Raw genomic sequence first — 55213 nt, forward strand, 5'->3', positions numbered from 1 at the left:
CGCCGGCAGGACACGGCCGGTGCCCGGGCGCCTCGGCGTCGTCGTTGATGCTGACCAAGGGCGTGTCCTGGGTCTAGGCGCCGTCCGGCGCACAGCACCCCGGCGGCGGCCCGCCATCTCGTCACTCCCCGAGGGGCGGCAATGCGTGGACTTCCTCTCGCTGCCTGGGCGTACGTCTGCGGTGTGGTGGCCCTCGCGGCCGGCCTCATCGCGACGTCGTCCTTCGCGGAGCTGGACTGGGGCAAGCTGGCCGTGCTGGCGCTGCTGTTCCTCGTCTGCGACTCGGCGCCCGCGCGGCTGAACGTCGCGCGGGCCAAGGTGTCGCTCAGCTTCGCCGCGAGCCTGGCCTCGGTCGTGCTGCTCGGCCCGGTCGGCGCCGCGCTGCTCGGCCTGGTCGCCGTCGTCACCGGGCAGCGGTTCTTCGCCCCGGTCAAGCGGATCTTCAACGGCGCGCAGTTCGCGCTCAGCGGCTTCATCGCCGGGACGGTCTTCGACCTCCTCGGCGGCGCCCGCTTCCACCCCGAGCAGGCCCGCTGGGTGGAGAACGTCATCGGACCGTTCCTCGGCGCGCTGGTCACCTTCGTGCTGGTCAACCTGACGCTGATGGGCGGGGTGCTGCTGCTCAGCCGGCAGACGACGCCGCGCGAGTGGCTGCACGAGAGCGGCCAGCTCGCCGTCGGCTGCCTCGGCTACGGCATGGTCGGGCTGCTGATCGCCGGGCTGTGGCCGCGGGTCGGGCCGTTCGCCGCCGTCCTCGTCCTGCTCCCGCTGTTCATCGCCCGCTGGGCGATGGACCAGGCGTACGCGCAGCAGCAGGCGCACGCCGCGACGCTCGCCGCGCTGTGCCAGGCGGTCGAGACCAAGGACTTCTACACCCGCGGCCACTCCGAGCGCGTCTCCCGCGGGTCGGTGATGATCGCGCAGGAGATCGGGATGCGCGCCGACCGGGTCGAGGCGATCCGCTACGCCGGGATGCTGCACGACGTCGGCAAGCTCGGCGTCCCCACCAAGGTGCTGCAGAAGAACGGGCCGATGACCGAGGAGGAGTTCGCCGCGATCCAGCTGCACCCGATGCGCGGGCTGGAGATCGTCCGCGAGATCGGGTTCCTGGACGAGGCGCTCGCCGGGATCATGCACCACCACGAGAAGATGAACGGCCGCGGCTACCCGATGGGCCTCGCCGGCGACGAGATCCCCGAGTTCGCCCGGGTCATCTCGGTGGCGGACGCGTTCGACTCGATGACCTCGACGCGCTCCTACCGGGCCGCCCGCAGCATCGAGGCGGCGGTCGACGAGCTGCGCCGCGGCATGGGCGACCACTTCGACCCGGAGATGGTCGAGGCGTTCCTGCGGGCGCTCGACCGCGACGGCTGGGAGCCGCCCGAACCCGTCGTCCTGCCGGACGACGCCGTCGCCGAGACCACCCAGCAGGATCACGACGACCCGAGCGCGCCGCTGCGCGTCACCGGCGGCGACGAGGTGCGGCGCCAGTGACCACCGGCCAGATCCCGGCCCGGGAGCGGGCCGCGTGGCAGACCATCGACTCCGGCCAGCTGCTGCTGATCGCGACCGCCGGGCTGTTCGTCGTCGTCGCGATCACGCAGGTCGCGGCGGTCGGGCTCCGGCAGCCCAACATCGCGATCATCTTCGGCGTGCTGATCGCGCTCGGCGAGCTGTTCCGCATGGTGATGCCGGGCAACCGGGAGGTCGCGCCGATCGCGAGCGCGGGCGCGATGGGGTACGCGCTGCTGGTCGGCGTCGGCCCCGAGGGCGCCGCGCCGGACGCGTGGCTCGGCGTCGTCCCGGCGGAGCACTCCGCGCTGCAGGTCGTCGCGGTCACCGCGGTCGGCATGCTGGTCGGCTCGCTGCCGCACATCGCGGTGGGCCGGACGCCGCGGCCGGACGCGATGGCCCGCCGGCTGTTCAACGTCGCGGTCATCGCGCTGTGCTTCCGGCCGATGCTGTCCCTCGACCTCGCCTGGTACCTGCTGCTGGCCGTGATGGGCGTCGTGGTGATCGCGTCCTGCTTCATCGACGTGCTGATCGCGGCGATGATCCGGGCGGAGGCCGTCCGCGCCCGGTTCGGCATCGCGCTGCGCGACGAGATCGAGGCGAAGATCGCGCTGTGCGCGGCGACCAGCGCCACCGCCATGCTGATCGCGGTCGCCACGACGGCGATGGGCGAGGCGGCGCTGCTGATCTTCACGGTGCCGATCCTGGTGACGCAGTTCGCGTTCCGCCGGTACGCCGGCATCCGCGCCACGTACCTGGAGACCGTCCGCGCGCTGTCGCGGGTCACCGAGGTGGGCGGCTACGTGGAGGCCGGGCACTCGCGGCGGGTGGCCCGGCTCGCCGTGGCGATGGGCCGCGAGCTCGGCATGTCCGAGGAGGAACTGCTCGAACTGGAGTACGCGGCGCTGATGCACGACATCGGGCAGCTGTCGCTCGGCGACCCGATCCCGGGCGGCGCGACCGTGCTGGCGTCCCCGGCCGAGCAGCGCCGCATCGCCGAGCTGGGCGCCGAGGTCATCAAGCAGACCGGGGTGCTGGACCGGGTGGCGCACATCGTGCAGCTGTCCTCGCACCCCTACCGGACGGGCCGCGAGCCCGTCGGCGACTCGGGGGAGCGGCCGATCCCGCCGCCGCTGGCCGGCCGCATCATCAAGGTCGCCAACGCCTACGACGACCTGGTGGGCGACTCCGCCGACCGCGACCGGGGCGCCGCCGTGCTGGAGCGGCTCCGGCTCGACTCGGCCGCCGAGTACGACCCGACGGTCGTGGAGGCGCTCAGCCGGGTCGTCGACCGGCGGCCGCGGCCGTAGAGCCCGTGCGCCGCCGTGACGGCGGCCGCCGACGTCCAGAGCAGCAGCGCGCCGAGGTGCTGGTCGTCCAGCGGTGACGCGCCCCAGCGGCGGCCGAGGTCCTCGTACCAGCCGCCGAGGACGGTCCCGTCCCGCATGAGCGCGACCCCGGCGATCACGTGCAGGGGCAGCACGGCCAGCGGGGCGAGCGTCCCGGCGGTCCCGCGGAAGTAGGCGAGCCCGACGGCGAGGAAGCCGAGCATCGCGAGCGAGTGGAGGGCGTGGTTGCTGAGCGACGGCGCGAACAGCGGCGACACGTACCACGCGTAGAGGCTGAGCAGGAGCAGCGCGGACGAGACGGCCGGGTGGGCCAGTGCCCGGAGGCCCCGGCTGCCCGCCGCGGCGTCGAGCAGGGCGCGGGCCTCACCGCGCATCCCCCTGAGGGCCAGCCGCACCGGCGCGCCGTAGAGCAGCAGGAGCGGCGCGACCACCCCGACGAGGACGTGCTGGACGGCGTGGGCGCTGAACAGGACCATGCTGTAGCGGGCGATCCCGCTCGAACTGGCGAGCAGCAGGACGAGCAGCCCGCCGGCCCAGGCCGCGCTCCGCCGCAACGGCCAGTCCCGGACGCGCGCGACGCCCACCCCGTACAGGACGGCCCCGGCGGCGATCAGCACGGACAGCAGCGGGTCGATCCACCAGTCGAGCAGGTACGGGCCGATCCCGGCGGGGCCGGGCAGCGGGAAGCCGAGCCGCAGCGCGACGACGTCCAGGGTGCCGGGTGCGTTCTCCGGCGGGGGCGTGCGGGACAGCCCGACGGCGAGCGCCATCGTCGCGATCATCACGAGGACCTCGGCCGTGCCCAGCCGCAGGAAGGGGCGCCTGCCCGTCCCGTCCCGCAGGGCGGGGATCGTGGCGCGGCGGTGCCACCATCCGAGCGCGCCGAGGGCGGCGAGCGCCGCGCCCTTCGCGACGACCAGCGTCCCGTACCGCGACCCGAGGTGGACGCCGCCGAGCCGCACCCAGGCGTTCACGGCGCCGCTCGCCCCGACGACGACGAACGCCGCGAGCGCGAGCCCGCTGTACCGTTCCACGACCCGCGCGAGGTCCTCCCGGACGTCCGGCGCGACGGTGACGAGGGCGACGAGCCCGCCGGTCCACAGCGCGACGCCCAGCACGTGGGCGGCGAGGCTGTAGACGGCGAGCGCGTGGTTCGAGGCGTTCGCGGCGTGGCCGGTGAACAGCGGTGGCAGCAGCCCGGCGAGCGCGCCGGTGAGCAGGTACCCGGCGCCGCCCGCCGCGCGCGGCAGGCTCGCCGCGACCGCGAGGACGACGGCGGCGGCGAGGACGAGGAGCAGCGCTCGCCCCTGCGGCAGTTCGACGACGAGCGTCCGCACCATGGCGCCGGTGACGCCGCCGGGCCCCACCCCGAACAGGTCGAGGATGGTGAACACGATCAGCGCCAGCGTGCAGAGCGCCCACGCGAGCGCGGTCAGCGCGGCGGCGCGCAGGCAGCGGCGGCCGGTTCCGGACGTCCCCGGGACGAACACGGCCGCGACCAGCAGCCAGCCGACCGTGAGGACGGCCGCGACGTCGCCGCCCAGCTTCGCCGTCGACAGGCCGACCTTGGTCAGCGCGCCCGCCTGCGACAGCCCCGGGGTCGCGGTCTCGCTGAACGCGCCGCCGAGCCGCACGACGAGCGCGAGCACGACCAGCGCGAGCGCCGAGGCGCCGATGACGAGCAGCACGCGGTCGATGCGGTCCGGGTGCGCCTCATGTGTCGCCTCATGTGTCGCCACGGCCAGAAATACGCGTACACCGGGGCAGAAAGTTCATTACTGTGTCGGCCAAGCCGCATCTCGCGCCGGGGCCGCCCGCCGGGTCGGCCCCCCGTTCCGCCGGCTCAGCCGGCCCTTGTGATCCCGCCGAGGAGCGAGATGAGCGCGCAGCAGCCGGGGAGCAACACGTATCTGGAGAAGGTCGTCGCGCAGCAGGCGGTGCTGGAGGACGACCTGAAGGGCCGGCGCGCCCCCGCCATGCCCGCCGCGCCGGGCGCCGTCCCGCCGCCGGGCCCGCTGGTGAAGCGCGAGCGCGCCCTCGGCCGCGCCGCGGGCGGCGAGCGCACCGCGCCCGGCCCCGTGGACGTGCGGATCACCGGGTTCTGGCGGTGGAGGAACGTGCTCGTCCCGCCGAACGCGTTCGTCGTGCACACCCGGCGCGGGCGGGCCGAGCCGCTGCACGTCGGGCTCGGGGTGTCGTTCCGGTTCAACCCGTCCACGGACTCGTTCATCGTGGTTCCGGGCGCGACGCAGACGATCCTGATCAACGCGTACTGCATCTGCCGCGAGCTGCAGGGCGTGCTCGTCCAGGGCTACGTGCAGTGGATCATCCAGGACTTCGCCACCGCGTACCGCAAGCTCGACTTCGGCGACGCCGACGACCCGATGCGGCTGGTGAACCTCCAGCTCCGCGAGCAGGCCGAGGCGGCGATCAAGGACAAGGTCTCCACGATGGGGGTGCGGGACGTCCTCAGTGACAAGCAGCCCATCATCGAGGAGCTGACGGCCCGGCTGCGCGCGGTGGCCGAGGGCGAGGACACCGGCGACCAGGGGCTCGGGCTGCGCATCGTCACCGTGCAGATCAAGGAGGCCGTGGTCAGCTCGTCCCAGCTCTGGGAGAACCTCCAGAAGCCGTACCGGGCCGAGCAGGGGCAGGTCGCGCGGCTGGCCGAGCTGGAGGCCGAGGAGATCGTCGGGCAGCGGGAGATGACGGCCGCGCGCACCAAGGAGTCGCAGCGGCTCGCCCACGAGCGGGAGCTGGCCGAGCTGCGCGCCGCCAACGAGTCGCGGCGGTTCGACGCCGAGACCGCCGAGAAGCTGCGCCGCACCCGGCGCGAGCACGACGACTCCCGCGAGGTCGCCGAGCTGGAGACGGAGACGACGCGGCACGCGCTGCGGATGGAGCGCGAGCGCCACGCCGAGGAGGCCGAGACGGGGCGGCTGCGCATCGAGCGCGACCACGAGCTGGCCCGGCTGCGCACCGAGGGCGAGCTGGCGCTGGCCGACTCGCGGGCGCGGTCCCGGCACGAGCAGGCCCTGCTGGACCTGGAGCGGGAGGGGGCCCGCGCCGCGCTGGAGAACGACCGCACGCCCGCGGCCGTGCAGGCGCGGCTCATCGCCTCGCTGCCGGAGATCATGGCCAAGCTGCCCAAGCCGGACGAGCTGCGCACCGTCACCGTCAACGGCGCCGACCAGACCAGCGTGGCGGGCCTGATCACCCAGCTGACGGCCGTCATCGGCGCGCTCCGCGCCGCCACGGACGGTCCGGCCGGGGACGGCCCGGTCAGGGGCGGTTAGCTCAGGGGCGGTCAGGTCAGGGACGGCTCCCGGCCGGCGGGAACGTGACGGGGAGGGCGACCAGGGCGCGGTGGAAGGGGCCCGGCCGCCACTCCAGCGCGTCCCTCGGGACGGCCAGGTCCAGGTCCGGCAGCCGGTCGAGGAGCACCTCGATGGCGGCGGACGCGATCAGCCGCGAGTGGCCCTTGGCGGGGCAGGTGTGCGGCCCGCCGGTGTAGGACAGGTGCGCGCGGTTGCCCTTCCGGTCGGCGGTCGCCCGGGACGGGTCGGTGTTCGCGGCGCCGTAGCTGATCAGGACGGGCTGGTGGGCGGGCAGCGTGTGCCCGTGGAAGTCGATGTCCTGGCGGGGGAACGTCGTCCCGTAGTTGGCCATCGGCGGGTCGGTCCAGAGGATCTCGTCCAGCGCGTCCTCGACGGGCATGCTGCCGCCGGACAGGTCGCCGGCGAACCGGTCGTCCGACAGCAGCAGCAGGATGCCGTTGGCGATGAGGTTCTGCTCCGGCTCGAGGCCGGCGCCCATGAGCAGCGTCAGCTGCTGCGCCATCTCGAGGTCGTCGAGTGCGGCGGGGTGGCGCATCATCCACGACGTCACGTCCGCGCCCGGCGCCCGCCGCTTGTGCGCGACGAGTTCGGCGGTGGCCTCGGCGAGCAGCGCGTTGCCCTCCTCCGCGCCCTCGGTGTCGAAGATGGCGCTCATCCCGCGCAGGAGCTTGTCGCCGATGTGGTGCGGGCAGCCGAACATCTCGTTGAAGACCAGCAGCGGCAGCGTGCGCGCGTACTGCCCGATGAGGTCGGCCTCGCCGTCGGCCGCGAACCGGTCGATGAGCGTGTCCGCGCCGGCCTGGACCTGGTCGCGCAGCGACACCGGGTCGACGCGGTCCAGGCTGTCGACGATCACGGACCTGAGGCGCGCGTGCACGGAGCCGTTGGTGAACAGCGCGCTCGGCCGGGACATCATCATCGGCAGCACCGGGCAGCTCGGCCCGACCTGCTCCTCCCACACCTCGCTGCAGCGCGGGAACGTGTCCGGGTCGCGGAGGATCTCCAGCGCCGCCTCGTACCCGACGACCAGCGTCGCCGGGACGCCGGGGGCGAGCTCGACGGGGGCGAGGTCGCCGTGGGCGCGCATCCGGGCGTAGGCGGCGGCCGGGTCGTGCGCGTACTCCCGCCCGTACAGGGCGATGCGCGGCGCTTCGGTCATGCGGATTCCCGATCCAGGGTGAGGAGGTGGTCGACGAGTGAGATCAGTGCCTCGGTGGACGACCTGCGGTCGCGGGCGTCGCAGGTGACCAGCGGGGTGCCGGGAGCGAGGTCGAGGGCCTCGCGCACCTCGGCGTCCGGGAAGACGGGGGAGCCGTCGAAGTGGTTCACGGCGACCGCGTACGGCAGGCCCTGCTTCTCCACGATGTCCATGACGGCGAACGACTCCTTGAGCCGGGCCGTGTCCACCAGGATGAGCGCGCCGAGCGCGCCGCGCGCCAGGTCGTCCCAGAGCCGGGTGAAGCGCTGCTGGCCGGGGGCGCCGAACAGGTACAGGACGAGGTCGTCGCTGAGGGTGAGGCGGCCGAAGTCGAGCGCGACGGTGGTGGTCGTCTTGTCGCGGATGCCGGCGAGGTCGTCCACCATCGCGCCCGCCTGCGTCATCCGCTCCTCGGTGCGCAGCGGGCGGATCTCCGAGAGCGTCCCGACGTAGGTGGTCTTGCCGACGGCGAAGTGCCCGACGATGAGGATCTTCACGGCCGTCCGGACGCTCGCGCGGACGTAGGACGTGCCGGGGCGAGCCATCTCAGAGGCTGGCGCGGAGTCCATCGAGCACCTCCTGCAGGAGCCGGGCCTTCGTCTGCCGGGTGGCGGGCGCGGCGGCCCGGGTGGTGAGGTGCCCGCTGTCGACGAGGTCGGAGAGCAGCACCTTGACGACGGCGACGGGCAGCGTGAGATGCCCGGCGATCTCCACGACGGACAGGGCGCCGCCGCGGCACAGCTCGACGATGCGGAGCTTCTCGGGGGACAGCCCGGCGCTCCGGAGCGGTCGCCGGGGGCCCTGGGGGGCCGTGTCCCCGGAGCCGAGCGGCAGGTCGCCGGTGGCGGAGACGAGGGTGACGAGGTCGAACACGTTGCGGGTCGGGTGCGCCCGGCCGCCGGTGACGACGTGCGGGCGCACCAGCGCGCGCTTGCTCCGCCGCGGGGTCATGCGGGACTGCCCGCGCCCGGACGCGGCGGGGTGGTCAGCTCCTTGCCCAGCCGCTGCACCAGTTCCTGGAGCCGGAACGACACGGTCTCCATGTCGACGTGCTGCGTCGCCGACACGGCGAGGTAGGCGCCGGGCCCGGCGGCGACGAGGAACACGTAGCCGTCGTCGAACTCGTTGACCGTCTGCCGCCACGTGGTGGCCGCGTCCCCGCAGAACTCGGCGGTGCTGCGGGCGAGCGACTGCAGGCCCGCCATGCCGGCCGCCTGCCGCTCCGCCTCGTCCCGGCTGATCCGCTCGGAGTGCGCCATGAGGAGCCCGTCGGCCGACAGGAGGATCGCGTAGCGGGTCTCCGGCATCCGCAGCGCGTCGTCCAGCATCCAGCCGAGCCGGTTCGTACCGTCGTCCATCGCGCCGTTCCACCCCTTGTTCATGGCCGCAGGTCCTTGCTCTCGATGCCGGGGCCGGCCGGATCGGCCTCGCCGCCGGCCGGTGTGGCCGCGCGGCCGGACCGCGTCCCGCGCTGCCAGGCGCCGAGGCCGGCCGCGGTCTCCCGGGGCGGGCGGGCCGGCGGGCGCTCCGCGGCGTCCGGCGCGGCGGGCTCGCCGGTCTCGCCCGCGGCGGGCACGGCGGGACGTTCGGCGACGGCCATGCGGCTGCGCTTGGGCAGCCCGCCGGGCGTCGACGCGCCGTCCGCGGCGTCCTCCTCCGCCGGGGCGGGCACGGCGGCCGGTTCGGGCCGCCGCTCGTCCGGGACGGCGGTGAGCAGCGCGGTCGGCACGAACACGACCGCGCGCACGCCGCCGTAGGGGGACTGGCTGTCGACCGACACCCGGAACCCGTACCGGGCGGCGAGCACGCCCGCGACGGCGAACCCGACGCGGGGCGGGTCGCCGAGCCGGTGGATGTCCACGGACGCGTCGCCGGACAGCAGTTCGGCCGCGCGCTTCAGCTCGTCGGCGTCCATCGCGACGCCCGCGTCGTCGATCGTGATGGCGACGCCGTTGTGCGCGGTGCGGAAGCCGACCTCGACGGTGGTGTCCGGACGGGAGTGCCGCGCGGCGTTGTCGAGCAGCTCGGCGAGGGTCAGCACGACCGGCTCGACGGCACGGCTCGTCACCGCGGTGTTCGGCGTCCCTTCGAGGTTGACGCGCAGGTAGTCGCGGATGCGGGAGGTCGCGCCGCGCACCACGTCGGTCAGCGAGGACGCGGAGCGCTGCTGCCCCGGCCACGACCCGCACAGCACGGCGGTGGCCTGGGCGCGCCTGCCGAGCTGGGCGTTCATGTGGTCGATGCGGAGCAGGCCCTCCAGGACGGCGGGGTCGTCGTGGCGCTCCTGCATGTCGGAGATGGCGAGCTGCTGCTCGTTCGCGAGGCTCTGCACGGCGCGCATCATCGCCCGCAGCGTCGACTTCGCCGACCGGTCGGCGCGCTCGCGGACGCGGGCGGCGGAGCCGGCGAACAGGTTCACGACGGTCTCCATGGCCTGGCCGTAGGCGGGGGCCTCGCGGTCCAGGTCGTGCAGCGGGCCGGCGACGCGCAGGCCGGGGTTGGCCAGCGACTCCATCAGCTCGGGCAGCCGGACGTCGGCGAGGTGCCGCAGCTCCTTCTCGCGCAGGTCCAGGCCGCGGGCCAGCACGGCGTTCTGCTCGCGGAGCTCGGCCGTCGCCTGCCGCTGGCGCAGCAGCAGGACGCCGGTGGCGAGGCCGGCGCCCGCCACGATGACGAACGCCGCCGCCAAGAGGAATGGCTCCATCAGGTCCTCGGTGCAGAGGGGATTCGGGCAGGTGGACCGGCCGCGGGGCCGGTGGTGGGGCAGTGGCGCGAACACGTCACAGGTTCGGCACCGTAGGACGGTTCGCGGGGGCGTGCTTGTGCCCGCGCGCAAGGAATGTGCCGCCGGACGCATTACAAGATCACCCACAGTCTGAATCGCGTTACTTTCCGCTGGATTCGGGTGATTCGGCGGCGGTGAGCGTACTACGCTCGGGGCCGCAAGTGATCAACCGGCGGAAGGGCCTGCGGTGGAGGACCTCCTGGGCGGGCCGGCCCGGCCGGACGGTGCCGCCTACCGGCTCGTCCTGTGCGGGGCGGACCGTCCCGGTCCCGCCGCCACCGCGGGCGGCTACCGGTTCCTGCTGCCGCTGCACGGCGAGCTGCTCCTGCTCCAGGACGGCCGCGAGGCCCGGCTCTCCCCGGGGACGGGCGGCCTCGCCGCGCCGGCCGCGCCGCTCCGGGTCGTCCAGCGGTGCCCCGCCCGCGCGCTCGTCCTGACGATCCCGCCGCACGAGGTGGACGGGCGGCTGAACGTCCCCGCCCTCCCGATGACCGGCCTCGACCTGACCGCCGGCCTCGGCCGCGTCGTCGCGGACATGGTGCGGGCCGTCGGCGAGGAGCGCGACACCCTCTCCGAGCCGCAGTTCGACGCCGCCTGCGACCGGATCACCGAACTGCTGTGCCTCATCGTCGCGGGCCGCGGGCGGCCGCCCGCGCCCGGCCACCTCGCCGAGGTGGAGTCCGTCGTGCGCCGGCACGTCCGCGAGCACGCCACCGACCCCGGCCTCACCGGCAGCGCGATGGCGCAGGACCTCGGCTGGTCGCTGCGGCAGATCCAGCTCGCGCTGCAGCGGGCCGGGACCACGCCGCGCGAGCTGATCCGCGAGGAGCGGCTCCGGCTCGTCCGGGACCGGCTGCGCGACCCGCTCTACCGGCACGTCAGCATCACCGACCTCGCCCACGCGACCGGGTTCTCCTCGGCGAGCGCGCTCAGCCACGCCTTCCGCCGCCGCTTCGGCGTCAGCCCCCGCGACCTGCGGCGCACCGGCGCCCGCCGCTGACCGGCGTCATGCCGGATGGCACGGACAAGCCGCCGGCACCCGCCCCGGGGGGTGGTCCCGGGGGCGGGCGGCGGAAGTACGGTGCCGGTGTGGAGAAGCGTGAGGTCGTGGGTTCTGGCAATTGGGCGGGGAACGTCGTCTACGGGGCCGTGCGGACGCATCGGCCGGAGTCCGTGGACGAGTTGCGCCGGGTCGTCGCGGGGAGCCGGCGGATACGGGCGCTGGGGAGCGGGCATTCGTTCAGCCTCGTCGCCGACACCGCCGGGGAGCTCGTCCGGCTCGACGGGCTGCCGCCCGTGGTCGAGATCGACGCGGCGCGGTCGAGCGCGCGCGTCGCGGCCGGGATGCGGTACGCGGACGTCGCCGCCGAGCTGCACGGGAACGGGTTCGCGCTGCCGAACATGGCGTCCCTGCCGCACATCTCGGTCGCCGGATCGTGCGCCACGGGGACGCACGGGTCGGGTGACGGCCTGCGGTGCCTGTCCGCGTCCGTCGGCGCGCTCGAACTCGTCGGGCCGGACGGCGACCTGCTCGAACTGCGGCGGGGCGACGAGGGCTTCCCGGGGGCGGTCGTCGCGCTCGGCGCGCTCGGCGTCGTCACGCGGCTGACGCTGGACGTCGAGCCCGCCTACGAGGTGGCGCAGAACGTCCGGGTCGGGGTGCCGCTCGACGACGTGGCCGCGCGGTTCGACGAGATCTTCGGCGCCGCCTACAGCGTCAGCGCGTTCACCGACTGGCGGAGCGGGGAGGCCGCCGTGTGGCTCAAGTGCCGCACCGACGGGCCGGCGCCGGCCTGGGGCGGCGGGCGTGCGGCGCCCGGTCCGGTGCATCCCGTGCCGGGCATGGACCCGGACGCCTGCACCGTCCAGCTGGGGAGCGCCGGGCCGTGGCACGAGCGCCTTCCGCACTTCCGCCCGGAGTTGACGCCGAGCGCCGGGAAGGAGCTCCAGTCCGAGTGGTTCCTGCCGCGGGAGGCGGCGGCCGAGGCGATGGCGGAGGTCAGGGCGCTGGCGGGTCGCGTCGCGCCCGTCCTGCACGTCTCGGAGATCCGGACCGTGCGGGGCGACGATCTCTGGCTGAGCCCCGCCTACGGCCGCGACTCGGTGACACTTCACTTCACCTGGCACGACGACCTCGTCCGCGTACTGCCGGTGGTCGCCGGGCTGCAGGAGCGGCTCGCCCCGCTGGGCGCCCGGCCGCACTGGGGGAAGGTGGGCACGGCGCCCGCGCCGGAGGTCATCGCCGCCTACGAGCGCGCGCCCGACTTCGCCCGGCTGGCCCGCGAGCTGGATCCCGCCGGGAAGTTCCGCAATCCCTTCGTGGACGCGCTCTTCCCGCGCGGCTAGGCGGCGGGGAGGGCGACGGTGACGGTCAGGCCGCCCTCGTCGCGGGGGACGGCGGCCAGGGCGCCGTCGTGCGCGCGGACGATCGACTGGACGATCGACAGCCCCAGCCCCGCGCCCTTGGCGGTGACGATGCGGTCCCCGTCGAGCCGCCGGAAGGGTTCGAACAGGGCCGGGATCTCGTAGGGCGGGACCTGCGGGCCCGAGTTGGCGACCTCCAGCACGGCCAGGCCGTCCTCGGTGCGGCACGCGACCCTGACCCAGCCGCCCTCGGCGTTGTGCCGCAGCCCGTTCTCCACGAGGTTCTGCACCACGCGTTCCAGGAGGAGGGCGTCGCCCGCCGTCATGGCCTCGGCGGCGTCGGTCTCGACGGCGATGCCGGCCTCCTCGGCCTCGCGGGCGGTCTGGGACGTGACGTGGGCGACGACGTCCGCCAGGTCGACCGGGGCGCGGACGGTGATCTCGTTGTCGGACCGGGCGAGCAGCAGCAGGCCGGTGATGAGGCGCTCGTGCCGCGCGTTGATCTGCAGGAGCGTCTCGCCGAGCTGCCGGACGTCCGGGGACGCCGACTCGCGGTGCATCGCGACCTCGACCAGGGCGCGGCCGAGGGTGAGCGGGGTGCGCAGCTCGTGGGAGGCGTTGGCGACGAAGCGGCGCTGCCCGTCGAAGGACCGGTCGAGCCGCTCCACCATCGTGTCGAAGGTGTCGGCGAGCTCCTTCACCTCGTCGTCCGGGCCGCGCAGCGCGATGCGCTCGTGCAGGCTCCGGTCGGCGGCGGGGGCGCCGGCGATGCGGCGGGCCGTCTCGGTGACGCGGTGCAGCGGGGACAGCACCCGGCCGGCGATGAGCCAGCCGAACCCGGCCGCGGCGCCGCCGACGACGAGCAGCGCGATCGACCCCTGCGTGACCAGCGAGGTGACGGCGGCGTCGTGGAGTTCGGAGCGCTGCTGCTCCTGCCAGACCCGCGTCCTCTCCATGAGGTCGTCGGTGTCCGTCCGCGGGTCGCTCGTGGACGCCGGGCCCGGTCCGGGGTTCACCCGGGTGGCGAGGACCTTGGTGTTCGACCCCGAGAGCTGCTGGTCGAACAGCGCGTAGGTGGCGCCGAGGAGGACGACCCCGGCGACGAGGAACAGGCCGCCGTAGGTGAGGGTCAGGCGGGCCCGCAGCGACAGCCTCATGGGATCCGGTACCCCGCTCCCTTGACGGTCTCGACGACGGGCGGGTCGGCGAGCTTGCGGCGCAGCTTGAGGACGGTGAGGCGGACGGCGCCGGTGAACGGGTCGGCGTGCTCGTCCCACGCCTTCTCCAGGAGCTGCTCGGCGGAGACCACGGCGCCGTCGGCGCGCAGCAGCTCGGCGAGGACCGCGAACTCCTTCCGCGCGAGGGGGACGTAGCGTCCGTCCCGGAACACCTCGCGCCGCGCCGGGTCCAGGGTGATGCCGGCGCGGTGGAGCGTCGGCGGCGCGGCGGGGCGGCAGCGCCGGCCGAGGGCGTGGACGCGGGCGGCCAGCTCGGGGAACGCGAACGGTTTCGTCAGGTAGTCGTCCGCGCCGAGCCCGAGGCCGTCGACCCGGTCGGTGATCTCGGCGGCCGCGGTCAGCATCAGCACCCGCGCGGCCGTTGCGTCCCGGACGATCTCGCGGCACACGTCGTCGCCGTGGACGAGCGGCAGGTCCCGGTCCAGGACGACCACGTCGTAGTCGTTGACCCCGACGCGGTCCAGGGCCGCCTCCCCGTCGTAGGCGAGGTCGACGGCGTGCGCGTCGGCGCGCAGCCATTCGGCGATCGCGTCGGCGAGCAGTCGCTCGTCCTCCACCACCAGCACTCTCATGGCGTCCTCCTCCACCCGGCGATGGTGCCCGACGCCGTGTTTCCTCCCCGTTAGGAAACGGACCGGCGGACGCGGAAACGGTGGGGAAACATCCCGCCGGGTTGCATCGCTCCCCGTCCGGCCGGAACGGCTCCGGCCGCGACGCGAGGAGGAGACATGCGACTGCGGATTCTGGCGGTGCTGCCGCTCGCGCTGGCGCTGACCCTGGCCGGCTGCGGCTCGGACGGCGAGGACGACACCGGGGTGGCGTCGGCGGGCGGCGCGAAGCAGACCGCCGCGGCCGGCGGCGGCGCGACGCCGAACCCGGACGAGATGGGCGTGAAGTTCGCCCAGTGCATGCGCGAGCACGGCGTCGACATGGACGACCCCGAGCCCGGCAAGGGCGTCCAGATCAAGGTCAAGGGCAAGAAGGAGACCATCGACAAGGCCATGGAGGCGTGCCGGCAGTACAACCCGCAGGCCAACGCGACCGGCGCGCCGGACCCGAAGATGCAGGAGCGGGCCCGCGAGCACGCCGAGTGCATGCGGCAGAACGGCGTGGAGGCGTTCCCCGACCCGGAGCCGGGGCAGCGCGGCATCCGGATCGACGCCAAGGTCGGCGACGACCCCGACTTCGAGGCCGCCCAGCAGAAGTGCCAGAAGATCCTCCAGGGCGGGAAGTGATGAGGTCGCGGCCCCTGCTGGCGCTCGCGGTCGGCGTTCTCGTCGCGGCCGGCGGGACCGCGACCGTGGCGGCGCTCGGCGGCGGCGACTCCGGCGGCGCGCCGCCCTCGGCGCTGCCGCCCGGCACGGTGAAGGTGGCGCGGCAGACGCTCGACGACGCCCAGACCGAGGACGGGCGCCTCGGGTACGGGCCGGTGTCCGCCGCGACGAGCCAGCTGCGCGGGACGCTGACCCGGCTCCCGGACAGCGGGGACGAGATCACGCGCGGCCACGAGCTGTACGAGGTGGACGGCGACCCCGTCGTCCTGATGTACGGGTCGAAGCCGTCCTACCGGCCGCTGACGGTCGGCACCGAGGGGTCGGACGTGGAGCGGTTCGAGAAGAACCTCAGCGCGCTCGGCTACGACGGCTTCACCGTGGACGGCGAGTACACCTCCGGCACGGCCGGCGCCGTCCGGGAATGGCAGGACGACATCGGCGTGGCGGAGACCGGCGTCGTCGACCTCGGACGCGTCGCGTACGCGGCCGGGCCCGTCCGGGTCGACAGCGTCCAGGCGAACCCCGGCGAGCCCGCCGCGCCCGGCAAGAAGGTGCTCGCCTACACCGGCACCGGCCAGGCCGTCACCGTCGAGCTGGACACCGCCGACCAGCGCATGGCGAGGAAGGGCGCGAAGGTCACCGTGACGCTGCCCGAGAACGAGACCGTCACGGCCGAGATCGACGAGGTCACGACCGTGATCGACCAGGGCGAGCAGGGCCAGGACCCGGAGACGAAGGCCGAGGTGACGATCTGGCTCGACTCCGCCAAGGCGAGGAAGGCCGCCGCCCGGTACGCGCTCGCCTCGGTCGACGTCACGTTCACGGCGGGCGAGCGGAAGGACGTGCTGACCGTCCCGGTCACGGCGCTGGTCGCGCTGAGCGAGGGCGGTTTCGGGGTGGAGGTCGTCAGGGGCGCGGCGTCCGCGTACGTCCCGGTCGAGACCGGGCTGTTCGCGGACGGCAAGGTCGAGGTCTCCGGCGCGGGGATCACTGAGGGCACGGTCGTGGGGGTGCCGAAATGATCACGTTGCGGGACGTGACGAAGAGCTATCCGGGCGGCGTCCACGCCCTCGCCGGGGTGTCGCTGCACATCGGCGCGGGCGAGCTGGTCGCGATCGCCGGGCCGTCCGGGTCGGGCAAGTCGACGATGCTGAACGTCCTCGGCACGCTGGACCGCCCGACATCGGGCAGCGTCCATATCGACGGCCACGACGTGGGGCGGCTCCCGGACGGCAGGCTGTCGGCGCTGCGCGCGACCCGCATCGGGTTCGTCTTCCAGCACTTCCACCTGGCGGCGGGCACGCGGGCGCTCGACAACGTCGCGGACGGCCTCCTCTACACCGGGCTGCGCGCGCCCGCCCGGCGCCGGCGGGCCGCCGCCGCGCTGGAGCGGGTCGGGCTCGGCCACCGGCTGGACCACGAGCCGCACGAGCTGTCCGGCGGGGAGCGGCAGCGGGTCGCGATCGCGCGGGCGGTCGCCGGGGAGCCCGCGCTGCTGCTCGCGGACGAGCCGACCGGCGCGCTGGACTCGGCGTCCGGGGACGGGGTGATGGCGCTGCTGCGCGAGCTGCACGCCGCCGGCACCACCGTCGTCGTCATCACCCACGACCGGGAGATCGCCGCCGGGCTGCCGCGCCGCGTCCGGATGCGCGACGGCCGCGTCGTCGCCGACTCCGCGGACGCCGGCGCGCCGATCGGGGCGGCGACGTGACGGCCGGGACGCTGCGGCCCGCGCGGCTGTGGCCGGGGGACGTGGTCAAGGTCGGCGCGGTCGGGCTGCGGACGCGCCCGATGCGGGCGTTCCTGTCCGCGCTCGGCATCGCGATCGGGATCGCCGCGATGGTCGCCGTCGTCGGCGTGTCCTCGTCGTCGCGCGCCGAGCTGGACCGGGCCCTCGCGGCCCTCGGCACCAACCTGCTGACGGTCTCGCCCGGCAGCACGCTGACCGGCGAGCAGGCGCAGCTGCCGCTGGAGTCGGAGCGGATGGTCGCCCGGATCGCCCCGGTACGCCAGGTGTCGGCGATCGGGCTGCTGGACGGCGTGAAGGTCTACCGGAGCAGCAGGATCCCCGAGACGGAGACGAACGGGATCGCCGCCTACGCCGCCCGCACCGACCTGCGCGACGCGACGGGCGCGGAGCTGAGCCACGGCGTCTGGCTGAACACCGCGACCGGGGAGTTCCCGGCGGTGGTGCTCGGCGCGACGGCCGCCGAACGGCTCGGCATCGGGCACGCGGCCCCGGACGTCCAGGTGGTCGTCGGCGGCCGGGGCTTCACCGTGATCGGCATCCTCGCGCCGGTGCCGCTGGCGCCCGAGCTGGACACGGCCGCGCTGGTCGGCTGGCCGGCGGCGGGTTCCCGGCTCGGCTTCGACGGGCATCCGACGACGGTCTACACCCGGTCGGCGGAGGCGAGCGTCGAGGACGTCCGCGGGGTGCTCGGCGCGACCGCGAACCCGGAGGCGCCGAACGAGGTCGAGGTGTCGCGGCCGTCGGACGCCCTCGCCGCCAAGCAGGCGGCGGGTGAGGCGTTCACCGGCCTGCTCCTCGGCCTCGGCGCGGTGGCGCTGCTCGTCGGGGGCGTCGGGGTCGCCAACACCATGGTCATCTCGGTGCTGGAGCGACGCTCGGAGATCGGCCTGCGCCGCTCCCTCGGCGCGACGCGCGGCCAGATACGCACGCAGTTCCTCGCCGAGTCGCTGCTGCTGTCGGCGCTGGGCGGGGTCGGCGGCGCGCTCATCGGGACGCTCGTGACCGCCGGCTACGCCCTTTACCAGGGCTGGCCGGTGGTGGTGCCCGCCTGGGCGGTGCTCGGCGGCCTCGCGGCGACGCTGGTCATCGGCGCGGTGGCCGGCCTGTACCCGGCGATCCGGGCGTCCCGCCTCAGCCCCACCGAGGCGCTCGCCGCCGCTTGACCCCGGGCCGGCGCGCATGGGCGGGGCCGCCGCGCATGGACGAGGCGGGACGGGTGAGATGTCCGGCATGGGAGAACCGGAGACCGAGCCCGTCACGCTCGTCGTCACCTGGGACGTGACGCCCGGCAGGGAGCGCGACTTCGAGGAGTGGGCGGAGGGGCTCCACGAGGTCGCCACCGCGCAACCGGGCCACCGGGGGGCCACGTGGCTGCGCGCCGAGGGGTCGCGGCACCGGTACTACACGGTCGTGAACTTCGACGACCAGGGCACGCTCGACCGGTGGCTGCGCTCCGCCGACCGGGCCGAGTGGTTCGCCCGGCTCCGCGGCATCGCCGAGGAGCACCAGCGGGGCACGACCGGGCTGGAGACGTGGTTCAGCCTGCCCGGCGAGTCGGTCCCCGCGCCGTCGAAGGCGAAGATGGTCGCCGTCACCTTCTGCGCGGTCTATCCGCTGAGCCTGCTGCTGAACGCGTTCGCGACCCCGCTGACGCGGGCGTGGCCGGTGCCGCTGCAGGCGCTGGTGTTCCCGGTGATCGTGATCCCGCTGCTCACCGTGCTCATCATGCCCGCGCTCAGCCGGCTGCTGCGGCGCTGGCTGTACCCGGCCGGGCGGATCCACCGGCCCGCCCGGCCGGGCCGCTGATCAGGCCAGCAGCTCGCGCAGCTCCCGCACCGCCTCGCGGAGCCGGTCCGCGAACGCGTGCATGGCGTCCGCCACGGGCCGCGGGGTGCTCAGGTAGGCGTTGAAGCGGTCGGGGAGGAGGACGTAGGCGACCCCGATGCACTGCTCGCTCGTCGACCCGAACCCGAAGTACCGGATGTTGACCGACGGCGCCGAGCTGGTGCTGAGGTAGTCGTCCCGCATCGTGAGCCAGCCCGGCGAGTCGAACAGCGGGAGCGGCCCGGTGACGCCGAGCTCGGCGCCGCGCCGCTTCTGGATCAGCTGGAGCTCCCAGAGGTGCTGCTCGGGCGCCTGCCCGGCCTGGCACTCCTTCGCGCGGCGGACGTGCGCCTCGGCCGCCGCGCGGAACGCCTCCCGGCGGGCCTCCCGGCCGGCCGCGGGGTCGTCTATGGTCTCGACGAAGCGGAGCACCTCGGGGGTGACCACGCGCATCGCCTCGGTGCGCCCGTGCCGGTACTGGCGGGTGGCGATCGACTCGTAGGTGGTGCCGGTGAGGCCCTTCGCGCGCCGGTGGGCGAGCTGGTAGGCCATCTGGACGAACGCGTCCGGGGACGTCTTCAGGCGCTTGGCCTCGTCGGCGCCGAAGTCGTCCAGCGAGACGGTGGTGGTGGCGGTCGCGGCGGCGTAGGCGGCGAAGGACGCCGCCGCGTCCTGGATGTCCTTGCGCAGGTCGTCGTCCAGGACGAACTCGATCGGCGCGGTGGCGGGCAGGCCCTGCGAGGCGGCGCCCGACCGCCGGGAAAGCTCCGCCGGGGACGCGCCGAGCACGGCGTCCACGAAGCTGAGGATCGTGGTGCCGTCCAGGCCGCAGTGCTCGACGTTGATGCCCGCGGTTCCGTCGCCGAACACGACGAACGACACGGCCTTGTCGAACCAGCGGTTGCCGCTGTCGCCGTGGAGCAGGTGGTCGCAGGCGTCGAGGGCGTCCGCGGGCGTGAAGTCCTCCAGGCAGACGCAGAACAGCGCCGTCTCGACGTCGTCGAGCGCCGTGCCGTTGCCGAGCGCCAGCAGCGCCTCGCGGCTCGCCGCCCACTCGGCGCGGGCCTTGGTGGTGAGGTGCCCGGTGGACGGCTCCGAAGCCGCCTCCGCCTTCATGATCGCGTCGAGGCCGGCGCGGAGCTCGTCGAGGGTGTGCGGACGGCCGTCCGGCCCGAGCACGTCCATCCGGATCATGTTGCCGCGGAAGAACACCAGGATGTGCCGGGCGGTGGACGGGCCGGGCCACGCGTCGGTGTACGGCGCGCGGACGGTGTCCTGCTCGGCGCCGGGGATCCGGGTCGTGGAGAACAGGAACCGGTTCTGCACCATCGACTGCGGCCGGCCGCGCTGCACGGCCGGCGGGACGCGCTCCTCGTCCAGCCGCAGCTTGTAGTCGAGCGCCCCGGCGATCAGCCCGGCCGCCCGCTCCGCCTGGCCCTCGGGCGACTCCTTGAACAGGAAGAAGAAGTTCGCGTTCAGCGCGATCCGGTCGCGGCGGCCGAGGTAGCGGTACGGCCAGAACGTGTCGAGCCAGCTGTGCACGCCCTCCGCCGCGTCGTAGCGTTCGAGCGCCGCGTGCAGCGTGCGGCCGGGGCCGTCCGGGCGGGCGAACGCGGCCAGCGCCGACTCCGTCCGGGCCCGCTCGTCGGCGGTCAGCAGCGGGCCGCACCACTCCAGGAACCGCTCGCAGGTGGCGTCGAGCGTGGGCAGCGGCACGCGCGGCAGGCGCGCCTCGTTTCCGAAGGTGCGGGACGAGAGTTCTTCGCTGGCGTTCACTTCGTTCCTCGGGTTCAGGTGTCGGTCGCGCGGATGTCGGTCGCGCGCGGGTCAGTCACGGGGACGGGAAAGGTAGAGCTGCGCGTAGTACCAGCCTTCGGTCTCCAGGCCGCCCGCGTCGACGCCGGCGTCCGAGAGGCGGTCCAGGACGGACGCCTGCTCCTCCGCCGTCGCGAACCGCCGCTGCCTGAACAGCCCGTCGCGGCGGACGGTCTCGTACCCGGCGGCGGCCAGGACGTCGGCGATCGGGTCGAACGGGAACATGCGCAGGATGAAATGGGCCATCCACGGCGGGCGGCGCCCGGCGGCCTCCACGATCCGGGAGATGGTGCGTTCGGTGACGTAGCCGAGGCAGCCGGTGGAGATGACCAGGTCCGTCGCCGCGAGCCGCGCGCGCTGCTCGTCGGTCGGCTCGGCGTTCTCCAGGTCGGCGTGGACGGCGCCGTCGAGGAATCCCGCTTCGAGCGCGTAGGAAAGGGCGCTGTCGGAGGCGTCCAGCCCGAGGAAACGGACGCGATTAGCAGATCCACCGGAATCGACCAGCTCCCGGTCGCGGTTCAGCAGTTCGGCCCGCGTGCACCGGTGCGCGCCGGGGCCGCTGTAGCGATCGTACAGCTCGGCCATCGTCGCGCCGTGTTTCACCAGGGCCGCGTTGATGCCGTACGAGCAGCCGATGTCCAGAACGGTCGGGACCGGAACCCCGCGCGCCTCCCGGTATTCGGCGATGAACCGCTGGAAGTGCGGTTTCGCCAGTTCCGGGATGTTGTAGTCGAGGTCGCGGAGCGTGCTGAAGTAGGCGCGGGGATCGGGACGCGTGTAGATGTGGTCGAGCGAGATCTTGCCTGTGGTGTCGACGCGCAAGAAACGGCCTCTCCTAGTCCAGCAACTGGTCCACCCGGACGGCGCGCCCCTCCGCCGCCAGATGCTCGGGCAGCACGCGGCCGAAGAGCTGCCTCGTGCGCGCGACGCTGCCGATGACCCCCGGGCGCTCGCTGTAGGCGAAGATCGCCGTGTGCCGCGCCGTGTCCCCCTGGACCGTGCTCACCCGGTGCAGCGAGTACCGCCCCTTGAACAGCTGCAGGTCGCCGGGCCGCAGCGTGAGCCGCCGGACGAGCCGGCCGCCGCGCCCGGTGAGCACGTCCCGGACGTCGCCGAAGTTCTCCCGCTCCGCCGTCCTGATGTTCGGGCAGTACTCGAAGACGCCGCCGTCGTCCGGCTCCTGCGTGAGCAGGCTGACGGTGAACTCGTTGGTGTCGAAGTGCCAGGGGTGCTCCATCCCCGGCTTGACGACGTTGAGGCACAGCCCCGACAGCGGGTCGCCCAGCTCGTGCACCCGCGGCAGCCCGAAGCAGCTCGCCACGAACCGCTGGAACAGCCCGCTCGAATACAGCCGGTGGACGATGGAGTCCGCCGGGATGCGGTCGCGCGCGACGAACGCGTTGCCGCGCTCGACGGTGATGCGCCCCGGATGGCCGTCCGGCAATGGCGTGTCCACGTCGATGTTGTAGGCGTTCACCGTTTCGACGTCATAATGGGCGGAGGGCGCGATCTCCGCGCATTCCGCGCGCAGCGCGTCCTGCAATGCCGGACGAATGAAGTCGGGCAGCACGCAGCACCCGGATTTCGCCAGCTCGTCCCGGGTACGGGAAACGACCGCGTTCCAGCCGGCGCCGCCCGGCTCGGCCAGCGGATAGCGTTCCGTGTCGGCCACCTGTGCGAGAGCCTCCGCCGCGCCCATGACGTACCTCCGCCTCGCCGAACCTGAGACGGGTTTTAGCACAGTCCTTCCTGGAATTCCCGGTCGCGCTTTCCGGGGCGGTTTGTCGGGAAACGATAAGCCCGGCCCGTGACCTGTGCCTTCGAACGGTCCCGGGCCCGCGGCCCTGCGCCCGCCGGTGTGTCCCATCTCACCAACCGCCCCGGCCGGGGACCGCGGGGCGGGGTAGGGAGGGGGCATGCAGACCTTTCTGCCGTACGCGGACTTCGCCGAGAGCGCCCGCGTGCTGGACCGGCGCAGGCTCGGCAAGCAGCGGGTCGAGACGATCCAGGTGCTGCGGGCGCTCACCGTGCCGGGCTACGGCTGGCGGCGCCACCCGGCGGCGCTGATGTGGACGGGGTACGAGGAGGCGCTCGTCCGCTATGGCCTGGACGTCTGCGACCGCTGGTGCGTCCTCGGCCACGCCGACACCTGCGCGGGGACGCTGGTCGCCGACCTGGCCGAGGCGACGGGGGTGCGCAAGCCGCGGCGGCAGGACCGGCTGGCCGCGGCGGGGGAGCTGCCGCCCTGGCTGGGCGACCCGGCGTTCCATCTCAGCCACCGGTCCGCGCTCGTCCGCAAGGATCCCGGCTTCTACGGGCCCGTCTTCCCCGGCGTCCCGGACGATCTTCCGTACGTCTGGCCCGCCTCCGACCGCAGGCCACATGAGGCGGAAGCGGGCGGGTAGGGATAGCCGCAGAGCCGAGACCGTAGGGCGGCGAGCCGATGCTGAGAGAGCTGGTGGCGGCCAGCCACCTGATGTCCATGGAGCAACTGCCGGGCGCGGTGGCCCGGCACGCCGCCGCCGTCGGCCTGCACGACGTGGTGATCTACGTCGTCGACCTTCAGCAGACGGTGCTGCGGCTGCTGACCGGCAAGGGGCCCGACGCCGGCGCGGACCCCGGCGCGGAGAGCCCGGAGCTCAAGATCGAGGGCACGATCGCGGGCCGGGTGTTCCAGACCATGACGCCGGTGGTCGGCCAGGTGTTCGACGACGGCACCTGCCAGTACTGGCTGCCGATCCTCGACGGGGCCGAGCGGATCGGCGTCATCAGGACCACCATCCGCCGGGACGACGCGGGGCTGATGGAGGACGCCGAGTACCTGGCCGGGATGATCGCGCTGATCATCGTCAGCAAGGGGCCGTACAGCGACTCCCTCTCCCGGCTGGTGCGGACCCGGAAGATGACGGTGTCGGCGGACATGCAGTGGCGGCTGCTGCCGCCGCTGACCTTCGCCAACGACCGGGTGGTCGTCAGCGCGGCGCTGGAACCGGCCTACCGGCTGGGCGGCGACACCTTCGACTACGCGATCGCCGGCGACACCGTGCACTTCGGGGTCTTCGACGCCATGGGGCACGACACCACCGCCGGGCTCACGGCCAGCCTCGCCATCGCCGCCTTCCGCAACGGCCGGATCCAGGGAGGGGACCTGATCGAGATCGGGCGGGCGATCGAGGAGGTGCTCACCGAGCAGGACGCCAGCGGGCGGTTCGTGACGGCCGTCCTGGCCGAGCTCGACATCCGGTCCGGCGTCCTGTCGTGGGCGACCTACGGCCATCCCCCGCCGGTCGTCATCCGCAAGGGCCGCTGGGTCACCACGCTCGAATGCCAGCCGGGCACCCCGCTCGGCACCGGCCTCGGCGTCGCCCCCACGCTGTGCTCGGAGCAGCTCGAACCGGGCGACCGCGTCCTGCTCTACACCGACGGCATCGTGGAGGCCCGCGACCCGGACAAGCAGGAGTTCGGGCTGCACCGCTTCATCGACTTCCTGATCAAGCGGAACGCCGACGGGCTGTCCGCGCCGGAGACGCTGCGGCGCCTCGTCCACAACATCCTGGAGCACCATGCGGGCCGGCTGGACGACGACGCCACCGTCCTGCTCGTCGAATGGCACGGCTCGTCCGGGAAGGAGGCCGTCCTGGAGGCGCTGGGGCAGTCCTGACCCGGCGCCCCCGGGACCCGGCCGGTTCCCGGTCGGGCCTAGCCGATCCCGAGCGCGTCCGTCAGCATCGGGTACGCCTCGTGCAGGTCCCGCTGCCAGTACGGCCAGTCGTGCTGCCCGTCGAAGAACCGCGCGGTCACCGGGACACCGAGGTCGCGCAGCCGGTCCACGAACGCGTGCGCGTTGTCGTCAGCGGCGGCCTCCACCGGGTCGGTGAACGGCATCCCGCCGAGCGACCCGGCCCTGCCGTTGCCGCTCGCCACCCACAGCCGGACGCCGCGCAGCCGCGCCGCGAGATCGGTCGGGTTGTGCGCGCGCCAGATCGCCGCCTGGTCGTCGGGGTCGCCCCACACCCGCCGCCAGTCGGTGCCGGGGCAGGCGAAGGACGGCCCCCATCCGGTCGAGTCGTCGCCCGGTTCGTGGCCGTGGAGGGTGTCGACGTAGCCGCTGAACGCCGCCGCGGCCCTGAACACGCCGGGGAACCGGGCCGCGTACAGCATGGCGCCGAGACCGCCCATGGAATTGCCCGCGACGACGCGGTCCCGCCCGGCGTGGTAATCGCTTTCGAGAATGGTCCGGAGTTCGGTCATGTGGAACGTCTCCCATTGCGGGGAGCCGCCGCGCCCGTAGTTCCACCAGTTGGAGTAATTGCCGCAGCGGCCGCCGTTCGGCATGACGACCATGACGCCGCTGCGGGCGGTGAGCCGCGCGACGTCGGTGTCGCGCGTCCAGGCGGTGTAGTCGTCGACGCCGCCGTGCAGCAGCCACAGGGTGGGCCAGGTGCGGCGCGCGTCCTTCGACCAGCTGGAGGGGAGCAGCAGACGGACCTTCTGGGTGCCGTCCATGGCCGGGGAGTCGATGGTCAGGTCAACGGTACGGGACGCGACGGACGTCTCGGCGACGACCCGCGCGCCATCCGCGGCGGCCGTGGTGGAACGATCCACGAGCGGGGCCGGGGTGAGCAGTGCGAAGGCCCCCAGCCATGCGGCGGGGGTGCTGCGACGAAGCAATGCGGGGCCTTCCGGAAACACCGGCGGGGGGTGGGCCGGCCTTGGCGAGGAAAGGGGAGCGCCGTGGTGCGGCCTATTGCTCTCCTTACTCGGAGTGGATTCCCGGAGGATGTGCTTCCGAAGCGCGAATTGAAAGGCATATAAAATGCATTCGAACGCCGGACGCCCCGGGCGGGGCGTCCGGCGCTCGGACGGTCGTGCTCAGGCGTCCGGCACCGGCCGCGGCGCGGGTCCCTGGATGTAGCGGACGGCCCACCGCACCAGCCGGCGGCCGATCCCGAAGAAGATCAGCGCGAGCCCGGCCACCGGCAGCACGAGCAGCACGATCTGCAGCCCGGAGGTGACCAGCTCCAGCGCGCCCGCCCCCGCCGACGCCTCCGCGGCCAGCCGGCGCATCATCCACCAGTCCTTGCTGAGGAGGCTGGGGATCTGGTACATGATCAGCCCGACCTGGAACAGCAGCATGGGGATGACGACCAGCACCCACAGCGTCACGAAGACCTGCGGCCAGCGCTTCAGGTCGTTCAGCCGCGCGTCGGCCGGGCGCCGCAGCAGCGTCCGCTTCAGGATGGGCCCGATGTACTTGAACAGGTCGGGGATGCCGACCAGGTCCGACATGATGTAGTACCCGTCGAACCGCAGCGTCGGCAGCAGCTGCTGGATCATCTCCAGGTTGACGTACAGGACGGCGATGAGCAGCGGCTCGAACCCCGTCTGCAGGTACAGCAGCGTCAGCCCGATGACGAAGATCGCGTTGAAGTACACCCCGGCGAGGTCGGCGCGCAGCCGCCCGCCGCGTCCGAGCCGGTACGACTCGGTGATGTCGGTGTAGAAGGCGGGCCACACGAGGTAGATCCCGCAGCCCATCGCGCCGGGCCGGACGCCCCCGTACCGGCAGGCGGTCGCGTGCCCGACCTCGTGGAACGCGCAGGAGGCGACCCCGAGCGCCATGACCAGCAGGATGCTGACCGGGTTCATGATCGCCAGCGAGATCGCCTCGGCGATCGACCGGGAGCTGAACACCCACGCCTCGCTCGCCAGGAACCCGGCGACCATGACCACCATCACCACGGGCCGGAACAGCCAGGCGAACAGGCCGCCGACGAACCAGGTGAACGACTCGGGGAACACCGCGACCTTGAACTTCAGCGCCAGCCACGGGTCGGCCTTCGCCAGCGTCGCGGGCGTGCCGTCGCTGTAGGTGGTGACGCCGAGGGGGGCGAGCTTGCGGTCGACGAGGTAGACGAGCTGCTCGGCGGTCAGCCGGGCGCCGGCCTCCCGGCTCACCGCGTCCGCCACCCGGTCGAGCGCCTCGCCGACGTCGGTCCCCGCGAGGTCCCGGTGGTCGTGCAGCGCCTTGGCGACGCTGAACAGCAGCGGCGGCAGCCGGACGAGCTGCCGGTTCGGCAGCTCGACCAGCTGCGGCGGCTCCCGGTAGCCGGAGTTCTTGAACTCGCCGACGAACTCCGCGCCCTCGGTGAGCGAGGGCAGGGTGAGCGCCCGGGGCTCGCCGCCGTCCACGTCCGGAATCGCTGGAGTGCTCATCAGTGGTGGTCGGCCACGGTGGCCGGGACGCAGGTCAGCGTGGAGTAGGGCGCCTGGGCCAGCAGGCCCGTGCCGAGCAGGCCGGTGGTCCCCGGCGAGTACGTCGACTGGCAGGCGTACATGACGGTCGTGGAGCCGCCGTCGTCGCCGCCGCGCGGGGCCGACAGCGCCAGCCGCGGCGGCAGTACGTCCGCGTCGAGGCGGTCGAGCTCGGCGTAGCTGATGTTCTGCGGTTGTTCGAGGCTCATATGACAGCTTTCGCGTGTGCGGGAAGAAGGGGGAAGGGCTGGCATTCGAACGCCAGCCCTTCCCGTCGCGGGCCGGAGCCCGCGGTTACATCGAGGCGACTCAGCCGTTGTTGACGGCCGTCGTGCCCGGCAGGCAGCTGTGGCTGACGGTCGGGTTCTGCGAGTTGAGGCCCAGCGCCGACAGGAGGCCGGCGTTCTGCTGGTTGTTGGTGCTCACGCAGGAGTTCTGCACGACGGTGGTGCTGTCGTCGTCACCGTGGCCACCCCCGACGAGGAGGGTGGACAGGACGGCGCGCTCCGGCAGGACCTCGCCGGCCAGCAGGTCCAGCTCGGTGTAGTTGAAGGACTTCATGTGGTTCCTTTTCTTCCTTGTCACGCCCGGATCTCAAGGTGGATACCGGATGTCCCTTCCTCACCGCGGGTCGCGGAGAGGTAGCTCTACGTATAGCACGTGTCACGGACCGTGGCCAAGTACAGGGCGTCCAGGCGTCGCCTCACGCCGTTTCGCGTGCCGGGGCATGGGGCGCCGGATCTGGGTACCACGCCTACGTCCAGCGCGTGATCAGGAGGAGGGGGCATGGCCGACAACGGCTTCAGCATCGACGTGGCGGCGATCCGGGAGCGCGCCCGGCAGAAGATGGCCGACGGGCCGGTGACCGCCGGGTACCGCAGGAGCGCCGAGGAGGTCGTCGGCGTCCTCAACGACGTCCTCGCCACCGAGATCGTCTGCTGGATGCGCTACGCGCAGCACGCGATCAGCGCGACCGGCATCGACCGCGCGCAGGTCGCCGCGGAGTTCAGCGAGCACGCGGACGAGGAGCGCGAGCACGCGATGCGCGCCGCGGAGCGCATCAGCCAGCTCGGCGGCGACCCCGACTTCGACCCGAAGACGCTCGCCGAGCGCGCCCACACCACCTACGTGACGTTCGACGACGGCGACCTGAGGGGCATGCTCCAGGAGAACCTGGTCGCCGAGCGGATCGTCATCGAGTCCTACCAGGAGATCATCCGCTGGCTCGGCGACGGCGATGTCACGACGCGCCGGATCATGGAGGACATCCTCGCCCAGGAGGAGGAGCACGCCGACGACCTCATGGACCTGCTCGGGAACTGACCGCCTCCTGAAGGTTCGGCCCCGCACCTGGGCGGAGGCCGACCTCCTCCCCGTCCTCCGCGAGCGCTTCGGCTGACCCGCGGCTGCCGGAAATGCCGACTTGCGAGGAATCTCCAGATCAGAGATACCAGCCCGCTGGAGTCCGACGCGGATTCTCAGTGCGATCAGCGTGGATGCGAAATTTCACAACCGCTCGAACACTCCTCGTGACCTCGCGCGAGTCCAGCGTTGTGTAACCGGTTCTCACTGGCATTGCCTGGGCGGTCGCCGCCGTTGCCGAAGAGGGCGGGGCCGAGGGGACTGGACATGCTCCAGGCGGCGGTTATGTCTGCATCCTGCATGGATGGCTACTTACGGACGTACAAAACGGCATTTTATGATCGCTGTCATTACCAGATAACGGTAGAGTCGTGTTGGGTATTGACGGCCCTATGACCCTTGTCTATCTTCTCTGTTAGAACGCGTTCTACTCCGGATGGAACCCATGTCGAAGGAGACGGTGCGGTTCCCCCGGGCCCCGGTCCCTGAATCACGGCGACTTCTCCCACCGGCCATGGGCGGAGTTCCGCATGGGTCAGTGGACCTCCCACCCCACCCCCCGGGTGCAGGCGCGACGCCCAACGTTCGAAGTGAGGACCCCCTTGTCTCGCACCACGAAGTTCGCCGCGGTCGCGGCCTCCGCAGCAGCCGCGGCCACCGCCGTCGTCGGCCTGACGGCCGCGCCCGCCCTGGCCGTGACGCCCGGGGCGTTCACCGCCACCCTCCAAGGCAACATGGTGATCAACGCCGGAGTCTCGGCCACCTGCACCAGCTCCGTCCTGAAGGGCACCGTCGCCGCGAACGGCACCACCACGTCCTACACCTCCGCCACCGCCGGCGGCTGTGGGGTCACCGTGACCCCCGGCGGCCTGCCCTGGAGCGGCAGCATCAGCGGCGGCGTCGTCAAGATCAACGGCTTCAAGATGAGCGCGATCGGCTGCACCTACAGCGGGAACCTGACCGGCAGCTACACGCCCTCGACCGCGAACTTCCCGCTCACCGTCACCTTCAGCAACCAGACCGTCACAAAGTCGAGCGGCTTGCTCTGCCCCTCCTCGGCCACGGTCACCGCCACGTACAAGTACACCCAGCCCTAACCCCCGGCGGGGGCGGCGTCCGGCCCTGACGTCGACCGGCCCCACCCCTCCAGGACCGGCCCCACCGCTCGAACCGTGACCCCGGCAGGTACCGCCGGGGTCACGGCGCTCGCCCGCACAGAGGACGGTGGACGTCCGGCCGCCGCGCACACGCCGGGCTGGACGTGGGGCGCGCGCGGGAAATGGCCTTGCCCGGCTTGTCTCGCCTTTATTGCATTTTTTGCCAATACTTGCGGGTGTGACGTCCGGGACAGTAGTTTCTTCCGGACGAGCAGAGCGTCGGGCCGGGGGTGGCCCGAGCGGCTGGGGAGTCCATGAAGAAGCGTACCGACAGGAAGATCGCCATCGCGGGCACCGCGGCGGCGGCCGTACTGCTGCCCACCGTCATGGTCGGCCTGGCCCAGGCCGGTATCGGCGTCCCGACGGGCAAGTCGGAGGCGTCGGGCAACTCGCAGCCGGTCCCCTCGTTCGAGCCGGCGACGCAGCCGTCGGCGCCCGCGACGTCCCCGAGCGGATCGCCGAAGGCGGCGCCGAAGCTGCCGAGCCTCCCGCTGAACAGCAACCCGTTCAAGACGGGCGGCGGCTCGCCCAGCACCAACGACCCCGACAGCAACCGCGGCAGCCACGGCCAGAAGCCGCACATGCCGTCCGGCGGCGGCTCCGGCAAGTACGCCAAGGCCCCGGACGGCGCCGCCATCACCGGGGTCAAGAAGATCAACTCGCGGCAGTTCGACGTCACGATCGCCTCGCCGGCGCTCGGCGCCGCGGTGAAGACCCGCGTGATGATCCCCAAGGGCTGGACGTCCAGCACCACCAAGACGTGGCCGGTCGTGTACGCCTACCACGGCGGCAGCAACAACTACACGTCCTGGACCAAGGACTCCAACATCGAGCAGATCATCGGCCCTTACAACGCGATGGTCGTGATGCCCGAGGGCGGCTGGAACGGCTCGTACACCAACTGGTGGAACGGCGGCAAGGGCGGCATCCCCGAGTGGGAGACCTTCCACATCAACGAGGTCATCCCGCTGATGGAGCGCAACTTCCACGCGGGCGGCGTGCGCGCCGCGATCGGCCTGTCGTCCGGCGGGCAGGGCGCCATCACCTACGCCGAGCGCCACCCGGGCAAGTTCAAGTACGCCGCGTCCTACAGCGGCGCCCTCAACATCACCGCCCCGGGCATGCCGGTCATCCTGACGTCCATGAACCGGGAGGCGGGCACCGCCATCTGGGGCGACCCGATCACCGCGCAGGCGAACTGGCGGGCGCACGACGCCACCGTCAACGTGGCCAAGCTCAAGGGCATCGGCGTCTACGTCTCCTGCGGCAACGGCCAGCCCGGCCCCTACGACCCCGCGAGCGCCCCGCCGACCGACGCGGGACGGATCGGCGAGCAGCTCGCCGGGACGATGAACGAGAACTTCGTCGCGGCGGCGAAGCGGGCGGGCGTCCCGATCACCGCCAACCTCTACGGGCCCGGCATGCACAACTGGAAGTACTGGAAGGTCGAGCTTGCCAAGAGCTGGCCGAAGATCGCGGCCAGCATCGGCGCCCGCAAGTCCTGACCGGCCGGAATCGGGGAAACACGAGCGGTGCGCACGGTCCCCTGTGACGATGGAAGCATGAGGGGCAGCGACGGTGCGGCCCTCGCCGGCGATCTCCCGCTCCCGCCGCCGGCGAGCGGATCGGCGCGGCTCGGCGACGCGCGCGCCCGGCTGACGCATCCCGAGGTGCGCTGGTACGGCGCGACGTACGGGGTGATGGAGCGGGTTCCCGGCGGCTGGATGATGTCCGGGATGGAGCGGACCACTCCGCAGGACGCGCGCGACTCGCTCGGCTGGTGGTTCCGGGGCATGGCGCGCGACGGCGACGTCCCCGAGAGCGTCCGCGCGGAGTACCGGCGCGGCGCGGCCCGGCTCGACGGCGATCTGCCCGGCTCCGGGCCGGCGGGCGACAGGCCGGACGAGCTGACCGTCGCCGGGCGCGTGTTCCGCGTGGTGCGCGCCGACCGGTTCTGCCGGTTCGGCCCGGACGGCCCGGAACCGCCCCGCGCCGACGACCCCGACGCGCTGCCCGAGCCCCGCACCCGGCGCGACGCGCACCGGTTCGACCACGGCCTGCTGCCGGAGGCGGAGGTCCCCGGGTCCGCCGCCCTGTTCGGGGAACGCTGGGAGCACGTCCCCGAGGGCCCGCTGGTCCCGCCCGGGGCGACCCGCGACGCCCGCCGGGCGCTCGGCACCCACCCCGGGATCGCCCGGCTGCCGACCCGGTTCGCCCTCGCCGAGGAGGACGCCGGCCGGTGGCCGGCGCACGGCCCGTTCCTGCACAGCCCCGCCGCCGTCCGCGAGCACCTGGCCGCGTACCTCGACCTGGTCGTGCCGCTGCGCGGGGCGTCCCCGCACGACCTCGCCGCCTGCCGCGCCGCCGCCGGCCGGCTGCGCGACGGCACCCGCCCGGCCGAGGTCGCCGTCCTCAGCCGCCGCTTCCGGGTGGTCCGCGTCGACTACGTCGTGCGCCGCGGCCCGGACGGCCCCGAGCCGCCCCGCCCCTCCGAGCAGGACCTCGAGAACCGGTAGCGTGTCCGCCGATGCACGGATTCGCGCGGCGGGAGTTCCAGCTCGTGCTGCTCCGCCGGATGGCCGACTACCAGCCCGGCCTCGTCGAGGACGCGATGCGCGCGCTCGGCGCGTCCCGCACCGAGATGCGGGAGGTCAACGCCCGCTGGCAGCGCGTCCTGCGGTCCCGGACGTTCCCGCGCGGGCGGCGCCGCTACGAGACCGTCCTCGGCCCGGCCGCCGGCGCCGCGGAGCGCCGGATCGGCGATGTCGCCTGCGAGACGGCGTGGTGGCCGCCGCTGCCGCTCTGGCCCGGACTCCGCTTCGAGATCATGATGGCGCCGGACGGCTCGGTCATGCAGGAGTGGCTCGTCCGCGACGACGGCGTCCCCGTGCCGGACCTGCGGAGCGTCGACGACCTCGTCCCTTGGTCGTGCGTGGTGGGCGACGTCGACGCCCGGTTCGGTGCGGTCGCCCACCAGGACGGTGACGCGCCGAGCCGGTGGCACGCCACGATCACCGCGCCGGACGGAACGGCGTTCGTCGCGCACTTCGTCTGGGGCCTCCTCCAGACCGTCGTGAGCGCCTGAGAACACGCGGGCGGGCGCGAGAACGCGCGGGCGGGCGCCGAATTGCCGAATCTTGGGCCCGCCTTGGCGAGCGCCCTTGCCGCCCACATCGCGGAGATTGCGCGTACGTCCCTAGCGTGAGGCTCATGGACGCATCGGACAGCGGGCGGGGCACGACGGGACACGTCCTCGGGACGCCCTTCTGGGTCGAGATCGCGAGTCCCGACGTCGATGCGTCGCGCCGCTTCTACGGCGAGCTGTTCGGCTGGTACGCCTACACGCTGACCATCGGCGAGTACGGGGACTACGTGGTCTTCACGCTCCGCGACATCAACGGTCCGGGGGTCGGCAGCATGCAGCGGCTGGCGGACGACACGCAGGCGCCGTCCTGGTCGTGCTACTTCTACACCGCCGACCTGGAGGCCACGCTCGACGACGTCCGGTCCGCGGGAGGGGACACGCTGATGGACCCCGTCAACGTCGCCCAGATGGGGAACGCCGCACTGTGCTCGGACACGCAGGGCGCCGAGTTCGCGCTGTGGGAGCCGCTGGAGCCTGATCTGGTACCCGTCGCCGGCGAGCCGGGGACGATGTGCTGGGCGGAGCTGGCCGCGAGGGACATCCAGGCGGCCCGCCGCTTCTACGGCGCCGTGTTCGGCTGGAAGGCCGTCGACCGCGACTACTACGGCGCCGTCTACACCGACTGGGAGGTGGACGGCTGGCCGGCGGCGGGCATGGTGGCGATGGACGAGCGCTGGCCGCCGGACTACCCGGCCCACTGGATCCCGTACTTCCAGGTGGCCGACTGCGACGCGTCCGCGGCGCTGGCGGTGGAGCTGGGCGCCAGGATCCGCGTCCCGCCGAGCGACGTGCAGAACGGCCGCTTCTCGATCCTGACGGACCCGACGGGCGTCCGCTTCGCCGTCCTGGAGCCGAACCCGGAGGCCCGCGCCAGGTTCGATCCGCGCCGCTGATCGCGCCCCCGGTGCCCGGCCGCCGGACTCGTCAACATTTGGGTGATCTTGGCGATTCCCGACAGCGCAGATTGCGCGCCCGTCCCTAGCGTGGAGGGATGCGAGCTGTCAGGGACCGGCGATGCCCGAGATGACCTCCTACCCCCCTGGCTTCCCGACCTGGGCGGAACTGGCCAGCCCGGCCCCGGAGCGGTCGAAGGACTTCTACCGGGACCTGTTCGGCTGGTACTCCTACACGCTCACCGCCGACGTCGGGGAATACGAGATCTTCACCCTCGGCGACGTCCAGGGACCGGAGGTCGGCGGCATGCTGACCCTCGACGACGACTCCCTGCCCTCCTCGTGGTCGTGCTATTTCCGCACCGACGACATCCCGGCGTGCCTGGACTCCGTCCGCGCCGCGGGCGGTCTGGTCCTGGTCGAGCCGACCGACGTCGCCGACCTCGGGCGGATGGCCGTCTGCTCCGACCCGGAGGGCGCCGACTTCGCCCTCTGGTACCCCTACCGCCTGCAGGGCGCGGGCGCCGCGCGTGAGCCGTCCACGCTGTGCTGGGTGGAGCTGGCCTCCCGCGAGTTCCACGCCGCCCGCGCCTTCTACGGCGCCGTGTTCGGCTGGAAGGCCGTCGACCGCGACTACTACGGCACCGTCTACACGAACTGGAAGATCGGCGACTGGTCCGTGGCGGGCTTGGTGGCGATGGACGAGCGCTGGCCGCCGGACTACCCGGCCCACTGGATCCCGTACTTCCAGGTGGCCGACTGCGACGCGTCCACGGCGAAGGCCGCCGAACTGGGCGGCCGCGTCCGCATCCCGCCGGCGGACGTCGAACCGGGCCGCTTCTCCATGGTCACCGACCCGACGGGCGCCCGCCTGGCCCTCCTGACCCCCACCGCGGCTTCGGGCCGCTGACCTCGCCGCCCCGCCGGATCAGAGGCCGGACGGGAGGTCGGGGGTGTGGAGGCGGCCGAGGAGCATGAGGACCAGTTCCTCGATGACCTGGTCGAGGGTGGCGTCGACCCAGCCGGCGCTCCAGTCGTGGAGGAGGCCGTTGATGCTGCCGATGAAGGCGGTCGCGGCGATGCGGTAGTCGCGGTCGGCGATCTCGCCGCGGTCGGCGGCGGCGGCCGCCTCGGCGCACAGGAAGTCGACCCAGCGGGCGCGGCGGGTCAGGCGCTGCCGGTCCATCCGCGGGCTGACGCCGACGATCTCGACGAAGGCGATGCGGATGCGGGCCCGGTCGGCGGTGATGCTGGCGGCGTACGCGCGGAAGAGGCGGGCGGTGCGTTCGGCGAGGCCGAGGCCCTCGACGGACGGGAGGGCGGTGACGACGTCGCGTTCGGCGGCGTCGTTGACCTCCAGGTGGAGCTCGGCGAGGAGGTCCTCCAGGGTGCGGAACTCCTCGTAGAACTGGCGGGTGGACAGGCCGGCGGCCTCGCTGAGCGCGGCGACCGTGGTGGCCCGGTAGCCGGGGCCGCGGCCGAACATCTCCAGCCCGGCGTCCAGGAACCTGCGGCGGCGCTCGGCGCGCCGCTCGGCCGCGGATCTGCCCCCGTACCTGCCGGTCGGTGTCGCGCGCCTGCCTGTCACCTCGCTCCTTTCGCCGGCTTGGACGGCATTTTCCCCGCATCTGGGTCTTGTGTCGCACATCCGGCTGAATTACTGTCCAGTAGCCAAAGTTCGACCACAGGCGTTTTCAGACTGATACCCCCCGCTGGAGCACCCGATGCCTTCTCTGAGTCTGCGAAAACGAACCGCGCTGCTCGGCTGCGCCGTCCTGGCGGCGACCGCGGTCTCCGGCGCCCTGCCCGCGAACGCCGGCGCTGCGGAGCTGCGGGACGTCATGGCCGTCGGCAACGGCCAGGGCGGCACCGTCAGCTTCATCGACACCGCCACCTACCGGAATCTCGGCTCCCTCAACGTCGTCCCCGACCTGCAGGAACGCCTGGACGGGATGAACCTCGTGGAGCGCGTCGGCTACGAGGCCGTCAACGCCGCGCAGGGCTACCGCAAGCTCGTCGACGACATGGCCGTCTCCCCGGACGGCCGGACGATCTACATCTCGCGGGGCGCGCTGTCGGACGCCGTCGCGTTCGACATCGCGTCGAAGAAGATGCTGTGGCGGCGCAAGACCGAGGGCTTCAAGGCCGACCACGCGGCCCTGTCGGCGGACGGCAGGCAGTTCATCGTCTCGGCCACCACCGCGAGCAAGGCCGAGGTCATCGACACCGCGAACGGGAACCTGCAGACGAGCTTCGCCACCGGCACCTATCCGCACGCCAACGACTACTCGCCCGACGGGACGATCCTCTACAACTCCAGCATCGGCATCACCTCGCTGCCGAAGCTGCTGAACGGGCTCAAGGGGTCGCGGGCCGTCACGGCCGTCGACGCGAAGACGTTCAAGCCCCTGCGCACCTACGACTTCGAGTACGGGATCCGCCCGGCGGTGTTCACCCGCGACAACAAGACGATGTACGCGCAGCTGTCCTACCTCAACGGGTTCGTCGAGTACGACCTGGCCGCCGGGAAGATCACCCGGACGGTGCAGATGCCGTTCAGCGACAAGGCGGCCGGGATGAAGCCGGACGACTACCCGCAGAACTCCGCGCACCACGGCATGGCGATGAACGCCGACGAGTCCAAGCTGTGCGTGGCGGGGACGATCGACGACTACGTGTCCATCGTCTCCCGGCCCGGCCTGACCACCGACGGGACCGTCACCTACGCCACCGACGCCCTCCCGTACTGGACGCAGACGAGCCCGAACGGCCGCGACTGCTTCGTCTCGCTCGCCGAGGACGACCAGATCTCCGTGGTCGACTACCGGACGGCCAAGGAGGTCGCCCGCATCGACGTCGGCCGCTTCCCGCAGCGGGAGCGCGCCGCCAAGCTCACCCCCGAGGCCATCGCGTCCCTGGACCCGGCCAAGGGCTGACCCTCGCGGGCCCGTCCGCGGGCCCGCTCGGAGACAGGCCGCCGCGCGCCCCGCCGCCACCCACATCCCGGCGGGCCGCGCGGCGGCCCCATGCTTGGGAGCGCCTCCGCGCCGGGAGCGTCCGCGAGCCGCCGGGAACGCCGGTACCGCCGGGCCGGCTTGTCCGCAGAATTGTTGACAATTTGGGTTACAAGGCGGAGAGTACGTGACCATGAGTACTTCCGCCTCCCCCAACCCCCTGCTCGTCGTCAGCGCCCACGCCGGCGACTTCGTCTGGCGCGCCGCCGGCGCGATCGCCCTGGCGACCTCGCGCGGCGACCGCGCGAAGGTGGTCTGCCTGAGCTACGGCGAGCGCGGCGAGTCCGCCCGCGCCTGGCGCGAGGGCAAGCGGCTGGACGAGATCAAGAAGCTGCGGCGGGGCGAGGCCGAGGCCGCCGCCGCCGAGCTGGGCGCCGAGATCGAGTTCCTGGACGCCGGCGACTACCCGCTCGCCGAGTCGCCGGAGCTGGTCGACCGGCTCGTCCGGATCTACCGGGACTTCGAGCCCGCCGTCGTCCTCACCCACACCCTCGCCGACCCCTACAACGGCGACCACCCGGCGGCGGCGCGGATGGCGCTGCAGGCGCGCGTCCTCGCGCAGGCCATCGGCTACGACGCGCCCGGCGAGCCGCTCGGGGCGCCGCCGGTGTTCTTCTTCGAGCCGCACCAGCCGGAGCAGTGCGACTTCCGGCCGGACGTGCTGCTCGACATCACCCCGGTGTTCGAGAGGAAGCGGGCGGCGATGGAGTGCCTGCCCGCGCAGGTCCACATGTGGGACTACTACACCGACCTCGCCAAGCGGCGCGGCGTCCAGTTGAAGCGCAACGCGGGCCCGAACCTGGGGCTGCCGCACGACACCCGCGCCGAGGCGTTCGTCCGGCTGTACCCGCAGACCACCACGGAGCTGGCATGAGGACCGTCGTCGTCACGAACCCGCCGCGCGCCGACGCCGCCGCGGTGGACTCCCTCGCCGGATACGGGGTCGCCACCGTCCACGAGGCCATGGGGCGCACCGGGTACCTCGGCCCGTCCCTGCGGCCGGTGCACCTGGGCGCCTCCATCGCCGGGACGGCGGTGACCGTCCTCTCGTGGCCGGGCGACAACCTGATGATCCATGTCGCGGTCGAGCAGTGCCGGCCCGGCGACGTGCTGGTGGTCACCACCACCTCGCCGTCCACCGACGGCATGTTCGGCGAGCTGTTCGCGACCGCGCTCCAGTACCGCGGCGTGCGCGGGCTCGTCATCGACGCCGGGGTGCGGGACGTCGCGGAGCTGCACGCGATGGGCTTCCCGGTGTGGTCGTCGGCCGTCAGCGCGCAGGGCACGGTCAAGGCCACGCCGGGCGCGGTGAACGTGCCGGTGACGATCGGCGGGCAGGTCGTCCGGCCAGGCGACGTGATCCTCGCCGACGACGACGGGGTGGTGCGCGTCGAGCGGGAGTCCGCCGCCGAGGCGGTGCGGGCGGCGCGGGCCCGCGAGGAGAAGGAGGCCGCGACCCGCGCCGCGTTCCAGGCGGGCGAGCTCGGCCTCGACCGGTACGGCCTCCGCGGCCGGCTCGCCGGGATGGGCATCGAGTACGTCGACTACGCCCAGTACGCGGGCCGGACGGGGGACTCGGGGACATGACCGGTGTGCGCTGCATGCTGATGCGGGGCGGGACGTCCAAGGGCGCCTACTTCCTGGCCGGGGACCTGCCGTCCGACCCGTCCGAGCGCGCTGACCTGCTGCTGCGGATCATGGGCACACCCGACCCGCGGCAGATCGACGGGATCGGCGGCGCGCACCCGCTGACCAGCAAGGTCGCGGTCGTGTCGCCGTCCGCCGACGGCGCCGCCGACGTCGACTACCTGTTCCTGCAGCTCGGCGTGGAGGAGCCGACCGTCTCCGACCGGCAGAACTGCGGGAACCTGCTCGCCGGGATCGGGCCGTTCGCGGTCGAGCGCGGGCTCGTGCCGGCGGGCCGGGCGGAGACGAGCGTCCGCATCCGGATGGTCAATTCCGGCAGCGTCGCCACCGCGACGTTCCCGACGCCGGGCGGCGCCGTCGACTACGACGGGGCGACCGCCATCTCCGGCGTCCCCGGCACGGCCGCGCGGATCGACCTCGACTTCGCCGGGACGGAGGGATCGTCCACCGGGGCGCTCCTCCCGACCGGCCGCCCCCGCGACGTGATCGACGGCGTCCAGGTCACCTGCGTCGACAACGGCATGCCGGTCGTGGTCGCCGCCGCGTCCGACTTCGGCGCCACCGGGTACGAGACCGACCTGTCCCACCTGCGGGACCGGATCCAGTCGCTGCGGCTGCGGGCCGGCGAGCTGATGGGGCTCGGCGACGTCTCCGCCTCCTCGGTGCCGAAGACGACCCTCGTCGCACCGCCCCGCGACGGCGGGATGATCTGCACCCGCACGTTCATCCCGCTGCGCATGCACACCTCGATCGGCGTCCTCGGCGCGGTCAGCGTCGCGACCGCGCTGCTGATCGACGGCGCGGCCGGGCACGACCTCGCCGAGTTCCCGCCGCCGGGCACGCCCATGAGCATCGAGCATCCGACCGGCCGGCTGGACGTGGTGGTGGAGCTGGACGGCACGGCCGTCCGGCGGTCCAGCATCGTCCGGACGGCGCGCAGACTCTTCGACGGAACCGTCTTCCCCCGGAGCCAGCCATGACCATCAAGCACGAGATCGCGCACGTCGGCCACGTCGAGCTGCTGACACCCGAACCCGAGAAGAGCCTGCGGTTCTTCACCCGCGTCATGGGCCTCACCGAGGTCGGCGCGGAGGGCGACTCGGTGTACCTGCGGACGTGGGACGACTACGAGCACCACACCCTCAAGCTGACCGCGCACGGCACGTCCGGCATCCGGCGGACCGGGCTGCGCGCGTCCTCGCGGGAGGCCCTCGACCGGCGGGTCAGGGCGATCGAGGACGCCGGGCTCGGCATCGGCTGGCGGGACGGCGACCCGGGCATCGGCCCGACCTACGTGTTCCGCGACCCCGACGGGCACGAGCTGGAGGTCTACTGGGAGTCGGAGTGGTACGAGGCGCCGCCCGAGCTGGCGCCGTCGCTGAAGAACCAGGCGCAGGCGTACCCGGCGATGGGCGTGTGCGTCCGCCGCCTGGACCACGTCAACTTCCTCGCCGCCGAGGTCGAGCCGAGCACCGAGTTCCTGGTGGACGTCCTCGGCGCGCACCCTACCGAGCAGATCCGGCTGGACGACGGCACCATCGGCGGGCGCTGGACGACCTTCACCAACAAGTCCTACGACCTCGTCTACACGCGCGACTGGACGCGCAGCAACGGCCGCCTGCACCACATCGCGTTCGCCACCGACACCCGCGAGGACATCCTCCGCGCCGCCGACATCTTCCTCGACCACGGCGTCTTCATCGAGACCGGGCCGCACAAGCACGCCATCCAGCAGACGTTCTTCCTGTACGTCTACGAGCCGGGCGGCAACCGGATCGAGCTGTGCAACCCGTGCGCCCGCCTCATCCTGGCGCCCGACTGGAAGACGATCACCTGGACGGAGGCGGAGCGGGCGAAGGGCCAGGCGTGGGGGCTGAAGACGATCGAGTCGTTCCACACCCATGGCACCCCGCCGGTCGGCTAGCCAGGCGCCTCAGCAGATCGCGGCTCGCGGCGGCCATCGGGTTCGGGACGTCCAGCTCGTCCAGCATGGCGGCCGCCGCCTCCATCTCGGCGGCGCGGCGGACGGCGTGCCGGTAGGTGCCGCCGACGAGCCGGTCCACGGTGTGCTCGCCGGCCGCGACCAGCTCCTCGACGATGTTCGCGCGGAGCCAGTCCTCGCAGCCGGCGGCCCGCGCGGCTTCGAGGGCCTCGACGACCGCCCCGGCGAGGCCCTTGAAGAACACGCTGCGCAGCAGCTTGCGCTCCGCGGCGAGGCCGGCCGCGCCGTCCATGACCTGGACCTCGGCGCCGAGCGGGCCGAGGACGCCGGCGACGCGGCGGGCGCCGCCGCCGCTGACCAGCAGCGGCGTGCGCAGCCCGCGCCCCGGCACCGGCGCCATGATCGCCACGTCGGCGAACCGGACGCCGCGCTCCCGGGCGACGGCGTCGAGTTCGCGCTTCAGACCCGGCGACGCGGTGTTCATGTCGGCCCAGACGGCGCCGTCGCCGACGGCCCCCGCCCCTGCGCCGAGTGCCGCGGCGGCGTCGTGCGCGCTGTTGACGCTCAGCACGAGGTCGGCCCCGGCCGCGGCCTCGGCCTCGCTCCGGCAGGCGACCATGCCGTCCGGCGCGGGAACGGCCGGATCGTAGCCGCGGACCTCGGCGCCCGCCGCGACGAGGTCGCCCGCGATCGCGCCGCCCGCCTCGCCCAGTCCCAGCACCGCGACGACCGGCATGCCGTTCCCCTCCCTGACGTGACGTCCCGCTACCGCTACCCTAGATCAGCGACAAAAATGGCGACAATCCGGGAGTGCCGGTGAGCGACGTGGTGAGCGGGATCCGCGAGGCGATCCTGAGCGGCGAGTTCGTCCCGAACCAGCGGCTGATCGAGGCGGACCTCTCCGAGCGGTTCGACGCGAGCCGCGCCGGCGTCCGCGCCGCCCTCGCCGAGCTCGCCAACGAGGGGCTCATCGAGCGCGTGCAGAACCGCGGCGCCCGCGTCCGCGCCGTCTCCCTCACCGAGGCCGTCGAGATCTCCGAGGTCCGGATGGTGATCGAGGGGCTGTGCGCGGCCAAGGCCGCCGCCCGCGCCACCGGGGCCGACGCCGCCGAGCTGCGGGAGATCGGCGCCGAGATGCGGGCCGCCGTCGCGTCCGGCGACGTGCTCGGCTACTCCCGGCTGAACGAGCGCCTGCACGGCCGGATCCGCGAGATCAGCGGGCAGCGGACGGCGTCCGACGTCCTCGAACGGCTGCGCGCGCAGAACGTCCGGCACCAGTTCAGGCTCGCCATGCACCCGGGGCGCCCGCAGACCTCCCTGCCGCAGCACCTGGACATCATCGAGGCGATCGCCGCCGGCGACCCGGACGCCGCCGAGCGCGCCGCCCGCGCCCACCTGCGCAGCGTGATCGAGACCCTCCCGGACGTCGACCGCGGCCGCACCTCCTGAGGCGCCCGAAACCCCTGAGGCGCCCGAAGACCCTGAGGCGCCCGAAGACCCTGAGTGCCGAAAACCCTTCGCGCCCGGCCGGTCCCGGCGGTTAGCGTCGCTGGTGCCGCATATGGACGATCTTGTCCGGCGGCGGACGTCATCGAGCGAGAAGGAGGATCCCGATGACCGCCACAGCCCTTGCCCTCGCCACCGTCCGCAACATCGGGATCATGGCGCACATCGACGCCGGCAAGACGACGACCGCCGAGCGGATCCTGTTCTTCACCGGCGTCTCGCACCGGATCGGCGAGGTCCACGACGGCGCCGCCGCGCTCGACTACATGAAACAGGAGCGCGACCGGGGCATCACGATCACGTCCGCCGCGACGACCTGCCACTGGGACGGCCACACCGTCAACCTCATCGACACGCCCGGCCACGTCGACTTCACCATCGAGGTCGAGCGGTGCCTGCGCGTGCTGGACGGGGCCGTGGCCGTGTTCGACGGCGTCGCGGGCGTCGAGCCGCAGTCGGAGACGGTGTGGCGGCAGGCCGACCGGTACGGCGTGCCGCGGGTCTGCTTCGTCAACAAGCTCGACCGGCCGGGCGCCGACTACCACCGGTCCGTGGACATGATCCGCGATCGGCTCGGCACCGTGCCGCTGGTCGTGCAGCTGCCGATCGGCTCCGAGGCCGGGTTCGAGGGCGTCGTCGATCTCGTCTCCATGCGCGCCCACGTCTGGACGGACGGGCGGCACACCGTCGTGGACGTCCCGTCCGGCCTGGCCGAGGACGCCCGCCGGTGGCGGCGCACGCTCGTCGAGACGGTCGCCGACCAGGACGAGGAGGTCATGCGGCTCTACCTGAACGGTGTGCGGCCGTCCGCGGAGCAGCTCCACGCGGCGATCCGGAGGCTGACGGTCGCGTCGGCCGCGACGCCGGTGCTGTGCGGCAGCGCGTTCAAGAACAAGGGCGTCCAGCCCCTGCTGGACGCGGTCGTGCGGTACCTGCCGTCGCCGCTGGACGTGCGGAAGGTCTCGGACGACGCGCCGCTGGCCGCGCTCGCGTTCAAGGTCATGAGCGACCGGCACCTGGGCCGGTTCACGTTCGTCCGGATCTACTCGGGGCGCCTGGTGCAGGGCGCCACGGTGCTGAACGGCGTCAAGGGGCGGAAGGAGCGGATCGGCAAGATCTACCGCGTCCACGCGGACAAGCGGGTGGAGATCGGGGCGGCGGGCGCGGGCGACATCGTCGCCGTCATGGGCCTGAAGCAGACCACCACCGGCGAAACGCTGTGCGACCCCGCGCACCCGGTCGTCCTGGAGTCCATGGACTTCCCTGCCCCGGTCATCGAGGTCGCGATCGAGGCCAGGGCCAGGGGCGACGTGGAGAAGCTGGGCGCGGCCGTCCACCGGCTCGCGGAGGAGGACCCGTCCATCCAGGTCCGCGACGAGAACGGGCAGACCGTCATCGGCGGCATGGGCGAACTCCACCTGGAGGTCCTCGTCGCACGCCTGAAGGAGGAGTTCCATGTCGAGGCCAACGTGGGCCGTCCCCGCGTCGCCTACCGCGAGACCGTCCGGCGGGCGGTCGAGCGGGTCGACCTGACGCACCGCAAGCAGACGGGCGGCAAGGGCCAGTACGCGAAGGTGCAGATCACCCTCGAACCCATCGCGGACGGGTACGAGTTCGTCAACCGGGTCACCGGCGGGCGGATCCCGAAGGAGTTCGTCCCGTCGGTGGACGCGGGCTGCCAGGAGGCGATGCGGGCCGGCGTCCTCGCCGGGCACGAGATGACGGGCGTGCGGGTCACGCTGCTCGACGGCGACTTCCATCCCGTCGACTCGTCCGAGCTCGCCTTCACGATCGCCGGTTCGCTGGCGTTCAAGGAGGCGGTCCGGCGCGCGTCCCCGGTGCTGCTCGAACCGGTGATGGCCGTCGAGGTCACCACCCCCGAGGAGTACCTGGGCGCCGTCATCGGCGACCTCAACGGCCGCCGCGGCCGGGTCGAGGGGACGGGTGAGCGCGCCGGCGCGCGGATCGTCCGGGCCCGCGTCCCGCTGGCGGAGATGTTCGGCTACGTCGGGGACCTGCGCGGGATGACGTCGGGCCGCGGCGTCTTCACCATGCGGTTCGCCGCGTACGCCGAGGTGCCGCCGGCGGCGGCCAGGAAGATCATCGGCAGCTGAGGCCGGAGCCGGGGCCGCACGGAGCCGTGCGGCCCCGGTCAGCTCCAGATCGTCACGTAGACCGGCGGGCGGAAGCGGGACGGCGGGACGCCGGAGCCCGGCGAGCGCATGATGTGCAGCGCCTCGGCGGTGCCGAGGAAGCGGCGGAACGCGCCCGCCGAGCGCTTCCGCGCCCGCGGCCTCCTTGGCGAGTCCCTCACCCCCGAGGGCGAGGCGTTCCGCCGAGGCATCGAGGACCGCACCGACGAACTGGCCCTCCCCGCCCCGTTGACCTGCGGCGTGTTGTTGTTATGAGCCGCACATAACAACAACACGCCGCAAGTCAACGATCCGCACTAGTCTCGGGACGTCCCGTCCTGTCGGTTGGCTAGGGAGAGTCCGCAGTGTTCGAGTCCGTGCTCGTGGCCAACCGCGGGGAGATCGCCGGACGGATCCTGCACACCGCCCGCGCGATGGGCCTGAAGGCCATCGCCGTGTACTCCGACGCCGATGCCGACCTGCCGTTCGTCGCCGAGGCGGACGAGGCCGTCCTCATCGGCCCCGCCGACCCGGCCCGCAGCTACCTGAACACCGCCGCGATCCTGGAGGCCGCGCACCGCACCAACGCGCGGGCGATCCACCCCGGCGACGGCGTCCTCGCCGAGAGCGCCCCGTTCGCCCGCCAGGTCGCCGAGCGCGACATGGTGTGGGTCGGGCCGCCGCCGCTCGCCGTCGCCCGGATGGGCGACAAGATCAACGCGCGGAACCTGATGAAGGAGGCGGGCGTCCCCGTCGGGCGCGGCGTGTGGGAGCCGGTCCGGGACGCGCGCACCGCGGCGGAGGAGGCCGCGCGCATCGGCTACCCCGTCATGGTGAAGCCCGCCGCGGGGGACGGCGGCGTCGGCCTCGCCGTCGCGCACGACGGACCGTCCCTCCGCGCCGCCTACGAGACGGCCCGCGCCGCCGCCGAGCGCGTCTTCGGGCACGGCGAGGTGCTCCTGGAGCGGTACGTGCCGGGCGCCCGGCACATCGAGGTGCAGATCCTCGGCCTCGCGGACGGCACCGTCGTCCCGTTCGGCGAGCGCGACTGCTCCGTCCAGCGCCGGTACCAGAAGATCGTCGAGGAGTCCCCGTCGCCGGGCGCCGGCCCCGCCCTCCGCGAGCGCATGCTGGCCGCGGCCGTCCGCGCGGGCGAGACCGTCGGCTACCGGGGCGTCGCCAGCATCGAGTTCCTGGTCGACCCCGCCGCGCAGGACTTCTCCTTCCTGGAGATGAGCACCCGCCTGCCGTCCGGGCACGTCGTCACCGAGATGACCACGGGCATCGACCTGGTCGAGCAGCAGTTCCGCGTCGCCGCGGGCGAGCCCGTCTCGTTCGCGGACGCGACGCCGCACGGCCACGCGATCGCGTTCCGCGTCCACGCCGAGGACCCGCGCGAGTTCCTGCCCGGCTCCGGCGAGATCAAGGTGTGGGAGGAGCCCGTCGGCGACGGCATCCGCATCGACGCCGGCTACGCCGAGGGCAACATCGTCACCCCCACCTACCATCCGCTGCTCGCCAAGCTGTGCGTGCACGGCGACGACCGCGCGCACGCGCTCGCCCGCGCCCGCGCCGCCGTGGACGCGTTCCACATCGAGGGCCCGCCGACCAACCTGCCCTTCCTCCGCGAACTGCTCGACCGCCCCGAGTTCGCCGACGGGAGCTACGACACCGGCACCGTCACCCGCATGCGCGCGCCGTCGTAGGGTGGGCGCGTGTACTGCGACCGCTGCGGCGAACCCGCCGCCGAGGGCGATCCCGCCGGCGACCACGCCGGCTGCCGTGCCGCCCGCGAGATGGAACCTCCCCGCTATTGCGCGCACTGCCGCCGCCGCATGGTCGTCCAGGTGACCCCGCTCGGCTGGACGGCCCGCTGCGCCGAGCACGGCGCCCTCCAGAGCGCGCCCTAGCGCCGGGTTCCGCCGCGGAACTCACCGTCCGTAGCGGTACCGGCAGGCGGCGATGCGGATCTCACTCTCCGCCAACTTGTAGACGAGGCGATGCTCATCGGTGATGCGGCGCGACCAGTAGCCGTGGAACCCGTGCTTGAGCGGTTCGGGCTTGCCGATGCCGTCATTGCCGTTGCGCTGGACGTCCTTGATCAGCGTGTCGATCCGCTTGAGCACCTTACGATCTTCGGTCTGCCACCAGACGTAGTCGTCCCACGCGCTCTCGTCCCAGACGAGTTTCATTCGGCCAGGGAGTGCTCGGCGCCGCCGCCGTGCTCCAGGCGGTCGATGGAGGCCAGCAGACGGCGGGCGTTCTCCGGGCTTCTGAGCAGGTAGGCCGTCTCCTTGAGCGACTCGTAGTCATCGAGCGCGACTATGACCACCGGGTCGTGACCGGCGCGAGTGATGATCACTTCCTCGCGGTCGTCGACGACCGCGTTGAGCGTCTCCGCGTACTTCGCGCGGGACTCCGAGTACGACATCGTCCTCATGTCACTCCCCCTTCGTGCGACGTACAGGAAATTGTACGTCATGCCCGGGACGAGGTGCAGCCCGAGCATGGACCGCGGAGCCGGTCTTGACGGTGCTGCGTGGCGGGCTGTTGATTGGCGGGAAGTCAATAGCTCCTGGAGGGCTCATGCCGGTTCCCCGCTCCATCCTCGGCACGCAGGACAGCACCGACATGGACCTGGAGGTCATCGCCGGCACGTGGCCGGACGACGTGCGCGGCCACTACGTCGTGAGCACCTCCGACCAGCGGACCCGCCCGCGGCACGCGTTCTTCGGCGACGGGATCATCGCGCGGATGCCGCTGCGCCCCGGCCCGGACGGCCGGTTCCCCTGGCGCGCCCGCGTGATCGACACCCCGTCCGTCCGGCTGCGCGGCAAGCGGCCCGACCTGTTCACCGCCGGGCCGGTCGGCACCGACTCGCCCTGGGGGTTCGTCAACGCCGCCAACACCGCGCCGCTGCCGTGGGGCGACCGCCTCTTCGCCACCTGGGACGCCGGGCGCCCCGTCGAGGTCGACCCCGTCACGCTGGAGTTCGTCGCCGAGGTCGGGCACCGCGACGACTGGCGGCCCGCCATGGACCACGCCGTCCTGCCGCTGGTCTCCACCACCGCGCATCCGGTGGTCGACCCCGAGCGGGGCTGCCTGTGGAGCGTCAGCCGGGACGTGCTGACCGGCACCGTGTCGGTCGTCCGCTACGACGGGACCGGCACCCGCGTCCAGCGCTGGGAGGTCGAGGACGCGGCGCTGCCGCAGGCCACGCACACCATCACCCAGACCCGCGACTGGCTCGTGCTCGCCGACACCGCCTTCAAGATCGAGGTCGAGGAGATCTTCGGCGGGGACCGCACCGCGCCCAACAACCCGGACGGGCCCGTCCTGCTGGTCCGCAAGGACGACCTGGTCCCCGGGCGCGGCACCGTCGGCTGCACGCGGTTCCGCCTCGCGCCCGAGGTCAACCACTTCTACGCCCGCTACGACGACTCCGACGGCGTCCAGGTCGTCATGGAGCACGGCGAGGGCGTCGACATCGGAATGTACCTGCGCGAGGACGACGTCGACGTCCACGGCCGCCCGGTCGACCCGGCGCTGCGCGGCATGTACTGCCACGGCATGGCGCCCGCGCTCACGACCGTCCTGCGGTTCGACCCGGAGACCGGCCGCATCACCGAGCGCGCCCGCGCCCGCGACGCCGAGCGCTGGTGGCAGGCCGAGCTGTCGGCCATCGACTGGAGCATCGAGGGGCAGACCGCCCCGACCCGGCACCACCTCGTCTACCTCGGCTTCCACCCGGAGGCGATCAACCGGCGCGCCATGCGCAACTACGCGGGCCGGATCGACCCGTCCCTGTTCCCGGCCGAGGAGACCCCGGCCGTCCTGGTGAGCCATGACCGGGAGGACCTCAAGGCCCTGTCGGAGTGGGCGTTCGCCCTGGACGACTACCCGACGTCGCCGTCCTTCGTCCCGCGCGGGCGCGGCGGCAGCCGGTACGCGGGCGCGGAGCCCGGCGGCCACGACGGCTACCTGGTCGTGGCGGTCCACAACGACGACCGGTTCCGCGTCGAGCTGTTCGACGCCGCCGACGTCGGGCGGGGACCCGTCGCCGTCCTGGCCCCGCCGAACGGCACGACGGTGCCGTTCCTGATCCACTCGGCCTGGATGCCCGAGGCCGTCCCCGCACCGGACGTGGAGCGCCTCCGCTTCGCCGACGACCTCGACGCGCGCCTGGACCAGCTGGAGCCCGACCTGGCCGCGACGGCCCGCGAGGTCGCCGCCGAACTGGACGACCGCTGACCCGGTCCCTCAGCCGAGGTCCTTGCAGGACGATTCGCCGGGCAGCAGGGGCCGCAAGCGGACGGAGTAGGTCTTCCCCCCGCTGCGCCACGCGGTGCCCGGCTCGGCGGCGGGGACCTTCCCGGACGGGGCGAGAGTGCAGATGCCTCCGGCCACCCGGTCCCCGTCGCCCAGCGGCTCCAGCGGCCACTTCTCGGCGGCGCCGGTGACGGCCGACTCGCCCGCGAGGACCGCCGTCGTCCCCGGCTCGTACGGCCGGGGCCGCGCCGACTGGTCGGACGCGGCCCAGCCGGCCGGGTCGAGCCTCGTCAGGAAGCGGGCCTCCGGCCCGGCCTGCGACTCCGGCTGGATGACGCGGGTCGTCGCGCCGCCCAGGGTGACCACGGTGATGATCGCGTCGGCGATCCGGTCGGAGCCGACCGTGTGCGAGCGGCCGAGGCCGGCCGCGCGCGCCTCGTCCAGGAGCCGCCGCAGGGCGTCCGGTTTGAGGCGGTACTCGGTCAGCCCGTCCCGGGACGCCGCTATGGCCCGTCCTGTGGAGTAGAGGGAGAACTCGGGGACGGTTCCGGGGCCGCCGAGGCCGGCGATGCCTCCGGTCCGCCGCCACCGCAGGACGAGCGTCTCCTGGGCGGGGGTGTCCTTGGCGGGGGACGACGTCGTGGACGCGGAGGGCGCGGGGGACGCCGGCGGCCCGGCCTCGTTCGGGTCGTCGCCGCAGGCGGTCAGCGCACAGGCGGCGAGTGCCGTGCAGGCGAGAGCCGGCGCCCAGCGGGAACGTGCGTACGGTCCGGCCATGGAGGTTGGACGCTCCGCCCCGGCCCCGCGTTCCGCCCGTGACAAAAAAGGCCCTCCGAAGACTGTGGGATCCGGCGCGCGACCGCCCTCGGGGCCCGCGCTAGGGTGCCGCCTTGTGAGTGTGCTCGTGATTACCGGAACCGGTACGGGCGTGGGCAAGACGGTCGTCACCGCGGCGCTGGCCGCGGTCGCCGCCGCCCGCGGTGCGTCGGTCGCCGCCGTGAAGCCCGGCCAGACCGGCGCCCGCGGCGGGGAGCCCGGCGACCTGGACGAGGTGCGCCGCCTCGCCGGCCTCGACGACGTGCACGAGTTCGCGCGCTTCCCCGACCCGCTGTCGCCGGCCGCCGCCGCCCGCGCCGCGGGGCTGCCGCCCGTCCGGCTCCCGGACGTGGCCGAGCGCGTCCGGGACCTCGCCGCCGGCCACCGGCTGGTGCTCGTCGAGGGCGCGGGCGGGCTCCTCGTCCGCTACGACGACGAGGGCACCACGATCGCCGACCTGGCGCGCTGGCTCGGCGCCGCCGTCGTCGTCGTGACCACCCCCGGCCTCGGCACGCTCAACCACACCGCGCTCACGCTGGAGGCGATGGCGCACCGCGGCGTGCAGCTCGCCGGCGTGGTGATCGGCGCATGGCCGGACGACCCCGACCTCGCCATGCGCAGCAACATCCGCGACCTGGAGACCATCGCGGCTCGACCGCTGGCCGGTGTACTGCCCGCGGGGGCCGGCGCCCTGGACCCGGCGGAGTTCCTGCTGGCCGCGCACCGCGGCCTGGCCCCCTCGTTCGGCGGCGGCTTCGACGCCGCCGCCTTCCGCGACAGGCACGGCACCGACAAGGAGAACACGTGACGGACATCCTCGAAACCGCCCGCCGCCAGGTGCTGGACGAGGGCAGGGGCCTGACCAGGGAGCAGGTCCTCGACGTCCTGAACCTGCCCGACGACCGGCTGGAGGACCTTCTCGCGCTCGCCCACGACGTCCGGATGCGCTGGTGCGGGCCGGAGGTCGAGGTCGAGGGCATCGTGTCGCTGAAGACCGGCGGCTGCCCCGAGGACTGCCACTTCTGCTCCCAGTCCGGCAAGTTCGAGTCGCCGGTCCGGTCGGTGTGGCTGAACATCCCCGAGCTGGTCGAGGCCGCGAAGGAGACCGCGAAGACCGGCGCCACCGAGTTCTGCATCGTCGCCGCCGTCCGCGGCCCCGACGAGCGCCTCATGTCGCAGGTCCGCGACGGGGTGAAGGCCATCAACGACGCCGTCGAGATCAACATCGCGTGCTCGCTCGGCATGCTCACCCAGGAGCAGGTGGACGAGCTGGCCGCGATGGGCGTCCACCGTTACAACCACAACCTGGAGACGGCCCGCTCCCACTTCCCGAACGTGGTCACCACCCACTCGTGGGAGGAGCGCTGGGACACCCTCCGCATGGTGAAGGACGCCGGCATGGAGGTGTGCTGCGGCGGCATCGTCGGCATGGGCGAGAGCGTCGAGCAGCGCGCCGAGTTCGCCGCCCAGCTCGCCGACCTCGAACCCGACGAGGTCCCGCTGAACTTCCTCACCCCCCGGCCCGGCACCCCGTTCTCGGACTTCCCGCTGGTGGAGGGCGCCGAGGCGCTGAAGACGATCGCCGCGTTCCGGCTGGCCCTGCCCCGCACCATCCTCCGCTACGCCGGCGGGCGCGAGCTCACGCTCGGCGACCTCGGCACCCGCGAGGGCATGCTCGGCGGCATCAACGCCATCATCGTCGGCAACTACCTGACCACCCTGGGCCGTCCCGCCCAGAAGGACCTGGACCTGCTGACCGACCTGCAGATGCCCATCAAGGCCCTCAGCCGGACCCTGTGACGGCCTACCGGCTCAGCCGGGTGATGAACTTGTAGCGGTCGCCCCGGTAGAGGGACTGGGCCCATTCGACGGGCTGGCCCGTCGTGTCGAAGGCGTGGCGGGAGAGGAGGAGCATCGGGAGGCCGACGTCCACGCCCAGGAGCTGCGCGTCGTGCGGGGTGGCGAGGACGGTCTCGATCGTCTCCTCCGCCTCGGTCAGGTGGACGTCGTAGGCGGTGGCCAGCGTCTCGTAGAGGGAGTGGTGGCGCGACAGCTCGCGGCGCAGGCCCGGAAACCGGCGGGCCGGGAGGTGCGAGGTGTCGATCGACATGGACTCGCCGTCGGCCAGCCGGAGCCGGTGGACGCGCAGCACCCGCCCGCCCGGCCGGATGCAGAGGAGCGACGCGAGGCTCTCGTCCGCGCTGACGTAGCCGGCCTCCAGGATGCGGGTTTCCGGGCGCAGCCCGTGGTGCCGCATGTCCTCGGTGTAGCTGACGAGCTGGAGCTCCTGCGCGACCTTCGGCTTCGCGACGAAGGTGCCCTTGCCCTGGATGCGCTGGAGGCGCCCCTCGACGACGAGTTCGGCGAGGGCCTGCCGGACGGTGGTGCGGGACGTCTCGTACTTCTCGGCGAGGGTCCGCTCGGGCGGCAGCGGACTGCCCGCCGGAAGCGACTGGATCAGCTCCACCAGCAGCTCTTTGAGCTTGTAGTACTTGGGGATCCGGGGCGCCTGGTTCGGGTGGCGCTTACCGATGCCGGCGAGCGAGGCACGGTCGAACCCGTGCTCGTATCCGCCCCCGTGCCGGGGCCCGCCCCTGACCTCCGTCACGGCATCTCCTCACGTTCATCATCGGTTTCCCCCGATGTTATGCGTGCAGACTACGGCCGGTAGAGCACGCCGCCTCCGCCAGGGCCTCCCGGAGGCGTGTGAGGTCGGCCTCGTCCAGTGTGGCGCGAGCGGTGAGCCGCAGGCAGGCGCGGCCCTTCGGGACGGACGGCGGGCGGAAGCACCCGACGCGGAGCCCGTGCTCAGCGCAGATCTCGGCGGCCCGCAGCGCGGCGTGCGGCTCGCCGAGGAAGACGGGGACGACGGCGGCGGCGGGGACGGCCGTCTCCAGGCCGGAACCGGCCGCGAGGTTTGCGATCCGCAGGGCCCGGTCGCGCGCGCGAGCGGGCAGCCCGGGATCGGATTCCAGCACGTCGAGGGCGGCGAGGGCGGCGCCGGCCGCGGGCGGGTTCAGGCCGGTGTCGAAGATGAACGACCGGCCGGTGTCGACCAGCGTCTCGATCACCTCGGGGGCCCCGAGGACCGCGCCGCCCTGGGACGCGAGCGACTTCGACAGCGTGAGCGTGAGGATCACGTCGGGTTCGCCCGCGAGCCCGGCGGCGTGCGCGGCGCCCCGGCCCCGGTCGCCGACGACGCCGAGCGCGTGCGCCTCGTCGATCACGAGCAGCGCGCCGTGCGCCCGGACGGCGGCGTGCAGCGCGGCCAGCGGCGCGAGGTCGCCGTCCACGGAGAACACGGCGTCGGTCACGACGAGGGCGTGCTCCTCCTCGCGGCCCGCGAGGGCCCGCTCGACGGCGGCGGCGTCCCGGTGCGGGACGATCACGACGCGGGACCGCGACAGCCGGCACGCGTCCACGATCGAGGCGTGGTTGACCTGGTCGGACACGACGAGCGTGCCCGGCCCGGAGAGCGCGGTCACGGCGCCGAGGTTGGCGAGGAAGCCGGAGGAGAACACCAGCCCGGCGGCGCTGCCGGTGAACGCGGCGAGCCGCCGGTCCAGCTCGGCGTGCAGCCCGGTCGTCCCGGTGACCAGGCGCGAGCCGGTGGAGCCGGTGCCCCAGGCGCGGGCCGCCGCGCAGGCCGCCTCGACCAGCCGCGGGTCCCCGGCGAGCCCGAGGTAGTCGTTGGACGCGAGGTCGGTGAGCCCGCCGGGACCGGCGGGCGGGCGGGGGCGCAGCGTCCGGCGCAGCCCGGCCCCGGCGCGCCGGGCCGCCGCGTCCCGGAGCCGGGCGAGGGGGTCTCGTCCTGCGGTCATGCGGGGAATCCTGCCAGGTGGCGCGCGGGCCGGGGGAACCGCCCGGGCACCGGAGGCCATGGGCGATGATGGTCGCGTGCCTACCTTGACCGATCTGGTCCGTGATCACACCGATCTCACCGAGACCGACCTGGAATGGCTGCACGCGCTCGTGTCGGACTGGCAGCTGCTCGCCGACCTGTCGTTCGCCGACCTGCTGCTGTGGGTGCCGCTCCGGTCGGCGGACGCGCTGCCCGCCGAGGCGGCCCCGCGCGGAGGGCGCGCGCAGCGGGGCGCCCTGGACACCGGCGCCGCCGTCCCCGGCTGGGTGGCGATCGCGCAGATGCGCCCGACGACGGGCCCCACCGCCTACCCCGAGGACCTCGTCGGCAAGGTCGTCCGGACGGGGCGGCGCGGGCTGATCGACGTGGCGTGGCGGGAGCGCCGGATCGTCCGGGAGGGCGACCCCGAGTGGGGCAGCGGCATCCCCGTCCGGGAGGAGTCCATCCCGGTGCGGCGCGGCGCCAAGATCCTCGGGGTGATCCAGCGCAGCACGAACCTCAGCTCGGCGCGCACCCCGTCCCGGCTGGAGCTGACCTACCTGCAGAGCGCCAGCGACCTCGCCACGATGATCGCCGAGGGCCGGTTCCCGGTGCCGGGCGAGGAGCCGAACATGGTCCGCTCGCCGCGCGTCGGCGACGGGCTGATGCGCCTGGACCGCTCCGGCAAGGTCAACTACGCCAGCCCGAACGCGCAGTCGGCCTACCGGCGGCTCGGCTTCCCCGCGGACCTGGTCGGCGAGGCGCTCGGCCAGATCACCGCCGACCTGTGCGACACCGGCGAGCCGATGGAGGAGGCGCTCAGCGTCGTGCTGTCCGGCCGGGCGCCGCGCGAGGTCGAGGTCGAGTCACGCGGGTCGATCATGCAGCTGCGCACGATCCCGCTGGTCGTCGGCGGCACCCGGATCGGCGCCATCGTGCTGTGCCGGGACGTCACCGAGCTGCGCTGGCGGGACCGGGAGCTGATGACCAAGGACGCCACCATCCGGGAGATCCACCACCGGGTGAAGAACAACCTGCAGACGGTCGCGGCGCTGCTGCGGCTGCAGGCGCGGCGGCTGCGGATCCCGGAGGGCCGGGCCGCGCTGGACGAGGCGGTCCGGCGCGTCGGGTCCATAGCGATCGTGCACGAGACGCTGTCGCACACCCCGGACGAGCTGATCGACTTCGACGACATCGCGGACCGCGTGATCACGATGGCGGGGGAGGTGTCGACGCCGGAGACCAAGGTCGTCCCGAAGCGGACCGGAAGCTTCGGCGTCCTGCCCGCCGAGGTCGCGACGCCGCTGGCGATGGCGCTCACCGAGCTGCTGCAGAACGCCCTGGAGCACGGCCTCGCCAACCGGTTCGGGACGCTGGAGGTCATCGCGCACCGCTACGGCGAGGGGGAGGAGCACCGGGAGCCGCACGGTGTGGCGGTCTGGGGCGAGTGGCCGGCGCCGGGGGCGAACGAGCCGCGCGCGCCGCACGAGGAGGAGGCGTCCGGTGAGGCGCCGGGGCGCCGGCTGGTGACGGTCGTCGCGGACGACGGCATCGGCCTGCCCGCGGACTTCGACGTCGAGAGCACCACGAGCCTCGGGCTCCAGATCGTCCGCACGCTGATCGTGGGGGAGCTGGGCGGCCGGCTGGACTTCCGGCCCCGTCCCGGCGGGGGCACCGAGGTGGTGGTCGACGTCCCGCTGGACCACCACCACCGCAGGTTCTGACGGCACGGGTTCGGACGGCACGGGTTGGACTGCGCGGGTCCAGACGACCGCGGCGCCACGTGCTCTCCTGCCGGGGCTGGGAGGCGGTGGCGCCGCGAGGGTCGGACGGGGCGGGGCGGAGGGGGAAGGGTCAGAACGCCGCGTTGGCGCGGGTCCGCGCGCGGGAGGCGCGGCGCTTGAGGGCGCGGCGCTCGTCCTCGCCCATGGCGCCCCAGACGCCCGAGTCCTGGCCGGACTCCAGCGCCCAGCGCAGGCAGGCGTCGCTCACGTCGCAACGCCGGCAGACCTGCTTGGCCTCTTCGATCTGCAGGATCGCGGGCCCGGTGTTGCCGATCGGGAAGAACAGCTCGGGGTCCACGTCACGGCAGGCTGCGCGGTGGCGCCAGTCCATGCGGTCCACTCCTTCGTCAGGTGGTGGAGAAGTAGCTCCACGCTCTTGTGAACGGTTTCACATGTCGCGAACGTCCGGAAGGCCGGGGCCAGGTCCAGGGGCGAATGTTCGACGGCGCCGCGAGCAGGGGACCGGCGGCGTTGGGGTCCCCGTCCAGCGGGCGCACTTTGAGCGTGTCAGGGCGGCGCGGCGCGACGCAAGACCTTTGAGAAAGGATTCTCAAAGTATGGGTGTCGCATGTGTCACACCCGTGGGACGAGCATGTTACTTGGCTCTCACCTGGCTCTCCGTGCGCTTCGAATGCCCCGCGCAATCGGCGCGCGCCCTCAAATGACGATGCGTATCGCCTTCGGAACAGACCGGAAGGTCACGCTCCGCTGTTCCCCGAGGTAGTCGCCGTCCAGCTGGAACGCCACCGGGCGGTCCGCCTCCAGGGTGACCTCGGCCGCATCGTGGACGTTCACCACGTGCCGTCCCTGCAGCGGACGGGACCGGGTGGTCAGCATCTGAGCCAGCGCGCCCACCGTCGGGCCGAGCTCCAGCGACCGCATCCCGAACACGTCCAGGCCGCGCCCGAAGTTCGCCTTCGGACTCGGATTCACCGGCAGCCGGCCCATGAAAGTCCACGGCGACGTATTGGAGACGATGGCGAGGAACAGGCCCGATTTCGGC

General features: G+C 73.2%; 57 protein-coding genes and 1 pseudogene (1 of these 58 only partly in view). 33 read left to right on the forward strand and 25 right to left on the reverse strand.

Annotated elements, in window-relative coordinates:
• Positions 1–141 precede the first annotated feature (141 nt).
• Both SM611_RS18000 and SM611_RS18005 read left to right on the forward strand, forming a co-directional pair.
• Positions 142–1494 carry an HD-GYP domain-containing protein gene (locus tag SM611_RS18000; RefSeq protein ID WP_371950756.1) on the forward strand — a complete coding sequence of 451 codons (1353 nt, stop codon included), beginning with the start codon at positions 142–144 and terminating at the stop codon, positions 1492–1494.
• Positions 1491–2822, forward strand: coding sequence for an HD-GYP domain-containing protein (locus tag SM611_RS18005; RefSeq protein WP_371950757.1), 1332 nt, complete (start codon positions 1491–1493; stop codon positions 2820–2822). Before SM611_RS18000 ends, SM611_RS18005 begins: the two co-directional genes overlap by 4 nt.
• A 23-nt stretch (positions 2823–2845) precedes the next feature.
• Here the strand turns inward: SM611_RS18005 and SM611_RS18010 are convergent.
• A pseudogene (locus SM611_RS18010) lies at positions 2846–4600 on the reverse strand (bifunctional copper resistance protein CopD/cytochrome c oxidase assembly protein); the annotation flags it as partial.
• Positions 4601–4738: 138 nt separating this feature from the next.
• On the opposite strand from SM611_RS18010, the gene SM611_RS18015 reads away from it, so the two are divergent.
• A complete protein-coding gene (locus tag SM611_RS18015; RefSeq protein WP_371950759.1) occupies positions 4739–6157 on the forward strand; it encodes an SPFH domain-containing protein in 1419 nt (472 codons plus the stop codon).
• Between the two features lie 16 nt (positions 6158–6173).
• On the opposite strand, the gene SM611_RS18020 is transcribed toward SM611_RS18015, so the two are convergent.
• From SM611_RS18020 to SM611_RS18040, 5 genes are read right to left on the reverse strand one after another with little or no spacing between them, the layout of a single operon-like run.
• Positions 6174–7358 (reverse strand): cytochrome P450 family protein, encoded by a 1185-nt coding sequence (locus tag SM611_RS18020; RefSeq protein ID WP_371950761.1) that lies wholly within the window; start codon positions 7356–7358, stop codon positions 6174–6176.
• Positions 7355–7966, reverse strand: coding sequence for a GTP-binding protein (locus tag SM611_RS18025; RefSeq protein ID WP_371950763.1), 612 nt, complete (start codon positions 7964–7966; stop codon positions 7355–7357). The genes SM611_RS18020 and SM611_RS18025 overlap by 4 nt, the downstream gene beginning before the upstream one ends.
• Positions 7944–8348 carry a DUF742 domain-containing protein gene (locus tag SM611_RS18030; protein ID WP_371950764.1) on the reverse strand — a complete coding sequence of 135 codons (405 nt, stop codon included), beginning with the start codon at positions 8346–8348 and terminating at the stop codon, positions 7944–7946. Before SM611_RS18030 ends, SM611_RS18025 begins: the two co-directional genes overlap by 23 nt.
• Complete coding sequence (locus SM611_RS18035) at positions 8345–8779, reverse strand: roadblock/LC7 domain-containing protein (protein ID WP_371950765.1); 435 nt, start codon at positions 8777–8779, stop codon at positions 8345–8347. The genes SM611_RS18030 and SM611_RS18035 overlap by 4 nt, the downstream gene beginning before the upstream one ends.
• A complete protein-coding gene (locus SM611_RS18040; protein ID WP_371950767.1) occupies positions 8776–10101 on the reverse strand; it encodes an ATP-binding protein in 1326 nt (441 codons plus the stop codon). Before SM611_RS18040 ends, SM611_RS18035 begins: the two co-directional genes overlap by 4 nt.
• Positions 10102–10369: 268 nt before the next feature.
• Between SM611_RS18040 and SM611_RS18045 the strand changes: the two genes are divergently transcribed.
• Positions 10370–11182, forward strand: a complete 813-nt coding sequence (locus tag SM611_RS18045) for a helix-turn-helix domain-containing protein (RefSeq protein WP_371950769.1) — start codon at positions 10370–10372, stop codon at positions 11180–11182.
• 89 nt (positions 11183–11271) lie between these two features.
• Entirely contained in the window at positions 11272–12528 is a 1257-nt protein-coding gene (locus tag SM611_RS18050) for an FAD-binding protein (protein WP_371950770.1), read from the forward strand.
• On the opposite strand, the gene SM611_RS18055 is transcribed toward SM611_RS18050, so the two are convergent.
• Complete coding sequence (locus SM611_RS18055) at positions 12525–13703, reverse strand: sensor histidine kinase (protein WP_371950771.1); 1179 nt, start codon at positions 13701–13703, stop codon at positions 12525–12527. The two genes, SM611_RS18050 and SM611_RS18055, sit on opposite strands and share 4 nt — an antisense overlap.
• Positions 13700–14356 (reverse strand): response regulator transcription factor, encoded by a 657-nt coding sequence (locus SM611_RS18060; protein WP_371950772.1) that lies wholly within the window; start codon positions 14354–14356, stop codon positions 13700–13702. The genes SM611_RS18055 and SM611_RS18060 overlap by 4 nt, the downstream gene beginning before the upstream one ends.
• A gap of 156 nt (positions 14357–14512) precedes the next feature.
• On the opposite strand from SM611_RS18060, the gene SM611_RS18065 reads away from it, so the two are divergent.
• The 5 genes from SM611_RS18065 to SM611_RS18085 all read left to right on the forward strand — a co-directional run bounded on the left by SM611_RS18065 (position 14513) and on the right by SM611_RS18085 (position 18614).
• Positions 14513–15019, forward strand: coding sequence for a hypothetical protein (locus SM611_RS18065; protein WP_371950773.1), 507 nt, complete (start codon positions 14513–14515; stop codon positions 15017–15019).
• Complete coding sequence (locus SM611_RS18070) at positions 15019–16080, forward strand: peptidoglycan-binding protein (RefSeq protein WP_371950774.1); 1062 nt, start codon at positions 15019–15021, stop codon at positions 16078–16080. Before SM611_RS18065 ends, SM611_RS18070 begins: the two co-directional genes overlap by 1 nt.
• Positions 16077–16769, forward strand: a complete 693-nt coding sequence (locus tag SM611_RS18075) for an ABC transporter ATP-binding protein (protein ID WP_371950775.1) — start codon at positions 16077–16079, stop codon at positions 16767–16769. Before SM611_RS18070 ends, SM611_RS18075 begins: the two co-directional genes overlap by 4 nt.
• Entirely contained in the window at positions 16766–17971 is a 1206-nt protein-coding gene (locus tag SM611_RS18080) for an ABC transporter permease (protein ID WP_371950776.1), read from the forward strand. Before SM611_RS18075 ends, SM611_RS18080 begins: the two co-directional genes overlap by 4 nt.
• Before the next feature lie 67 nt (positions 17972–18038).
• Positions 18039–18614 carry an antibiotic biosynthesis monooxygenase gene (locus SM611_RS18085; protein ID WP_371950778.1) on the forward strand — a complete coding sequence of 192 codons (576 nt, stop codon included), beginning with the start codon at positions 18039–18041 and terminating at the stop codon, positions 18612–18614.
• Here SM611_RS18085 and SM611_RS18090 read toward each other — a convergent pair whose 3' ends face one another.
• The 3 genes from SM611_RS18090 to SM611_RS18100 are packed head-to-tail and all read right to left on the reverse strand — an operon-like array spanning position 18615 to position 22146.
• On the reverse strand, positions 18615–20408 hold the full coding sequence (locus SM611_RS18090; protein WP_371950779.1) for a choline/carnitine O-acyltransferase: 1794 nt from the start codon (positions 20406–20408) through the stop codon (positions 18615–18617).
• Positions 20409–20459: 51 nt separating this feature from the next.
• Entirely contained in the window at positions 20460–21269 is an 810-nt protein-coding gene (locus SM611_RS18095; RefSeq protein WP_371950781.1) for a class I SAM-dependent methyltransferase, read from the reverse strand.
• 13 nt (positions 21270–21282) lie between these two features.
• On the reverse strand, positions 21283–22146 hold the full coding sequence (locus SM611_RS18100) for a HalD/BesD family halogenase (RefSeq protein ID WP_371950782.1): 864 nt from the start codon (positions 22144–22146) through the stop codon (positions 21283–21285).
• 217 nt (positions 22147–22363) lie between these two features.
• Between SM611_RS18100 and SM611_RS18105 the strand changes: the two genes are divergently transcribed.
• Positions 22364–22852, forward strand: coding sequence for an MSMEG_6728 family protein (locus tag SM611_RS18105; RefSeq protein ID WP_371950783.1), 489 nt, complete (start codon positions 22364–22366; stop codon positions 22850–22852).
• Between the two features lie 38 nt (positions 22853–22890).
• The gene (locus SM611_RS18110) at positions 22891–24108 is read left to right on the forward strand and encodes a PP2C family protein-serine/threonine phosphatase (RefSeq protein WP_371950785.1); all 1218 of its coding nucleotides are present in this window, start codon (positions 22891–22893) and stop codon (positions 24106–24108) included.
• 38 nt (positions 24109–24146) lie between these two features.
• Here the strand turns inward: SM611_RS18110 and SM611_RS18115 are convergent, their stop codons facing one another.
• The 4 genes from SM611_RS18115 to SM611_RS18130 all read right to left on the reverse strand — a co-directional run bounded on the left by SM611_RS18115 (position 24147) and on the right by SM611_RS18130 (position 27263).
• Positions 24147–25118: an alpha/beta hydrolase gene (locus tag SM611_RS18115; RefSeq protein WP_371950786.1), complete on the reverse strand. Its 972-nt coding sequence runs from the start codon at positions 25116–25118 to the stop codon at positions 24147–24149.
• A gap of 201 nt (positions 25119–25319) precedes the next feature.
• Positions 25320–26663 (reverse strand): zinc metalloprotease, encoded by a 1344-nt coding sequence (locus tag SM611_RS18120; protein WP_371950787.1) that lies wholly within the window; start codon positions 26661–26663, stop codon positions 25320–25322.
• Complete coding sequence (locus tag SM611_RS18125; RefSeq protein ID WP_371950788.1) at positions 26663–26911, reverse strand: hypothetical protein; 249 nt, start codon at positions 26909–26911, stop codon at positions 26663–26665. Before SM611_RS18125 ends, SM611_RS18120 begins: the two co-directional genes overlap by 1 nt.
• A gap of 100 nt (positions 26912–27011) precedes the next feature.
• Positions 27012–27263 (reverse strand): hypothetical protein, encoded by a 252-nt coding sequence (locus tag SM611_RS18130; protein ID WP_371950789.1) that lies wholly within the window; start codon positions 27261–27263, stop codon positions 27012–27014.
• Between the two features lie 225 nt (positions 27264–27488).
• Between SM611_RS18130 and SM611_RS18135 the strand changes: the two genes are divergently transcribed.
• The 7 genes from SM611_RS18135 (at position 27489) to SM611_RS18165 (ending at position 34169) form a co-directional block, all read left to right on the forward strand.
• The gene (locus SM611_RS18135; protein ID WP_371950790.1) at positions 27489–28025 is read left to right on the forward strand and encodes a ferritin-like domain-containing protein; all 537 of its coding nucleotides are present in this window, start codon (positions 27489–27491) and stop codon (positions 28023–28025) included.
• Between the two features lie 641 nt (positions 28026–28666).
• Positions 28667–29161 (forward strand): PraA/PraB family alkane oxidation protein activator, encoded by a 495-nt coding sequence (locus SM611_RS18140; RefSeq protein ID WP_371950791.1) that lies wholly within the window; start codon positions 28667–28669, stop codon positions 29159–29161.
• A gap of 314 nt (positions 29162–29475) precedes the next feature.
• On the forward strand, positions 29476–30726 hold the full coding sequence (locus tag SM611_RS18145) for an alpha/beta hydrolase (RefSeq protein ID WP_371950792.1): 1251 nt from the start codon (positions 29476–29478) through the stop codon (positions 30724–30726).
• Positions 30727–30783: 57 nt separating this feature from the next.
• A complete protein-coding gene (locus SM611_RS18150) occupies positions 30784–31737 on the forward strand; it encodes a DUF5954 family protein (protein WP_371950793.1) in 954 nt (317 codons plus the stop codon).
• An 11-nt stretch (positions 31738–31748) separates the two neighbouring features.
• Positions 31749–32306 (forward strand): hypothetical protein, encoded by a 558-nt coding sequence (locus SM611_RS18155; protein WP_371950794.1) that lies wholly within the window; start codon positions 31749–31751, stop codon positions 32304–32306.
• Positions 32307–32431: 125 nt separating this feature from the next.
• Positions 32432–33259, forward strand: coding sequence for a VOC family protein (locus SM611_RS18160; RefSeq protein WP_371950795.1), 828 nt, complete (start codon positions 32432–32434; stop codon positions 33257–33259).
• Between the two features lie 121 nt (positions 33260–33380).
• Entirely contained in the window at positions 33381–34169 is a 789-nt protein-coding gene (locus SM611_RS18165; RefSeq protein ID WP_371950797.1) for a VOC family protein, read from the forward strand.
• Between the two features lie 18 nt (positions 34170–34187).
• Here the strand turns inward: SM611_RS18165 and SM611_RS18170 are convergent, their stop codons facing one another.
• Entirely contained in the window at positions 34188–34847 is a 660-nt protein-coding gene (locus tag SM611_RS18170; RefSeq protein ID WP_371950799.1) for a TetR/AcrR family transcriptional regulator, read from the reverse strand.
• 136 nt (positions 34848–34983) lie between these two features.
• Between SM611_RS18170 and SM611_RS18175 the strand changes: the two genes are divergently transcribed.
• The 5 genes from SM611_RS18175 to SM611_RS18195 all read left to right on the forward strand — a co-directional run bounded on the left by SM611_RS18175 (position 34984) and on the right by SM611_RS18195 (position 39844).
• Positions 34984–36195, forward strand: coding sequence for a YncE family protein (locus SM611_RS18175; RefSeq protein WP_371950800.1), 1212 nt, complete (start codon positions 34984–34986; stop codon positions 36193–36195).
• A 211-nt stretch (positions 36196–36406) separates the two neighbouring features.
• A complete protein-coding gene (locus SM611_RS18180; protein WP_371950802.1) occupies positions 36407–37147 on the forward strand; it encodes a PIG-L deacetylase family protein in 741 nt (246 codons plus the stop codon).
• Positions 37144–37860, forward strand: a complete 717-nt coding sequence (locus SM611_RS18185) for a 4-carboxy-4-hydroxy-2-oxoadipate aldolase/oxaloacetate decarboxylase (RefSeq protein WP_371950803.1) — start codon at positions 37144–37146, stop codon at positions 37858–37860. The genes SM611_RS18180 and SM611_RS18185 overlap by 4 nt, the downstream gene beginning before the upstream one ends.
• Positions 37857–38900, forward strand: coding sequence for a 4-oxalomesaconate tautomerase (locus SM611_RS18190; protein WP_371950805.1), 1044 nt, complete (start codon positions 37857–37859; stop codon positions 38898–38900). The genes SM611_RS18185 and SM611_RS18190 overlap by 4 nt, the downstream gene beginning before the upstream one ends.
• The gene (locus SM611_RS18195) at positions 38897–39844 is read left to right on the forward strand and encodes a catechol 2,3-dioxygenase (protein WP_371950807.1); all 948 of its coding nucleotides are present in this window, start codon (positions 38897–38899) and stop codon (positions 39842–39844) included. The genes SM611_RS18190 and SM611_RS18195 overlap by 4 nt, the downstream gene beginning before the upstream one ends.
• On the opposite strand, the gene SM611_RS18200 is transcribed toward SM611_RS18195, so the two are convergent.
• Positions 39750–40598, reverse strand: coding sequence for a DUF1932 domain-containing protein (locus SM611_RS18200; RefSeq protein ID WP_371950808.1), 849 nt, complete (start codon positions 40596–40598; stop codon positions 39750–39752). The two genes, SM611_RS18195 and SM611_RS18200, sit on opposite strands and share 95 nt — an antisense overlap.
• 80 nt (positions 40599–40678) lie before the next feature.
• On the opposite strand from SM611_RS18200, the gene SM611_RS18205 reads away from it, so the two are divergent.
• The gene (locus SM611_RS18205; RefSeq protein ID WP_371950809.1) at positions 40679–41311 is read left to right on the forward strand and encodes a GntR family transcriptional regulator; all 633 of its coding nucleotides are present in this window, start codon (positions 40679–40681) and stop codon (positions 41309–41311) included.
• Positions 41312–41475: 164 nt separating this feature from the next.
• On the forward strand, positions 41476–43482 hold the full coding sequence (gene fusA / locus SM611_RS18210) for an elongation factor G (protein WP_371950811.1): 2007 nt from the start codon (positions 41476–41478) through the stop codon (positions 43480–43482).
• A 38-nt stretch (positions 43483–43520) separates the two neighbouring features.
• Here the strand turns inward: fusA and SM611_RS18215 are convergent, their stop codons facing one another.
• The gene (locus SM611_RS18215) at positions 43521–43682 is read right to left on the reverse strand and encodes a hypothetical protein (RefSeq protein ID WP_371951048.1); all 162 of its coding nucleotides are present in this window, start codon (positions 43680–43682) and stop codon (positions 43521–43523) included.
• On the opposite strand from SM611_RS18215, the gene SM611_RS18220 reads away from it, so the two are divergent.
• The 3 genes from SM611_RS18220 (at position 43612) to bsaP (ending at position 45410) form a co-directional block, all read left to right on the forward strand.
• Positions 43612–43776: a helix-turn-helix domain-containing protein gene (locus tag SM611_RS18220; protein WP_371950813.1), complete on the forward strand. Its 165-nt coding sequence runs from the start codon at positions 43612–43614 to the stop codon at positions 43774–43776. The two genes, SM611_RS18215 and SM611_RS18220, sit on opposite strands and share 71 nt — an antisense overlap.
• Positions 43777–43865: 89 nt before the next feature.
• The gene (locus SM611_RS18225) at positions 43866–45206 is read left to right on the forward strand and encodes an acetyl-CoA carboxylase biotin carboxylase subunit (RefSeq protein ID WP_371950815.1); all 1341 of its coding nucleotides are present in this window, start codon (positions 43866–43868) and stop codon (positions 45204–45206) included.
• Positions 45207–45215: 9 nt separating this feature from the next.
• The gene (gene bsaP, locus SM611_RS18230; protein ID WP_371950817.1) at positions 45216–45410 is read left to right on the forward strand and encodes a biotin synthase auxiliary protein BsaP; all 195 of its coding nucleotides are present in this window, start codon (positions 45216–45218) and stop codon (positions 45408–45410) included.
• Positions 45411–45431: 21 nt separating this feature from the next.
• Here bsaP and SM611_RS18235 read toward each other — a convergent pair whose 3' ends face one another.
• Positions 45432–45692: a Txe/YoeB family addiction module toxin gene (locus SM611_RS18235; protein ID WP_371950819.1), complete on the reverse strand. Its 261-nt coding sequence runs from the start codon at positions 45690–45692 to the stop codon at positions 45432–45434.
• A complete protein-coding gene (locus SM611_RS18240; protein ID WP_371950821.1) occupies positions 45689–45940 on the reverse strand; it encodes a type II toxin-antitoxin system Phd/YefM family antitoxin in 252 nt (83 codons plus the stop codon). Before SM611_RS18240 ends, SM611_RS18235 begins: the two co-directional genes overlap by 4 nt.
• A gap of 146 nt (positions 45941–46086) precedes the next feature.
• Here SM611_RS18240 and SM611_RS18245 point away from each other — a divergent pair, with 146 nt between their 5' ends.
• A complete protein-coding gene (locus tag SM611_RS18245) occupies positions 46087–47751 on the forward strand; it encodes a carotenoid oxygenase family protein (RefSeq protein ID WP_371950823.1) in 1665 nt (554 codons plus the stop codon).
• 9 nt (positions 47752–47760) lie between these two features.
• On the opposite strand, the gene SM611_RS18250 is transcribed toward SM611_RS18245, so the two are convergent.
• On the reverse strand, positions 47761–48546 hold the full coding sequence (locus tag SM611_RS18250) for a hypothetical protein (RefSeq protein WP_371950825.1): 786 nt from the start codon (positions 48544–48546) through the stop codon (positions 47761–47763).
• Between the two features lie 115 nt (positions 48547–48661).
• Between SM611_RS18250 and bioD the strand changes: the two genes are divergently transcribed.
• Both bioD and bioB read left to right on the forward strand, forming a co-directional pair.
• A complete protein-coding gene (bioD, locus tag SM611_RS18255) occupies positions 48662–49393 on the forward strand; it encodes a dethiobiotin synthase (protein WP_371950827.1) in 732 nt (243 codons plus the stop codon).
• On the forward strand, positions 49390–50385 hold the full coding sequence (gene bioB / locus SM611_RS18260) for a biotin synthase BioB (RefSeq protein ID WP_371950829.1): 996 nt from the start codon (positions 49390–49392) through the stop codon (positions 50383–50385). Before bioD ends, bioB begins: the two co-directional genes overlap by 4 nt.
• Positions 50386–50389: 4 nt before the next feature.
• Here the strand turns inward: bioB and SM611_RS18265 are convergent, their stop codons facing one another.
• Complete coding sequence (locus SM611_RS18265; protein WP_371951037.1) at positions 50390–51118, reverse strand: GntR family transcriptional regulator; 729 nt, start codon at positions 51116–51118, stop codon at positions 50390–50392.
• A gap of 112 nt (positions 51119–51230) precedes the next feature.
• Complete coding sequence (locus SM611_RS18270; protein ID WP_371950831.1) at positions 51231–52406, reverse strand: 8-amino-7-oxononanoate synthase; 1176 nt, start codon at positions 52404–52406, stop codon at positions 51231–51233.
• Between the two features lie 76 nt (positions 52407–52482).
• Between SM611_RS18270 and SM611_RS18275 the strand changes: the two genes are divergently transcribed.
• Positions 52483–54150 (forward strand): GAF domain-containing sensor histidine kinase, encoded by a 1668-nt coding sequence (locus SM611_RS18275; RefSeq protein WP_371950833.1) that lies wholly within the window; start codon positions 52483–52485, stop codon positions 54148–54150.
• Positions 54151–54280: 130 nt separating this feature from the next.
• On the opposite strand, the gene SM611_RS18280 is transcribed toward SM611_RS18275, so the two are convergent.
• A complete protein-coding gene (locus SM611_RS18280) occupies positions 54281–54541 on the reverse strand; it encodes a WhiB family transcriptional regulator (RefSeq protein ID WP_371950834.1) in 261 nt (86 codons plus the stop codon).
• Positions 54542–54867: 326 nt separating this feature from the next.
• Positions 54868–55213, reverse strand: the 3' end of a protein-coding gene (locus SM611_RS18285) for a diacylglycerol/lipid kinase family protein (RefSeq protein WP_371950835.1). Its footprint extends 596 nt past the window's final position; only the last 346 of its 942 coding nucleotides appear in the window; its start codon lies off the right edge, out of view; the stop codon is at positions 54868–54870.

It is taken from the genome of Actinomadura monticuli, from assembly GCF_041463655.1.
In the GTDB taxonomy this organism is placed as follows: Bacteria; Actinomycetota; Actinomycetes; order Streptosporangiales; family Streptosporangiaceae; genus Spirillospora; species Spirillospora monticuli.

Bases quoted from the DNA above. Each gene is read 5' to 3' on its own strand.
- SM611_RS18030 (WP_371950764.1), bottom strand. From the start codon at position 8,348: ATGACCCCGCGGCGGAGCAAGCGCGCGCTGGTGCGCCCGCACGTCGTC.
- SM611_RS18150 (WP_371950793.1), top strand. From the start codon at position 30,784: ATGAGGGGCAGCGACGGTGCGGCCCTCGCCGGCGATCTCCCGCTCCCG.
- SM611_RS18130 (WP_371950789.1), bottom strand. From the start codon at position 27,263: ATGAAGTCCTTCAACTACACCGAGCTGGACCTGCTGGCCGGCGAGGTC.
- SM611_RS18180 (WP_371950802.1), top strand. From the start codon at position 36,407: ATGAGTACTTCCGCCTCCCCCAACCCCCTGCTCGTCGTCAGCGCCCAC.
- SM611_RS18245 (WP_371950823.1), top strand. From the start codon at position 46,087: ATGCCGGTTCCCCGCTCCATCCTCGGCACGCAGGACAGCACCGACATG.
- fusA (WP_371950811.1), top strand. From the start codon at position 41,476: ATGACCGCCACAGCCCTTGCCCTCGCCACCGTCCGCAACATCGGGATC.
- SM611_RS18190 (WP_371950805.1), top strand. From the start codon at position 37,857: ATGACCGGTGTGCGCTGCATGCTGATGCGGGGCGGGACGTCCAAGGGC.
- SM611_RS18055 (WP_371950771.1), bottom strand. From the start codon at position 13,703: ATGAGGCTGTCGCTGCGGGCCCGCCTGACCCTCACCTACGGCGGCCTG.
- SM611_RS18165 (WP_371950797.1), top strand. From the start codon at position 33,381: ATGCCCGAGATGACCTCCTACCCCCCTGGCTTCCCGACCTGGGCGGAA.
- SM611_RS18135 (WP_371950790.1), top strand. From the start codon at position 27,489: ATGGCCGACAACGGCTTCAGCATCGACGTGGCGGCGATCCGGGAGCGC.
- SM611_RS18060 (WP_371950772.1), bottom strand. From the start codon at position 14,356: ATGAGAGTGCTGGTGGTGGAGGACGAGCGACTGCTCGCCGACGCGATC.
- SM611_RS18145 (WP_371950792.1), top strand. From the start codon at position 29,476: ATGAAGAAGCGTACCGACAGGAAGATCGCCATCGCGGGCACCGCGGCG.
- SM611_RS18280 (WP_371950834.1), bottom strand. From the start codon at position 54,541: ATGGACTGGCGCCACCGCGCAGCCTGCCGTGACGTGGACCCCGAGCTG.
- SM611_RS18235 (WP_371950819.1), bottom strand. From the start codon at position 45,692: ATGAAACTCGTCTGGGACGAGAGCGCGTGGGACGACTACGTCTGGTGG.
- SM611_RS18120 (WP_371950787.1), bottom strand. From the start codon at position 26,663: ATGAGCACTCCAGCGATTCCGGACGTGGACGGCGGCGAGCCCCGGGCG.
- SM611_RS18105 (WP_371950783.1), top strand. From the start codon at position 22,364: ATGCAGACCTTTCTGCCGTACGCGGACTTCGCCGAGAGCGCCCGCGTG.
- SM611_RS18025 (WP_371950763.1), bottom strand. From the start codon at position 7,966: ATGGACTCCGCGCCAGCCTCTGAGATGGCTCGCCCCGGCACGTCCTAC.
- SM611_RS18075 (WP_371950775.1), top strand. From the start codon at position 16,077: ATGATCACGTTGCGGGACGTGACGAAGAGCTATCCGGGCGGCGTCCAC.
- SM611_RS18185 (WP_371950803.1), top strand. From the start codon at position 37,144: ATGAGGACCGTCGTCGTCACGAACCCGCCGCGCGCCGACGCCGCCGCG.
- SM611_RS18065 (WP_371950773.1), top strand. From the start codon at position 14,513: ATGCGACTGCGGATTCTGGCGGTGCTGCCGCTCGCGCTGGCGCTGACC.
- SM611_RS18250 (WP_371950825.1), bottom strand. From the start codon at position 48,546: ATGGCCGGACCGTACGCACGTTCCCGCTGGGCGCCGGCTCTCGCCTGC.
- SM611_RS18175 (WP_371950800.1), top strand. From the start codon at position 34,984: ATGCCTTCTCTGAGTCTGCGAAAACGAACCGCGCTGCTCGGCTGCGCC.
- SM611_RS18100 (WP_371950782.1), bottom strand. From the start codon at position 22,146: ATGGGCGCGGCGGAGGCTCTCGCACAGGTGGCCGACACGGAACGCTAT.
- SM611_RS18110 (WP_371950785.1), top strand. From the start codon at position 22,891: ATGCTGAGAGAGCTGGTGGCGGCCAGCCACCTGATGTCCATGGAGCAA.
- SM611_RS18020 (WP_371950761.1), bottom strand. From the start codon at position 7,358: ATGACCGAAGCGCCGCGCATCGCCCTGTACGGGCGGGAGTACGCGCAC.
- SM611_RS18000 (WP_371950756.1), top strand. From the start codon at position 142: ATGCGTGGACTTCCTCTCGCTGCCTGGGCGTACGTCTGCGGTGTGGTG.
- SM611_RS18015 (WP_371950759.1), top strand. From the start codon at position 4,739: ATGAGCGCGCAGCAGCCGGGGAGCAACACGTATCTGGAGAAGGTCGTC.
- SM611_RS18040 (WP_371950767.1), bottom strand. From the start codon at position 10,101: ATGGAGCCATTCCTCTTGGCGGCGGCGTTCGTCATCGTGGCGGGCGCC.
- SM611_RS18125 (WP_371950788.1), bottom strand. From the start codon at position 26,911: ATGAGCCTCGAACAACCGCAGAACATCAGCTACGCCGAGCTCGACCGC.
- SM611_RS18035 (WP_371950765.1), bottom strand. From the start codon at position 8,779: ATGAACAAGGGGTGGAACGGCGCGATGGACGACGGTACGAACCGGCTC.
- SM611_RS18240 (WP_371950821.1), bottom strand. From the start codon at position 45,940: ATGAGGACGATGTCGTACTCGGAGTCCCGCGCGAAGTACGCGGAGACG.
- SM611_RS18155 (WP_371950794.1), top strand. From the start codon at position 31,749: ATGCACGGATTCGCGCGGCGGGAGTTCCAGCTCGTGCTGCTCCGCCGG.
- SM611_RS18200 (WP_371950808.1), bottom strand. From the start codon at position 40,598: ATGCCGGTCGTCGCGGTGCTGGGACTGGGCGAGGCGGGCGGCGCGATC.
- SM611_RS18195 (WP_371950807.1), top strand. From the start codon at position 38,897: ATGACCATCAAGCACGAGATCGCGCACGTCGGCCACGTCGAGCTGCTG.
- SM611_RS18085 (WP_371950778.1), top strand. From the start codon at position 18,039: ATGGGAGAACCGGAGACCGAGCCCGTCACGCTCGTCGTCACCTGGGAC.
- SM611_RS18070 (WP_371950774.1), top strand. From the start codon at position 15,019: ATGAGGTCGCGGCCCCTGCTGGCGCTCGCGGTCGGCGTTCTCGTCGCG.
- SM611_RS18160 (WP_371950795.1), top strand. From the start codon at position 32,432: ATGGACGCATCGGACAGCGGGCGGGGCACGACGGGACACGTCCTCGGG.
- SM611_RS18270 (WP_371950831.1), bottom strand. From the start codon at position 52,406: ATGACCGCAGGACGAGACCCCCTCGCCCGGCTCCGGGACGCGGCGGCC.